At 29.0% G+C, this 45,666-nt stretch carries 40 protein-coding genes, 21 tRNA genes and 1 riboswitch; of the genes, 55 read left to right on the top strand and 6 right to left on the bottom strand.

Features of this window, described 5'->3' with window-relative positions:
- Positions 1-304: 304 nt before the first annotated feature.
- From NSA50_RS17410 to NSA50_RS17375, 8 genes are all read left to right on the top strand, one after another.
- Entirely contained in the window at positions 305-1,195 is an 891-nt protein-coding gene (locus NSA50_RS17410) for an SDR family oxidoreductase (protein ID WP_257447174.1), read from the top strand.
- A gap of 135 nt (positions 1,196-1,330) precedes the next feature.
- Positions 1,331-1,897: a dihydroxyacetone kinase transcriptional activator DhaS gene (gene dhaS / locus NSA50_RS17405; RefSeq protein ID WP_257447171.1), complete on the top strand. Its 567-nt coding sequence runs from the start codon at positions 1,331-1,333 to the stop codon at positions 1,895-1,897.
- 347 nt (positions 1,898-2,244) lie between these two features.
- Positions 2,245-3,033, top strand: coding sequence for an electron transfer flavoprotein subunit beta/FixA family protein (locus NSA50_RS17400; RefSeq protein ID WP_257447168.1), 789 nt, complete (start codon positions 2,245-2,247; stop codon positions 3,031-3,033).
- Between the two features lie 11 nt (positions 3,034-3,044).
- Entirely contained in the window at positions 3,045-4,247 is a 1,203-nt protein-coding gene (locus tag NSA50_RS17395; RefSeq protein ID WP_195430697.1) for an electron transfer flavoprotein subunit alpha/FixB family protein, read from the top strand.
- Positions 4,237-5,637 carry an FAD-binding oxidoreductase gene (locus NSA50_RS17390; RefSeq protein ID WP_195264400.1) on the top strand — a complete coding sequence of 467 codons (1,401 nt, stop codon included), beginning with the start codon at positions 4,237-4,239 and terminating at the stop codon, positions 5,635-5,637. Before NSA50_RS17395 ends, NSA50_RS17390 begins: the two co-directional genes overlap by 11 nt.
- A gap of 327 nt (positions 5,638-5,964) precedes the next feature.
- Positions 5,965-6,438 (top strand): metal-dependent transcriptional regulator, encoded by a 474-nt coding sequence (locus NSA50_RS17385; RefSeq protein WP_195264399.1) that lies wholly within the window; start codon positions 5,965-5,967, stop codon positions 6,436-6,438.
- Between the two features lie 90 nt (positions 6,439-6,528).
- Entirely contained in the window at positions 6,529-7,971 is a 1,443-nt protein-coding gene (locus tag NSA50_RS17380) for an FAD-dependent oxidoreductase (protein WP_195430699.1), read from the top strand.
- Positions 7,961-8,845 (top strand): tocopherol cyclase family protein, encoded by an 885-nt coding sequence (locus NSA50_RS17375; RefSeq protein WP_257447161.1) that lies wholly within the window; start codon positions 7,961-7,963, stop codon positions 8,843-8,845. The genes NSA50_RS17380 and NSA50_RS17375 overlap by 11 nt, the downstream gene beginning before the upstream one ends.
- 33 nt (positions 8,846-8,878) lie before the next feature.
- Here the strand turns inward: NSA50_RS17375 and pflB are convergent, their stop codons facing one another.
- Positions 8,879-11,110, bottom strand: coding sequence for a formate C-acetyltransferase (pflB, locus tag NSA50_RS17370; RefSeq protein ID WP_195264396.1), 2,232 nt, complete (start codon positions 11,108-11,110; stop codon positions 8,879-8,881).
- A 229-nt stretch (positions 11,111-11,339) separates the two neighbouring features.
- Between pflB and NSA50_RS17365 the strand changes: the two genes are divergently transcribed.
- From NSA50_RS17365 to NSA50_RS17315, 11 genes are all read left to right on the top strand, one after another.
- The gene (locus NSA50_RS17365; RefSeq protein WP_195264395.1) at positions 11,340-11,660 is read left to right on the top strand and encodes a (2Fe-2S)-binding protein; all 321 of its coding nucleotides are present in this window, start codon (positions 11,340-11,342) and stop codon (positions 11,658-11,660) included.
- 213 nt (positions 11,661-11,873) lie between these two features.
- Positions 11,874-12,626 carry a DeoR family transcriptional regulator gene (locus NSA50_RS17360; protein WP_195430702.1) on the top strand — a complete coding sequence of 251 codons (753 nt, stop codon included), beginning with the start codon at positions 11,874-11,876 and terminating at the stop codon, positions 12,624-12,626.
- Positions 12,623-13,528 (top strand): 1-phosphofructokinase, encoded by a 906-nt coding sequence (pfkB, locus tag NSA50_RS17355; RefSeq protein ID WP_195430703.1) that lies wholly within the window; start codon positions 12,623-12,625, stop codon positions 13,526-13,528. Before NSA50_RS17360 ends, pfkB begins: the two co-directional genes overlap by 4 nt.
- Positions 13,529-13,542: 14 nt before the next feature.
- Positions 13,543-15,414 carry a PTS fructose transporter subunit IIABC gene (locus NSA50_RS17350; RefSeq protein WP_195430704.1) on the top strand — a complete coding sequence of 624 codons (1,872 nt, stop codon included), beginning with the start codon at positions 13,543-13,545 and terminating at the stop codon, positions 15,412-15,414.
- Positions 15,415-15,708: 294 nt separating this feature from the next.
- Positions 15,709-16,296, top strand: coding sequence for a rubrerythrin (gene rbr / locus NSA50_RS17345; protein ID WP_195430707.1), 588 nt, complete (start codon positions 15,709-15,711; stop codon positions 16,294-16,296).
- 298 nt (positions 16,297-16,594) lie between these two features.
- Positions 16,595-18,424: a sensor histidine kinase gene (locus NSA50_RS17340; RefSeq protein WP_195264390.1), complete on the top strand. Its 1,830-nt coding sequence runs from the start codon at positions 16,595-16,597 to the stop codon at positions 18,422-18,424.
- A gap of 23 nt (positions 18,425-18,447) precedes the next feature.
- The gene (locus NSA50_RS17335) at positions 18,448-19,044 is read left to right on the top strand and encodes a response regulator (RefSeq protein WP_195264389.1); all 597 of its coding nucleotides are present in this window, start codon (positions 18,448-18,450) and stop codon (positions 19,042-19,044) included.
- 138 nt (positions 19,045-19,182) lie between these two features.
- On the top strand, positions 19,183-19,623 hold the full coding sequence (locus NSA50_RS17330; protein ID WP_195264388.1) for a hypothetical protein: 441 nt from the start codon (positions 19,183-19,185) through the stop codon (positions 19,621-19,623).
- A gap of 72 nt (positions 19,624-19,695) precedes the next feature.
- The gene (locus tag NSA50_RS17325) at positions 19,696-19,995 is read left to right on the top strand and encodes a DUF3892 domain-containing protein (RefSeq protein WP_195430710.1); all 300 of its coding nucleotides are present in this window, start codon (positions 19,696-19,698) and stop codon (positions 19,993-19,995) included.
- A gap of 999 nt (positions 19,996-20,994) precedes the next feature.
- Entirely contained in the window at positions 20,995-21,690 is a 696-nt protein-coding gene (gene sfsA / locus NSA50_RS17320) for a DNA/RNA nuclease SfsA (protein ID WP_195430711.1), read from the top strand.
- Positions 21,691-21,826: 136 nt separating this feature from the next.
- Complete coding sequence (locus tag NSA50_RS17315; RefSeq protein ID WP_195264385.1) at positions 21,827-22,330, top strand: NAD(+) diphosphatase; 504 nt, start codon at positions 21,827-21,829, stop codon at positions 22,328-22,330.
- A 126-nt stretch (positions 22,331-22,456) separates the two neighbouring features.
- On the opposite strand, the gene NSA50_RS17310 is transcribed toward NSA50_RS17315, so the two are convergent.
- Positions 22,457-22,633 (bottom strand): hypothetical protein, encoded by a 177-nt coding sequence (locus tag NSA50_RS17310; RefSeq protein WP_195264384.1) that lies wholly within the window; start codon positions 22,631-22,633, stop codon positions 22,457-22,459.
- A gap of 161 nt (positions 22,634-22,794) precedes the next feature.
- Between NSA50_RS17310 and NSA50_RS17305 the strand changes: the two genes are divergently transcribed.
- The 9 genes from NSA50_RS17305 to NSA50_RS17265 all read left to right on the top strand — a co-directional run bounded on the left by NSA50_RS17305 (position 22,795) and on the right by NSA50_RS17265 (position 33,015).
- Positions 22,795-23,472, top strand: coding sequence for a beta/alpha barrel domain-containing protein (locus NSA50_RS17305; protein WP_195264383.1), 678 nt, complete (start codon positions 22,795-22,797; stop codon positions 23,470-23,472).
- 73 nt (positions 23,473-23,545) lie between these two features.
- Positions 23,546-23,714, top strand: a riboswitch (Lysine riboswitch).
- 135 nt (positions 23,715-23,849) lie between these two features.
- Positions 23,850-25,142 (top strand): diaminopimelate decarboxylase, encoded by a 1,293-nt coding sequence (lysA, locus tag NSA50_RS17300; protein WP_195264382.1) that lies wholly within the window; start codon positions 23,850-23,852, stop codon positions 25,140-25,142.
- Between the two features lie 135 nt (positions 25,143-25,277).
- Positions 25,278-25,502, top strand: coding sequence for a DUF3006 domain-containing protein (locus NSA50_RS17295; protein ID WP_195264381.1), 225 nt, complete (start codon positions 25,278-25,280; stop codon positions 25,500-25,502).
- Entirely contained in the window at positions 25,499-26,068 is a 570-nt protein-coding gene (lepB, locus tag NSA50_RS17290) for a signal peptidase I (RefSeq protein WP_195264465.1), read from the top strand. The genes NSA50_RS17295 and lepB overlap by 4 nt, the downstream gene beginning before the upstream one ends.
- A gap of 22 nt (positions 26,069-26,090) precedes the next feature.
- Positions 26,091-28,010 carry an ATP-dependent zinc metalloprotease FtsH gene (ftsH, locus tag NSA50_RS17285; RefSeq protein WP_195264380.1) on the top strand — a complete coding sequence of 640 codons (1,920 nt, stop codon included), beginning with the start codon at positions 26,091-26,093 and terminating at the stop codon, positions 28,008-28,010.
- Between the two features lie 98 nt (positions 28,011-28,108).
- A complete protein-coding gene (locus NSA50_RS17280; RefSeq protein WP_195430713.1) occupies positions 28,109-30,208 on the top strand; it encodes a HelD family protein in 2,100 nt (699 codons plus the stop codon).
- 257 nt (positions 30,209-30,465) lie between these two features.
- On the top strand, positions 30,466-30,942 hold the full coding sequence (locus tag NSA50_RS17275) for a hypothetical protein (RefSeq protein WP_195264378.1): 477 nt from the start codon (positions 30,466-30,468) through the stop codon (positions 30,940-30,942).
- Positions 30,943-30,966: 24 nt separating this feature from the next.
- The gene (locus NSA50_RS17270; protein WP_195264377.1) at positions 30,967-32,076 is read left to right on the top strand and encodes an ABC transporter ATP-binding protein; all 1,110 of its coding nucleotides are present in this window, start codon (positions 30,967-30,969) and stop codon (positions 32,074-32,076) included.
- Between the two features lie 111 nt (positions 32,077-32,187).
- Complete coding sequence (locus tag NSA50_RS17265) at positions 32,188-33,015, top strand: hypothetical protein (RefSeq protein WP_195264376.1); 828 nt, start codon at positions 32,188-32,190, stop codon at positions 33,013-33,015.
- A gap of 266 nt (positions 33,016-33,281) precedes the next feature.
- Here the strand turns inward: NSA50_RS17265 and NSA50_RS17260 are convergent, their stop codons facing one another.
- On the bottom strand, positions 33,282-34,001 hold the full coding sequence (locus NSA50_RS17260) for a superoxide dismutase (protein ID WP_195264375.1): 720 nt from the start codon (positions 33,999-34,001) through the stop codon (positions 33,282-33,284).
- A 114-nt stretch (positions 34,002-34,115) separates the two neighbouring features.
- On the opposite strand from NSA50_RS17260, the gene NSA50_RS17255 reads away from it, so the two are divergent.
- Positions 34,116-34,415 (top strand): thioredoxin family protein, encoded by a 300-nt coding sequence (locus NSA50_RS17255; protein ID WP_257429751.1) that lies wholly within the window; start codon positions 34,116-34,118, stop codon positions 34,413-34,415.
- A 47-nt stretch (positions 34,416-34,462) separates the two neighbouring features.
- On the opposite strand, the gene NSA50_RS17250 is transcribed toward NSA50_RS17255, so the two are convergent.
- On the bottom strand, positions 34,463-34,723 hold the full coding sequence (locus NSA50_RS17250) for a Vpu (protein ID WP_195264373.1): 261 nt from the start codon (positions 34,721-34,723) through the stop codon (positions 34,463-34,465).
- 160 nt (positions 34,724-34,883) lie between these two features.
- On the opposite strand from NSA50_RS17250, the gene NSA50_RS17245 reads away from it, so the two are divergent.
- Positions 34,884-36,386, top strand: a complete 1,503-nt coding sequence (locus NSA50_RS17245; protein WP_257447133.1) for an ABC transporter substrate-binding protein — start codon at positions 34,884-34,886, stop codon at positions 36,384-36,386.
- 41 nt (positions 36,387-36,427) lie between these two features.
- On the opposite strand, the gene NSA50_RS17240 is transcribed toward NSA50_RS17245, so the two are convergent.
- The gene (locus tag NSA50_RS17240) at positions 36,428-37,969 is read right to left on the bottom strand and encodes a hypothetical protein (protein ID WP_257447130.1); all 1,542 of its coding nucleotides are present in this window, start codon (positions 37,967-37,969) and stop codon (positions 36,428-36,430) included.
- Positions 37,970-38,093: 124 nt separating this feature from the next.
- Here NSA50_RS17240 and rph point away from each other — a divergent pair, with 124 nt between their 5' ends.
- The 25 genes from rph (at position 38,094) to pulA (ending at position 44,861) form a co-directional block, all read left to right on the top strand.
- Positions 38,094-38,840 carry a ribonuclease PH gene (rph, locus tag NSA50_RS17235; protein ID WP_257447128.1) on the top strand — a complete coding sequence of 249 codons (747 nt, stop codon included), beginning with the start codon at positions 38,094-38,096 and terminating at the stop codon, positions 38,838-38,840.
- A gap of 4 nt (positions 38,841-38,844) precedes the next feature.
- On the top strand, positions 38,845-39,456 hold the full coding sequence (locus NSA50_RS17230; RefSeq protein ID WP_195430714.1) for an XTP/dITP diphosphatase: 612 nt from the start codon (positions 38,845-38,847) through the stop codon (positions 39,454-39,456).
- Between the two features lie 9 nt (positions 39,457-39,465).
- Entirely contained in the window at positions 39,466-39,945 is a 480-nt protein-coding gene (locus tag NSA50_RS17225; RefSeq protein WP_257447126.1) for a metallophosphoesterase, read from the top strand.
- Positions 39,946-40,100: 155 nt separating this feature from the next.
- Positions 40,101-40,176, top strand: a tRNA-Pro gene (locus NSA50_RS17220).
- A gap of 16 nt (positions 40,177-40,192) precedes the next feature.
- Positions 40,193-40,266, top strand: a tRNA-Gly gene (locus NSA50_RS17215).
- Positions 40,267-40,340: 74 nt separating this feature from the next.
- Positions 40,341-40,417 (top strand) — tRNA-Arg (locus NSA50_RS17210).
- Positions 40,418-40,424: 7 nt separating this feature from the next.
- Positions 40,425-40,500: transfer RNA gene (locus NSA50_RS17205), tRNA-Pro, on the top strand.
- Between the two features lie 15 nt (positions 40,501-40,515).
- Positions 40,516-40,589, top strand: a tRNA-Gly gene (locus NSA50_RS17200).
- A 27-nt stretch (positions 40,590-40,616) separates the two neighbouring features.
- A tRNA-Arg gene (locus NSA50_RS17195) sits at positions 40,617-40,693 on the top strand.
- Positions 40,694-40,698: 5 nt separating this feature from the next.
- Positions 40,699-40,774 (top strand) — tRNA-Lys (locus tag NSA50_RS17190).
- Positions 40,775-40,779: 5 nt separating this feature from the next.
- Positions 40,780-40,855 (top strand) — tRNA-His (locus tag NSA50_RS17185).
- 5 nt (positions 40,856-40,860) lie between these two features.
- Positions 40,861-40,935: transfer RNA gene (locus tag NSA50_RS17180), tRNA-Gln, on the top strand.
- A gap of 4 nt (positions 40,936-40,939) precedes the next feature.
- Positions 40,940-41,015: transfer RNA gene (locus NSA50_RS17175), tRNA-Lys, on the top strand.
- Positions 41,016-41,023: 8 nt separating this feature from the next.
- Positions 41,024-41,107 (top strand) — tRNA-Leu (locus NSA50_RS17170).
- Between the two features lie 27 nt (positions 41,108-41,134).
- A tRNA-Gly gene (locus NSA50_RS17165) sits at positions 41,135-41,209 on the top strand.
- A 6-nt stretch (positions 41,210-41,215) separates the two neighbouring features.
- Positions 41,216-41,289 (top strand) — tRNA-Gly (locus tag NSA50_RS17160).
- Positions 41,290-41,295: 6 nt separating this feature from the next.
- Positions 41,296-41,372 (top strand) — tRNA-Arg (locus tag NSA50_RS17155).
- A gap of 6 nt (positions 41,373-41,378) precedes the next feature.
- A tRNA-His gene (locus tag NSA50_RS17150) sits at positions 41,379-41,454 on the top strand.
- Between the two features lie 5 nt (positions 41,455-41,459).
- A tRNA-Gln gene (locus tag NSA50_RS17145) sits at positions 41,460-41,534 on the top strand.
- A 4-nt stretch (positions 41,535-41,538) separates the two neighbouring features.
- Positions 41,539-41,614 (top strand) — tRNA-Lys (locus tag NSA50_RS17140).
- 8 nt (positions 41,615-41,622) lie between these two features.
- Positions 41,623-41,706, top strand: a tRNA-Leu gene (locus tag NSA50_RS17135).
- Positions 41,707-41,733: 27 nt separating this feature from the next.
- Positions 41,734-41,808 (top strand) — tRNA-Gly (locus NSA50_RS17130).
- A 6-nt stretch (positions 41,809-41,814) separates the two neighbouring features.
- Positions 41,815-41,888 (top strand) — tRNA-Gly (locus NSA50_RS17125).
- Positions 41,889-42,057: 169 nt separating this feature from the next.
- Complete coding sequence (locus tag NSA50_RS17120; RefSeq protein WP_195266928.1) at positions 42,058-42,666, top strand: copper homeostasis protein CutC; 609 nt, start codon at positions 42,058-42,060, stop codon at positions 42,664-42,666.
- Positions 42,667-42,863: 197 nt separating this feature from the next.
- A complete protein-coding gene (pulA, locus tag NSA50_RS17115; protein ID WP_257447123.1) occupies positions 42,864-44,861 on the top strand; it encodes a type I pullulanase in 1,998 nt (665 codons plus the stop codon).
- Positions 44,862-45,018: 157 nt separating this feature from the next.
- Here the strand turns inward: pulA and NSA50_RS17110 are convergent.
- Positions 45,019-45,095, bottom strand: a tRNA-Arg gene (locus tag NSA50_RS17110).
- Positions 45,096-45,666: the final 571 nt, after the last annotated feature.

The raw sequence follows: 45,666 nt of genomic DNA, 5'->3' as shown, positions 1-45,666 counted from the left end.
TAAATATTTAACCAGATATTTCATAGTATGTTTTTATTATAACCCCTAAAATATCAATTTTAAAATGCAAAAAAAGAGGTTGCTACAAAATGATTAAAAATCATTTTGCAACAGCCCCTTTTTTTATTATAAAAGATTACTAGTAAAGCGGAAATAATAAAAGTTTACTATAAATTATTAAATAATTTAATAAACAAATTCAAGATATAAGTAACATATAATAATAATGAAAGCTTTATGAATGTAACAATATTTTAAGGATATCTTAGTATAAATACTGTGATAAATAGATCAGGAGGATTACATGAATTCATTTTATAGAGGCAAAATACGAAGTGATAGTGAGATTAAAAGTTTTCCACCACAACATCAAGATGTTCAACCAGGAATAGAATCAATAATGAATCCAAGACCTATATTTGATGATCCTAATTATATAGGTAGTGGAAAATTAAAGGATAAGGTTGCGATAATAACAGGTGGGGATAGCGGAATTGGAAGGGCTACTGCAGTTGCATTTGCAAAAGAAGGAGCAAAAGTAGCAATAGTATATTTGTATGAAGAGGAAGATGCAGATGAAACTAAAAGATATATAGAAAAATATGGTGGTGAATGCTTAAATTTAGAAGGGGATATTAGTGAAGAAGACTTTTGCAAGGAAGTTGTGGAAAGAACAATTGAAAGATTTAGTAAGATAGATATATTAGTAAATAATGCTGGAGTTCAATTTCCTCAAAAGAGTATAGAGGATATAACAGCTGAGCAGTTAGAGTTAACTTTCAGAGTCAATATTTTTTCTATGTTTTATTTAACTAAAGCAGCATTACCTTATTTAAAAAAGGGAAGCTCTATTATAAATACTACATCAGTTACAGCATATCAAGGACATAAAGAACTTATAGATTATTCATCCACTAAAGGAGCAATAACAACATTTACTCGTTCATTATCTCAATCTCTAGTAGACAAAGGTATAAGAGTTAATGGGGTAGCGCCGGGACCAATTTGGACTCCATTAATAGTATCTAGTTTTTCAGCAGAAGAAGTATCTACTTTTGGATTGGACACCCCTATGAAAAGAGCTGGCCAGCCTTATGAATTAGCACCAGCTTATGTATATTTGGCATCTGATGATTCAAGTTATGTAACCGGACAAGTTATTCATGTAAATGGAGGGACAATGGTAGAACGTTAAATAGTCACTTTTATAATAAAGTTGATGTGGTATATAAGTGATGCTATAATTTATGGTATATCATGTTAAAAGGCTTCGAATTATATCGAAGCTTTTTTAATACAAATAAAGATGCATTTAGGGGGAAATAAAAAAGTGTCGAGTTCTTTACAAACTAAAAAATCACTGGCAAAGTCTTTAAAAAAATTAATGAAAGTAAATCCATTACATAAGATATCAGTAAAGGATATAGTTAAAGATTGCAATGTAAATAGACAAACCTTCTATTATCATTTTCATGATATATATGAACTTGTAGAGTGGATATATAAAACTGAAGCTATTGAAAGTATAGAAGAGTATAAAAGTTATAGTACATGGATCGATGGGTTTTATAAAATATTTTTATATATAGAAGATAATAAGGAATTTTGCTATAACACATTAAATTCATTAAGTAGAACTCACTTAGATATGTATCTTTTTTCAGTAATAAACGATTTACTTATGGGGGTTATTAATGAAGTATCTAGTGATATGAGCGTAAAATCAAAAGATAAGAAATTCATGGCAGATTTTTATACACATGCATTTGAAGGGTTGGTAATACAATGGATGAAAGATGGAATGAAGGAAGATCCTAAGGTGTTAATTGAGAAACTAAAAGAGTTAATAGAAGGAAATTTTGTAAGGGCATTAAAACGATATGAAGAAATGGTTTAAGAACTTATAAGCTATTTTTCAACGATAGTTATATATATATTATTTGTAAGTGATTTATTCATAGTGAGTAGATCACTTTTTTACATTTTAAATACTTTAGTTTATTTAATTTATAAGTACTTACTATATAGAAGAATTAAAATATAGAAAACAAGGAACAAAGAATAAAAAAGGTTTACAATTTGTTTGGGGAATATTATATAAAATATAAGTATTATTTACTAAAAGTAAAATAAATAGTATTTATAATTCAATATACAAAAATGTGTATATTGAATTAAGAAAATAGATGTTTTCTTAATTTATATGAAGAATTTAGAACATAATAAATCAGGGGAGATGAATATATGAACACTATAGTTTGTATCAAACAGGTACCAGGAACATCAAAAGTTGAAGTTGATGAAAAAACAGGAGTCTTAAAAAGGGATGGAATAGATACAAAGATGAATCCATACGATCTTTATGCATTAGAAACTGCCTTTAATATTAAAGAGAAAAAGGGTGGGAGTATAAGTGTAATAAGTATGGGGCCACCTCAAGCTATGGAGGTAATAAAAGAAGCTTTTTCAATGGGAGCTGATAATGGGGTATTAATATCAGATAGAAAATTTGCAGGTGCAGATGTTCTAGCAACATCATATACAATATCGCAAGGGATAAGAAAAACAGGAGATTTCGATTTGATTATTTGTGGTAAGCAAACAACAGATGGAGATACAGCTCAAGTTGGACCAGAGATAGCTGAGTATTTGGGGATCCCTCATGTGGCTAATGTTAGAAAGATATTAGAAGTAGAAAATGATTATATAACAGTAGAGATGGACATGCCTAATACAGTGGAAATTGTTGAGGTTAAATATCCTTGCTTATTAACAGTAGAAAAGGATATATTTGAGCCAAGATTACCGTCATATAGAAAAAAGATAGAATCAAAGAATAGAGAAATTAATGTAATATCATTAAGTGATTTTGAAGATAAAGATGAAAATAAATATGGTTTGAATGGTTCTCCAACTCAAGTTGAAAGAATATTTCCTCCTGAATCTAATTCTAGTCATGAGAAATGGAATGGGAATTCAGATGAAATAAGCAAAAATATATTTAATAAGCTAAAAGAATTAAAGTTTATTTAGGAGGAATATATATGTCTAAGTTAGTTGTAAATCAAGATAAAGTAGTAAATATAGATGAGATTATTAAAATTTGTCCATTTGGAGCTTTAGAAAATATTAATGGTAAATTAGATATTAATTCTAATTGTAAGATGTGTAAGTTGTGTGTGAAGAAGGGACCCAAAGGTGCTGTAGAATATATAGAAGAAGAAAAAGTATTGATAGACAAGAGCAAGTGGAATGGAATAGCAGTATATGTAGATCATGTTGATGGGGATATACATCCTGTTACATTTGAACTTATAGGAAAGGCTAGAGAGTTAGCTAGTAAAGTAAAACAAGAAGTATATTGCATATTTATAGGTCATAACATAATTAAAAAAGCAGAAGAATTATTACATTATGGAATAGATAAAGTATATGTATATGATAATGATAGTTTAAATAATTTTAGAATAGAACCATATACAGCGATGTTCGAAAGTTTCATAGATGAAGTTAAACCATCTGTTATATTAGTTGGAGCAACTACTGTTGGAAGGTCACTAGCACCAAGAGTAGCAGCAAGATATAGAACAGGTTTAACAGCAGATTGTACAGTTTTAGATATAAAGGAAAACACAGATTTAATACAAATAAGACCAGCTTTTGGCGGAAATATAATGGCTCAAATAATCACTCCAAATTCAAGACCACAGTTAGCAACAGTTAGATATAAGGTTATGTCTGCACCAGAGAGAAATAAAGAATCTACAGGAAAGTTAATACTTTGTGAAGTTAATAAAAACAAGTTGTATTCAAATATTAATGTAAAAAGTGTAGAAGTTAAAAAGAAGGAGCATAGCATATCAGATGCTGATGTTTTAATTGTAGCTGGAAGAGGAGTAAAGTCAGAAAAAGACATGAATATGATAAGAGAGTTAGCAGATTTACTTGGTGGAGAAGTTGCTGTTACAAGACCATTAATTGAATCAGGATGGGAAGATGCTAGTAAGCAAGTTGGATTAAGTGGAAGAACTGTTAGAGCTAAATTAATAATAACATGTGGAGTCTCTGGAGCAGTTCAATTTACTGCAGGTATGAATAATTCTGACTATATATTTGCTATAAACAATGATGAAAAAGCGCCAATATTTAAGGTCGCACATTATGGAATAGTAGGAGATATATATGAAATAGTCCCTAAATTAATTCAAATGATTAAGGGAATTGGAGGGGAAGAATATGCAATATAATAAAGTTTTAGAAAAAAATATAGAGGAAATAAAAGCATTAATAAATGATAATGATAGAATCTTTTATGGGGAAAATATAAATGAAGATTATAGCCATGATGAATTAGGTTTTGTTAGAAAGTTTCCAGAAATAGTAGTTAAGGTTTCCACTACTGAAGAAGTATCAAATATAATGAAGTATGCTTATGAAAACAATATACCAGTTACAGCAAGGGGATCTGGAACAGGTCTAGTAGGAGCGTGTGTACCTCTTAATGGCGGAATAATCATAGATTTAAGCGGGATGAATAACATATTAGAATTAGATGAAGAAAATTTAACGCTAACAGTAGAGCCTGGGGTTTTACTAATGGAAATAGGAAAGTTCGTTCAAGAGCATGATTTATTTTATCCACCAGATCCAGGTGAAAAGACAGCTACAATAGGAGGCAATATAAGTACTAATGCAGGTGGAATGAGAGCGGTAAAATATGGAGTAACAAGGGATTATGTTAGAGGTCTAGAGGTTGTTACTCCAAAAGGAGAAATTATAAACTTAGGAGGAAAAGTTGTTAAAAATAGTTCAGGCTATAGTATTAAGGATTTAATAATAGGATCAGAAGGAACATTAGGAATAATAACTAAAGCAACTCTGAAATTATTACCTTTACCTAAAAAATCTATAAGCTTATTAGTTCCATTTAAAGAATTAGAAACTGCAATAGAAACTGTACCTAAAATAATTAAATCAAAAGCAGTACCAACAGCTATTGAGTTTATGCAAGGTGAAGTAATACTTGCAGCAGAAGAATATCTAGGTAAGAAATTTCCAGATCATAGTTCAGATGCTTATTTATTATTAACTTTTGATGGTAATTCAAAAGAGGAAATAGAGAAGAATTATGAAAAAGTTGCAGATATATGTTTAAGTGAAGGAGCTATAGATGTATTTATATCAGATACAGAAGAAAGACAAGAGGCTATTTGGTCTGCAAGAGGAGCTTTTTTAGAAGCTATAAAGTCATCGACAACTGAAATGGATGAAGTAGATGTAGTAGTTCCAAGAAATAAGGTTGCTGGTTTTGTAAAGTTTACTCATAAGCTTCAGGATGAGTATGAAATAAGAATAAAGAGTTTTGGACATGCTGGAGATGGAAACCTACACATTTATATACTAAGAGATGATTTAAGTGAAGATGAATGGCAAATAAAACTTAATAAAGTAATGAAAAGAATGTATGATAAGGCTAAAGAATTATCAGGACAAGTTTCTGGAGAGCATGGTATAGGATATGCAAAAAAAGAATATTTGAGTGATTCTTTAAGTGATGAAAATATCTCAATCATGAGGGGAATAAAATCAGTATTTGATCCTAAGAATATATTGAATCCAGGGAAAGTATGCTATTAAGATATAAATGAAGTAGTATTAAAAATATATTTAATGTAAAAATTAATTTAGTCATTTCAAGTAAGAGTATTATATTGGGCAAGTTAATTTATTATTTTTATAAAGGGGGTCGCGAAACGCGACCCCTTTTATAAACCGGTAATTTTACTAGCTTAAAAGAGTTTTAAAAATTAAATAGAAATTTTTATTTAGTATTTAACTAGAAGGATATATAGTTAAATTCATTAGGTTAGAATAAATACTTATATAAAATATATGCTTTTATAAGAATCTTATAGTAGTTAGTTAAATATAATATAAAGATAGGTACGATATGGAGGGTTAGATATGAAGGGAAGTGAAGAGTTTTATACTTTCAATAACTATTTAAAGAACGATGGGGGATTAATTACAGCTTCAATGGAAGACTACATAGAGATGATATATAGATTATCAGAGAATAAAGGATTCACAAGGGTAGGTGATTTATCAAAAGCTTTAAATGTAAAGCCAGCCTCAATAACAAAGATGGTAAAAAAATTAGATGAATTAAATTTAGCCAGCTATGAGAAGTATGGTTATGTAAAATTAACTGAAAATGGCAGTGGTTATGGTGAATATTTATTAAATAGACATAATACAATAGAAAAGTTTTTAAAAATATTAGGGGTGTCCAAATACTTATTACAAGAAACAGAAAAAATAGAGCATGTTTTAAGTAAAGAGACTTTTGATAGAATGATAAATTTCATAGAAGTAGTAGAAAAATATCCAGATATAAAAGAGAAAATAGATGGTAATTTTATAAAAAGTAAAAATTGATTGTTAACTATCAATTTTATTAATCACCTTATTTTTAATTTGTTTAATTACTAAAATTAATGGAATAATAACATATGAGGTGATATTTTTATGAAATCCGTTTGGAGTAAAAGTTATGATATTAAGAAAAGAAATCATTTAAAGGGAGATATAGAAGTAGAGGCAGTTGTTATTGGAGCTGGTATAACAGGATTATTAACAGCATATATGCTAAAGGAAAGGGGGGTAGATGTTATTGTTATAGATAGGGGGAAAATATTGAATGGAAATACTAAGAACACCACAGCTAAGATAACAATACAACATAATATAATATATGATAAGCTTATTAAGGAATTTGGTGAAGATAATGCTAAAAAATATGCTAAGGCCAATCAATTAGCTATAGAAACATATCAAGAAATAATAGATAGTAATAATATAGATTGTGATTTTGAGAGAGAAGATGCATATGTTTATAGTTTAGATAAACCTGAAAAAATAGAAAATGAATATGAAGCTGCAATAAAAATTGGTATAGATGCAGAATTAGTAGATGAAATTGAATTACCCTTTAAAATAGCAAAGGCTGTAAAATTCAAGAATCAAGCACAATTTAACCCTGTAAAATTTTTAAACTATATAGCTAAAGAATTAGTTATATATGAAGACACTAAAGCTTTAGACATAAAAGAGGACACTGTTATAACTAATCATGGAAATATAAAAGCTAAAAGTATTGTAGTAGCAACTCATTTCCCAATTATTAATACACCAGGATATTATTTTATGAGAATGCATCAAGAAAGAGAACATCTAATCGCACTTAAAGATGCTCAGATTATTCATGGAATGTATGTGGATGAAAATGAGGGAGGATATACATTTAGACGATATGAGGATCTACTAATTTTGGGGGGAATCTCTAAGAGAACTGGAGATAATGAATTAGGTGGATCTTATGATAAGCTTAGAGATTTAGCTAATAAATTGTATCCTAATTCAATAGAAAAATATAACTGGTCAGCTCAAGACTGCATGACTTCTGATGGAATTCCTTATATAGGGATTTACTCTAAGGAAATGCCAAATGTTTATGTAGCTACTGGATTTAATAAATGGGGAATGACATCATCTATGGTTTCAGCAATAATTATTAGTGATATGATAGTTGGTGTGGATCATGACTTTTACGATATATTTTCTCCAAGTAGATTTGATATGAGTGCATCAATAAAAAATCTAGTGAAGGATGGATTTGAAACAACATATAATTTTATAGCGCAGAAAATACATATACCAATGCAAACAATAGAACATGTAAATAATGGTGAAGGTGAGATAGTTATCTATAATGGAGAAAAAGTTGGAGTATATAAAGATGAATCAGGAGAAGTTTATACAGTTTCAACAAAGTGCCCGCACTTAGGCTGCGAGTTAAAATGGAATGCGGATGATTTGTCTTGGGATTGTCCTTGCCATGGATCAAGATTTGATTATAAAGGGAATTTATTAGATTCACCTTCCATAAAGGAATTGAAGTATGAAGAATAAAAATTCATATAGTAATAAGAAAGGATTTTTTGAGGGGTGGTATTTTAAGCAGCAATTTGGTGATAATAGCATAGCTTTTATTCCAGGTATAAATATTGATAAAAGTGGGCTAAAGTATGCATTTATTCAAGTGATAACTAATGACAACTCTTATAATATAAAGTACGATTATAAAGATTTTTCAATAAGCTATGATAAATTAACTATTAAAATAAGAGATAATATATTTTCTAAAAAAGGATTGATATTAAATATAGTTAGTAGTGGGATAAAAATAAAAGGTAAGTTAAGCTATGATAATATTACTACGATTAAAAATGATATAATGGGTCCATTTGCTTTCTTTCCATTAATGGAATGTAGTCATGGAGTAATAAGTTTACATCATATAGTTAATGGAAAATTGAATATAAATAACGAAGAAATAATAATAAAAGACGGAATAGGGTATATTGAGAAGGACTCAGGAAAATCATTTCCTAAATCATATTTATGGATTCAATGTAATAGTTTTAAAAATACAAAGGCAAACATCATGGTTTCTATTGCAGATATTCCATTTTTAGGATTTGAATTTAAAGGATGTATTGCATCAATTTTATATAAGGAAAAAGAATACAGATTAGCAACTTATAATGGAGTTAAAATATTACATTATAATGAAAATGGTTTGATTATAAAAAGGGGAAAATATAAATTGGAAGTAGAAATAAATGAGAATTACCCTCAAAAACTACTAGCTCCTGATGGTGGAGAAATGATAAGAACAATTTATGAAAATATATCTTGTAAAGCAAGGTTTAAATTTTATAAGAAAGATAATTTACTTTTTAACTTAGAGAGTCAAAAAGCTAGTTTTGAGTATGTTAAGTAAAAAGGGACTTAGTAATACTAAGTCCCAAATAAATTACATTGATTTATGGAATGTTCTATTTATAACATCTAATTGTTGTTCTCTTGTTAACTTAATGAAGTTTACAGCGTAGCCTGAAACTCTTATAGTTAATTGAGGATATAATTCTGGATGATCCATAGCATCTAATAGAGTTGCTCTATCAAATACATTTACGTTTAAGTGATGAGCATTTTGACCAAAATATCCATCCATTAATGAGCTTAAGTTTCTAATTCTATCTTCCGGATTCTTTCCTAAAGCATCTGGAATTATTGAGAAAGTATTTGATATACCATCTTGTGAATGCTCGTATGGTAATTTAGCAACTGAGTTTAATGATGATAATGAACCGCTGTTATCTCTTCCGTGCATTGGGTTAGCTCCTGGAGCAAATGGTTCTCCAGCCTTTCTTCCATCAGGAGTAGTACCAGTCTTCTTACCATAAACAACATTTGAAGTTATTGTTAATACTGATTGAGTATGGTAAGCATTTCTGTAAGTCTTGTTTTGTCTTATTTTATTCATCATATTTTCAACAAGATATACAGCTATATCATCAACTCTATCATCATCATTTCCGTATTTAGGGAAATCACCTTCGATTTCGAAATCTACAGCGATACCTTCATCATTTCTTATTGGTTTAACTTTAGCATATTTAATAGCTGAAAGTGAGTCAGCACAAACTGATAATCCAGCAATACCACAAGCCATTGTTCTAAATACGTCTCTATCATGTAAAGCCATTTGTAACTTTTCATAAGAATACTTATCATGCATGTAATGAATAACATTTAAAGTATTAACATAAAGGTTAGCTAACCAATCCGTCATTATTTCAAATTTATCCATTACTTCTTCGTAATTTAAATACTCACTAGTTATTGGAGCTAGTTTTGGACCAACTTGCATTCCATACTTTTCATCTCTTCCGCCGTTTATAGCATAAAGTAAAGTTTTTGCTAAGTTAACTCTAGCACCGAAGAATTGCATTTGCTTACCAACTTTCATAGCAGATACACAGCAAGCAATTGCATAATCATCTCCCCAATAAGGAGCCATTAAATCATCGTTTTCATATTGAACTGAACTTGTATCTATAGAAACCTTTGAACAGAAATCTTTAAATCCTTGAGGTAATCTTGTTGACCAAAGTACTGTTAAATTAGGTTCTGGTGATGGTCCTAAAGTATATAATGTATTAAGAATTCTGAAAGAGTTCTTAGTAACTAATGTTCTTCCATCTAATCCCATACCACCAATTGACTCAGTAACCCAAGTTGGATCTCCTGAGAATAAATCATTATATTCTGGAGTTCTTAAGAATTTAACAAGTCTTAATTTCATAACGAAATGGTCAACTAATTCTTGAGCTTCTTCTTCAGTAATTAATCCTGATTTTAAATCTCTTTCAATATATATATCTAAGAAAGTTGAAGTTCTTCCAAGTGACATAGCAGCACCATTTTGGTCCTTTATTGCACCTAAGAATCCAAAGTATAACCATTGAATAGCTTCTTTAGCATTTTTAGCTGGTCCAGATATATCAAGACCATAAGTTTCAGCTAATCCTTTTAATTCTTTTAAAGCAACTATTTGATCAGAAAGCTCTTCTCTTAATCTAATAATATCTTCATCTATACATCTAACTTCTAAGCTCTTTTTTTGAGCAATTTTATCTTCTATTAATCTGTCTACTCCATATAGAGCAACTCTTCTATAGTCACCAATTATTCTTCCTCTACCATAAGCATCAGGAAGACCTGTGATAACACCAGATTTTCTTGCTAATCTCATTTCGTCAGTATAAGCATCGAAAACACCTTGATTGTGAGTTTTTCTATATTTACTAAATATTTCTGAAATTCTTGGGCTTACTTCGTAGCCATAAGATTTTGCAGCATTTTCAGCCATTCTAATACCACCAAAAGGCATTACAGCTCTTTTTAATGGAGCATCAGTTTGAACACCAACTATTTTTTCAAAAGCTTTATCTATATATCCAGCCTTATATTCGTTAATACCAGAAATAGTTTCAGTATCAACATCTAAAACCCCACCATTTTCTCTTTCTTTTGTAAATAATTCACTAACCTCATCCCATAACTTTTTTGTAGCATCTGTAGCACCAACTAAAAAGCTATCATCCCCATTGTATGGAGTATAGTTTAATTGTATAAAGTTTCTTACATCAACAGATTTAGTCCATTGACCTTCTTTAAAATTGATCCATTCTTGCTTCATATAATGCACCCCTTTTTCTAACATTTATAAACATTAACTTTTATTGGAAGGAATTCTCAATAAATAATATTTATCACGTAAATTCTAACATTAAAATGCTCTTATTGCAATAAATTAATACCTAAACAAGACGATGGGAATAAAAAAAATTAATTAATAAAATATATTGAATAATAGATATTGTCGATATATAATATTAAGGATATAAATTTAATTTTTGGAGGATCTTATGGCTGGAGATAGAAAGATTTGCAGATGTAGAAATGTAAGTTATTTAGATATAAGAAAAGCAATGAAAAGTGGTGCGAGAACTTTAGATGAAATAATGGATCAAACTGGAGCTGCAACTTGTTGTGGCGGTTGTACAAGCCAAATTCAATCAATTTTAGGTTCTGTATGTGGTTGTAATAATGTATCATTAGAAGACGTAGTAAATGCGGTTAATAATGGTGCAGACACAGTTGAAAAAGTTGGGGAAGTAACTAAAGCAGGAACTACTTGTGGAAGATGTAAGGGGTTAATCGAAAATATTATTGAATTAAAAAGATAAAGTATATTTTGCTATTAATTACACGAAAATAAACCTTAGGGAATAAAATCCTTAAGGTTTTTCTTTTTAAATAGCATAAAATATAGATAATTATGAAGTAAGTGGTTATAAATATATTTATATAAATGAAAATGAATGAAAATGAATGAAAATGAACGAAAGTGGTTGAAATTGATTTTGAAAAGTTGTATTATTTAGTTGGGAGTGATGTTGGTGTTAACTGAAGAAAGACATAAGATTATATTAGAAGAGATTAGAAAAAAATCTGTAGTATATGTAAATGAACTTGTAAAGATGCTAGACACTTCGGAATCTACAATAAGGAGAGATTTAAATTTTCTAGATGAAGTCGGAAAATTGAAAAAGGTTCATGGTGGGGCAACTACATTAGAAAGAGAGTTTCATACTAAAGATGATTTAGTATCTATAAGGGAAACGCTAAATATTGATGATAAAGCTATTATTGCAAAATATGCAGCAACTCTTATTAAAAAAGACGATTTTGTATATATAGATTCAGGTACAACAACAAATTTAATGATTGATTTTTTACAAGAGAAAGAAGCAATATATGTTACTAATGGAATAAATCAAGCAAATAAATTAATAAGTAATGGATTTAAAACTTATATACTTGGAGGAGAGATAAAAGCTGCAACTGAAGCAATAGTTGGAGTAGAAGCAGTAAATAGCTTAAAAAAATATAATTTTACAAAGGGCTTCTTCGGAACAAATGGTATATCTGACTATAGAGGATATACTACTCCAGATATAAAAGAAGCATTAGTTAAAGAAGAGGCATTAAAAAGAACCAGAAGCCCATATATTTTGGCGGATAAAACCAAATTTAATGAGATTAGTTGTATAACTTTTGGAGAAATAGATGAAGCAGTAATAATAACAACAATATTAGAGAATGCTAGTTATTGTAATAAAGCAGAAATAGTGGAGGTTTTAAAACTATGATTTATACTATAACTTTTAATCCAGCATTAGATTACATAGTAAAAGTTAATGACTTTAAATTAGGTGAAGTAAATAGAACTTTTTATGAAGAAGTTTACGCTGGAGGTAAGGGGATAAACGTTTCTATAGTGTTAAAGAATTTAGATGTAGAGAATGTAGCTCTTGGATATATAGCAGGTTTTACAGGAGAGGAAATAGAGAATAAAGTTAAAGCTTTTGGGTGCAAAACTGATTTTATAAAGCTTAGTAATGGAATGTCTAGGATAAATGTTAAATTAAAATCTAATGAAGAGTCAGAAATAAATGGTCAAGGTCCTAGTATTTCAGATAAGGATCTAGAGGAACTATATGAAAAACTAGAATTATTAAAAGCGGAGGATATTTTAGTTTTAGCAGGTAGTATTCCAGCAACTCTTCCTAAAAATATATATGAAGTAATAATGGAAAGATTATCTGATAAGGGTATAAAGTTTATTGTTGATGCAACGGGTGAGCTTTTGTTAAATGTATTAAAATACAAACCATTTTTAATTAAGCCTAATCATCATGAATTAGCAGAGCTGTTTAATGCTACCATAGGAAATGAAGAAGATATAGTAACTTATGCCAAAAAGCTTAGAGAAATGGGAGCCAAAAATGTTTTAATTTCTAGAGCAGGTGATGGAGCTATACTTGTAACAGAAAATGATGAAATAATTAAATCAGATGTACCTAAAGGAAAATTAATTAATTCAGTTGGAGCTGGCGATTCGATGGTAGGGGGCTTCATAGCTGGATATCTAAAGAATAATAGACTAGAAGAAGCATTTAAAATGGGTGTTGCTACTGGAAGTGCAAGTGCATTTTCAGAAGGATTAGCAACAAAAGAAAAAGTTTATGAATTGTTGAATCAAATATTATAATTTGGAGGATTGAAATGAAAATTACAGATTTATTAAATAAAAAATCTATAGCAATAAATCCTAAAGTTACTTCTAAAGAAGGAGCTATTGATAAATTAGTTGATTTGATGAGTTTATCAGGAAATTTAAATAATAAAGGTGAATATAAGAAATCTGTTTTAGCTAGAGAGGAACTTAGTACAACTGGTATAGGAGATGGAATTGCTATACCTCATGCTAAAACAAGTGCAGTCAAGGATGCTGGATTAGCAGCAATGGTAGTTAATGATGGAGTTGATTATGATTCTTTAGATGGGCAACCAGCAAAGTTGTTTTTTATGATTGCAGCACCAGATGGAGAAAATAATCTTCATTTAGAAGTTTTAGCGAGATTATCAACTATGTTAATGAATGAAAACTTTAGAAATGGACTATTAAATGCAAAATCTGCAGAGCAGTTTATAAAATTAATAGATGATTTTGAAAACGAAAAGTTAAATAAAGATAAAGTTGAAAGTAAAGATAGATATAAAGTTTTAGCTGTAACAGCATGTCCTACAGGAATAGCTCATACTTATATGGCAGCAGAAAGCTTAGAAGGAAAAGCTAAAGAAATGGGTGTTTCAATTAAGGTAGAAACTGATGGTTCGGGTGGAGCTAAAAATGTATTAACAGCAAAAGAAATAGATGAAGCAGAATGTATTATAATTGCAGCTGATAAAAAAGTAGAAATGGCAAGGTTTGAAGGGAAAAAAGTAATTCAAACTAAAGTTGCAAACGGAATACACAAAGCAGAAGAGTTGATAAATAGAGCTACTGCAGGAGATGCACCAATTTATCACCATAATGGAGCAAAAACTTCAGAAGAAGAATCATCAGGAGAAAAGGATAGTATAGGGCATCAAATTTACAAACACCTTATGAATGGGGTATCTCATATGTTACCATTCGTAATAGGCGGAGGTATTTTAATAGCTTTAGCATTCTTATTTGATGACTATAGCATTGACCCAGCAAATTTTGGTATGAATACTCCATTCGCAGCCTTCTTAAAAACAGTTGGTGGAACAGCGTTTGATTTCATGTTACCTATATTAGCTGGATATATAGCTATGAGTATAGGTGATAGACCAGCTCTAGCAGTAGGATTTGTTGGGGGTATGCTTGCTAATAAAGGTGGTTCGGGTTTCTTAGGGGCCTTAATAGCAGGTTTTATAGCAGGGTATTTAATAGTTGGATTGAAGAAGTTGTTTGAAAAGTTACCAAATAGCTTAGAAGGTTTAAAACCGGTTTTATTGTATCCTTTCTTTGGAATTTTATTGATCGGTGCAATAATAATGTTTATAATCAATCCACCAGTGGCAGCTGTGAACAATGGAATTACTAATGTTTTGAATAATATGGGTGAGAGTAGTAAGATATTACTTGGTGCAGTTTTAGGTGGAATGATGGCATTTGATATGGGTGGCCCTTTAAATAAAGCTGCATATGTATTTGGGACAGCATCATTAGCTAGTGGACAATTTGAAATTATGGCAGCAGTAATGATTGGTGGTATGGTACCTCCTCTTGCCATTGCTTTATGTACTACATTCTTTAAAAAGAAGTTTACAGCTAAAGAAAGGCAATCAGCAGTAACAAACTATATTATGGGATTATCATTTATAACAGAGGGAGCTATACCTTTTGCAGCAGCGGATCCATTAAGAGTGATACCATCTTGTGTGCTTGGTTCTGCAACAGCAGGAGCTTTGTCAATGTTCTTTGGTTGTGCTTTAAGAGCACCTCATGGAGGTATATTTGTTCTTCCAGTTATAACTAATCCATTAGGTTACTTTTGTGCTTTAGTTATTGGATCATTAGTAGGTATGATTGTATTAGCGGTATTAAAGAAAAATAAAAATTAATTATAAAAAATAGTTGTAAGTTTAATCTTATAACTATTTTTTTTTTTTTTTGATAAGTATATAAAATGTATTATTATGGTAATAATAATGAATGATATTAGTGTAAGTAAAAATGAATTAAAGGTAGAAAAATAAATTAAGGAAATGAAAAAATGAAGGAATATTTAGAAAAAAGCAAAAATAAAATATTTATTGAGGTTATTTATTGAGTATCCAATTTGCCAATTAATCTCAGATGTAATATAATAGAAAAGTGGTTAAATAACTAAATCTATAGGTAGGAGAGTGGATAAAATGAAGAGTTTAAAGGGAACTAAAACAGCAGAAAATTTAATGAAATCTTTTGCTGGAGAATCACAAGCAAGAACTAGATATACTTATTATTCAAGTGTAGCAAGAAAGCAAGGATATGTACAAATTGCAAACATATTTATGGAGACTGCAGAGCAAGAAAAAGAACATGCAAAAAGATTTTATAAATTTTTAAAAGATGATTTTGCTGGAGAGGCTATAGAAATCAATGCTGGTTATCCAGTAGATTTATATGATGATACAGCCAAAAATTTAAGAGCAGCAGCTAAAGGAGAACATGAGGAATGGTCTCATGATTATCCAGAATTTGCAAGAGTAGCAAGAGAAGAAGGATTCCCAGCTGTAGCAGTAGCATATGAAAGAATAATAGAAGTAGAAAATATGCATGAAAGAAGATATAATAAGTTATTAAAAAATATAGAAGAAGGAAAAGTATTTAAGAAGGATGAATCAGTTTTATGGAAATGTACTAACTGTGGATATATCTTTGAGGGTGAAGAAGCTCCACAAGTATGTCCAGCATGCTTACATCCACAAGGATACTTTGAATTATTTGCAGAAAACTATTAAAAATATTATATGAAAGGCTTAGGAGCTAATATTCCTAAGCTTTTTATATATTAAAATGTAAAAGTTCAAAGTTTTAAAATGTGATTATAGATTTTATTTAATATTTAAACCTTTAAAAAGTATGTCCATTCTATATATCTCTTAAACTTAAATATATAAGTTCTAATTGAGGCAAGGGAATAATTGAATTATATATGATCAAATTTATAAAAGAAAAAAATAATTGTGGAATATATATTTGTGTATTATGTATAATTAATATAATCAAAGAACAATATTTTAAAATTGGAAGGTTAAAATGATGATTAACTCTTTAAAAAAAAGATTTACAATTATATATAGTATCCTTGTAATAATAATTATATTGGTAGGATTATTTGCAGTTATTAATATGTATAATATTAATAAATCTACAAATGGATTAATTACTAATAATTATAAAAGTATTAATACAAGTAACAAGATGATTGATTGTATTAATAGTCAGGATAAGGCTATATTAATATACTTGCAAGGAAATAAAGATGAAGCATTAAATTTATTTCATGCAACTGATGATGAATTTTATAAATGGTTTTATGTTGAGAAAAGTAATATAACGGAGCCTGGAGAATTAGAATTAGTGGATAGAATAAACTCTCAATATATAGAGTTTAGTAAGTTGTTTTCTGGGCTACAAGATTATAATAATGGCCAAAATCATGATGAATTAGTTCAAATTTACTATCAAAAAATATCACCACAAATAGATTTGCTAAATAAAAGTTTGAAAGAATTATTTGAATTAAATGAAGATATTATGCTTAAAAAAGAAGGTGCTCTTAGAAGTAGTTCAGAATCATCCATATACTTCATTATATTTATATCACTTGGAGGAGCTATAATTGGAGGATCAATAGCTATGTTCTTTACCAATAGATATTTCAATCCAATACATTTATTAATAAATACAATAAAATCTGTAAAGGCAGGAGACTTAAATAAGCAGTCACCTGTAATCTATGATGACGAAATAGGATTATTAGCAAAAGAATTTAATAATATGACAAATAGATTATATGATTTTGAAAAGAGCACAGAGGGAAATTTAGTCGCTGAAAAAAATAGATCTTTAAGCATAATTAAAAGTATATCAGATCCGATAATATTGTTGGACGATAGATTTAGAATTAAATTTATAAATGATGAAGGAAAAAGCTTCTTTAATATTGATGAAGAACACTGCATTGATAAAAGTTTCTTTGAAGTTATAAATTTATCTAAGGTTTACAAATATATAAAGGAATCTATTAATAAAGGTAGTGAAAATAGAGAGGAATTAATTGAAATAAAAAGAAATAATAAAAAATATTTTTTTAATATAACTTCAACTATAATAAAAGGATCAGAAGAGAAGATTGATGGGGTAGTAGTATTATTTAAGAATATAACTGGACTGAAGGAATTAGAAATTATAAAAGCAGATTTTATCGGGACAATATCTCATGAATTAAAAACGCCATTGACATCAATAATGATGGGAGTTGGACTTATAAATGATAGTAATATAGGATCATTAAATAGCAAGCAAAGAGAAATTTTAGAAACTATAAAAGAAGATGTACAGAAATTAAATGATTTAGTATCAAATTTATTAAAGATATCACATATCCAATCAAACAAGACTTCTTTTAATATAAGAAATAATGATATTAAAGAATTAATAAAGAATTGCTTGTATAATTTTATTCCTTTAGCAAAAGAGAAGGGAATAGAATTGAAATTAAATTTAGAAGAAAGATTGCCTGATGTTATGATGGATGAAGAGAAAATAAAGTGGGTATTGAATAACTTGCTATCTAATGCTGTTAGATATACAGAAAAAGGTTCTATAAAAATAGATGGATATATTAAAGAAAATAATATATGTGTATCTGTAACAGATACTGGAAGAGGAATTCCAAGTAATTATTTAGAAAAAGTATTTGAGAGGTTTGTTAGAGTAGAAGGATTTGAAATACCAGAAGAGAGTACAGGGCTTGGATTATCTATAGCAAAAGAGATTGTAGAGATACATGGGGGAAAAATATGGTGCGAAAGTAAGGTTGGATATGGAAGTAAATTTATATTTACTATTCCACTATCCTAAAGAAGTAGTTTAGGAGTGATTATATGAAAAGAGTTTTGGTAATTGATGATACAAAGAATATAAGAATATTATTAAGTACTTGTTTAGAATTAAGGGGTTACGAGGTAATCACAGCAGATAGTGGAGCAGAGGCGTTAAATATAATAAATAATACAAATGAAGTAATAGATTTAATATTTTTAGACATTAGGATGCCAGGAATAAGTGGAACTGAAGTGTTAAAAAATATTAAAGAGATTAGAATAAATTGCCCTGTTGTTATAATGACAGCTTTTGCAACAGTAAAGAACGCAATAGAATGTACTAAGTTAGGTGCAGTAGTATATCTTCAAAAGCCATTTTCACCTGACAGAATAAACATTGTGTTAGATGAAATAGAGGGGAAAAGTATACAAAACAAAAATGAAAGTAATTTAGATTTAATTATAGCAGAAGTAAGAAGCCTTTTAGCTCAAAATGATATGGATAAATACAATAAAATACATGAATTATTGAAGGAAATAATAGGGATGGATCCATATAATAAAGAAGTATATTTAATGATAAGTAAGTTTAATGGACTAATTGGAAATAAAGTAGAAGAGCAAAGATTTAAAGATATATATGAATTGTTTAATTAGGAAATTTAAGTGCGACTAGGGAAGAAGGTATGTACATATTTTAAATAATGGGTTTTAAATATATTAGATATTATATATAATTTAATAAAGGATAATTTTATTAAATAAGGAATTATATTGTAAGGAGGGATTGATAAGATGTTTTTGAAGGAGTTAAATAAAGAAGAATCTATAGCTTTTATAAACTTAGTTTCTATTTTTGCTGATGTAGATAATAAATTTGCTAAAGAAGAAAAAGTTCTGTTAAAAGAGTATAAGGAAGAATTAGGATTAAGTGATTCGGAAGTGCATCATATGGGATATGATGAAGTTTTAGAAATAATAAGAAAATCTAATGATAGGGCAAAAGCAATTGTATATTTTGAATTAGTTGGACTAGCATTGGTTGATGGGGAGTATGAAGATGAAGAGGTAGATTTCTTAGAAAATCTAGCTTCAGTATTAAGTATTTCTAGATCAAAGAAGATTGCGATTGCAAATTACTTTTATAACTTTAAAGAAGTATACAATTTTACTACTGTAGATGCAGATAATAATATAGAATTACTTAAGGAACAAGCAGAAAGCATTTTAAAATAAAAATGCAAGTAGATTTGTATTAAAGAATTTCTAATGGATAAAATAACACTATAACCAAATGGAGGTGTTATTATGAATGAAGAAAATGATGGAATGATTGGAAGACTACCTATAAATATAAATAAAGAAGTACCAACACCAAATAGTGATGCAGAGTCAATAAAGGCTTTAATTAAGAAGTCTGGAGAAGTAGTAGGATATGAACTTTCAAATGGCGAAAGAGTATCAAAAGAAGAAGGCGTTAAAATGGCTAAGAATGGTCAAATATCTGGAGTTGCAGTTGGAGTTTCAAAGAAAGGTGAAGAATATTTAAGAAGTCTTCCAGACCAAAGTGAAAATAATAATTTAAGTTCGCTACCAACTGTAGAGTAATTTAAAGTAAGATATAAAAATTTTTTATATCTTACTTTATTCTTATACAGTTAATAGATAAGAGTTTTTAATATTAAAAATGAATATTAGGTTACTTATTCACAAAGAGTTTACTTTTTTGCCAACATAGTTTTATTGAAAACAATATATTAATTATGTAGAATTAAATTGATTAAGGAAAGTAATTAATTATAGGGGAGAAAATAAATAAAATTATGGTTATTTTTTTTATTAATAGCATCAGTATTTGCATCATATAAATTAGCGGAAGAAAAAGGCCAAAATAAATTAATTTGGGCTATAATAACAGCATTAGTTGGACCATTTGTATTAGCTATTCAGTATTTGATGTCATACTATAAAAATAGTTATTCTACAAAATAGATAATTTAAATTATAAAAGCAATAGGTTAAATAAGAATGACAGTAGGAAGAAGTGTTTTATACAAATCTACCTACTGTCATTTTATTATAAAGCTATTTTCATTAAATAAAATTATAAAAATAGTATAATCTTTTACATTAGTATAAAAGATAGAAATATATAATATACGGTATTAAAAAGATTAAAGGAATATTTATTGTGTAAATAAACATTAACAAGTGGAAAAGTGTTAAAACTGTGGAAAGTTATCCACAAAATGTGGACAACTTGGAAAAACTGTTGAAAACTTTTTAAAAAGGTATTGACACAATATATATGGAAAGAATATACGTTTGTAACAATATGATGATTTTTGATGAAGAACACTAATATATGTAGGAGAATGTAACAGTTAATAATTTTATAATTTGGGTAACAAAATATAGTTATGCACAGTTTGTACAAAATGTGGATAAAAACTGAGGATAATGTTACAATAATACTATAAATATAGGAAAAATAAGAGCTTTAATAATTTTACCTGTGGACAACTTATGATTTTAGAAGTGCTGTGGATAAAATATATGAAAAAAAATGTTGAAATTACATTTGTGATTTTGTTTAAGGAGAAAAATATGAAATATAATAAGAATATATATGAAGCAATATTTAAAAGTAGGCCTAATAGGTTTAATGCAAATGTCATATTAAATGGAGAGGAAATAGTAGTTCATGTTCCAAATACAGGAAGATGCAGAGAAATCTTAAAAGAAGGAACAAAAGTATTTTTAAGAGAAGAATTAAATCCTAGTAGGAAAACAAAATATGATTTAATTGCAGCAATGAAAGGGGATATATTAATTAGTATAGATTCTCAGATACCTAATAAGGTTGTTGATGAGGCTTTAAATAATAAAAAGATTGATACTTTACATAAATATACTAAAATTAATAGAGAAAAAACCTTTGGTAAAAGTAGATTTGACTTTAAGTTATCCACAGAAGATGATAGTGAAGTATATTATTTAGAAGTGAAAGGAGTAACCTTAGAGGATAACGGACATTGTAGATTTCCAGATGCTCCTACAGAGAGAGGTGCAAGGCATATATCAGAGCTAATAGAAGCAAAAAAACAAGGATTTGGAGCAGGAATTTTATTTTTAATTCAATTAGATAATGTTAATACTTTTTCGCCTAACGATATAACTGATTTGGAATTTGGAAATGCATTAAGATTAGCAAAAGAAAATAATGTTGATATAATGGCATATAACTGTAAGGTTGAAAAAGATGGAATTGAAATATATAAAAAAGTTGATATAATATTATAATTACTATATAAGATATAAGATATAAGATATAAGTTTAAAGAAAGATTATATATTTAACTCAAATATATAAATAATAGATTATATATTTGAGTTGTTATTTAGAAAAATAGTTATTTAGTTAAATAAGAGGTGTATTATGAAGTACAAATTTTGTCCTTTATGCGGTAGAGGATTAGAAGAAAAGTATAGTTGGGATGAAGGCGGTGTACCGTATTGTTCTCATGACGATGTGATGTTTTTTGATACTCCAAAGCCATGTATAATGGTGGCAATAATTAAGAATGATGAAATATTATTATTGAAGCAAAGTTATATATACAAAAATTCTAAGGTATTGTTAACGGGATATGTAGATAATAATGAAACAGCAGAAGAAGCAGTTTATAGGGAAGTAAAAGAAGAGGCTGGAATTGATATAAATAATATTACATATATGGGTTCTGATTATGTAAAAGATAAGGAAATTTTAATGATAACATTCATGGCAGATTTTGTTTCAGGTGAAATTAATAAATCCGATGAAGTAGAAGGTATGGGTTGGAGTAAGCTAGCAGATGCATTAGAGGAAATGAAAGAGGATATAATTGGTACAAGGGTTGTAAAAAAGGTCTTGGAGATAAGAGAAGCTAAAAGTATATAAATGATTATATAAATAGTAGAGCCTTTGGAATAGCTGTAGAAGGAAATTAAAGCAAATCGAGGCGTTTAAAAAACAGTAAATAGATTTATGTATAAATCTATTTACTGTTTTTTAATTACATAATGCTTAATAATCAGATTCATATATTTTAACAGATAAAGTTCTATCATTATAATTTATTTCAGCCTTATTTATCATAATTCCAACTAAAGAAAGCTCTCCATATAATTCACATTCTCCATCTAAGCTATAATACAGAAAAGTTTCTTTTTTATATTTTGAATAAATATAAACATTTTTCAAAATTATTATTTATGTTAAAAATTAAAATAAATATATTGATAAAAATGAATTAATCTAATAAAATTATTTAGTTATATGTATCTTAATATATATTTGAGGTAGTATAATATAATTATAGCTTAAAAAAATTAGAGTTAAATATAAAATAGGAGGAGTTTGGTATGGATGGGAAGAAAATTAAACAAGTACCAGAGATAAAAGGATTATTAAGAAGTCATGTTATAGAAGTACCTTCTTGTATAAGAGATTGTAGTGGAATAAAAATATTTGGAAAAAGAATAAAGTCATTATTATTTACTACAGATGTTGCCATAATAAGAAATACCAATGCTGATGCTATAATAGCAGTATATCCCTTTACTCCTCAACCACTTATAACACAAGCCTTAGTTATGGCAGCAGATGTACCTGTATTTTGTGGCGTAGGTGGCGGAATAACTCAAGGGAAAAGAGTAGTTAATTTGGCTTTAGATGCAGAATTTAAAGGTGCAATGGGAGTAGTTGTAAATGCTCCTACAGCAAATGAAATTATAGAAAAAATACGAGAAACTATAGATATTCCTGTAATTGTAACTGTAGTTTCTGAATGTGAAAATGTTGCTGAAAGGATTGGATCTGGGGCAACAATATTAAATGTTTCTGGAGGTAAGAATACACCTAACATTGTGAGGAAAATAAGAGAGCAATTTCCTACATTCCCGATAATTGCAACTGGTGGACCGACAGAAGAAACTATAATGAGAACTATAGAGGCTGGGGCAAATGCAATAACATATACTCCACCACCATCTGGCGATGTGATGGGAAGCCTAATGGATAAATATAGAGATCAAAATTAAAATTAATAATTTATAAATTCATAAAGTTGTAGAATAATATAACAAAAGATGTATAATAATATATATGGCTAATTATCAGGGTAGAGGTGCTGTTATTAATAGTATTTATAATGAGCTTTGCAAAGTGATGATTTATAAAGAAAGGATTAATAGCCGAAGAAATAGATTATTGCAAGAATCTATTTTTGGTTGTACATATAACATGTGTGCAACTGTCACGAAAGTGGAGAGCTACAGGCAATAATTATAAATTATTAATTTTATTATTATATGCTAAATATTTTATAGCTTTAATTTCACTTAAGGAAATCTGCCACTATGGATAACCATAGTGGTTTTATTTTATAATTAATGAAAGTATATTTGGAGGAGATTATATGAGATTATTTGGGGCAAGCAAAATAGAAGAAAATGATTTAGTAATTGGGGGCGTAAAGGCAAGGGATTTAGTAAAAGATTATGGAACACCGTTGTATGTAATGGATGAACAACTTTTAATAGATAATTGTAGGGATTATATAAAATATTTTAAGGTTAATTCTGAGAATAATAGAGTAGCTTTTGCAGGAAAATCATTTTTGACATTAGAAATGTGCAGGCTTATAGATCAAGAAGGGCTTTATTTAGACGTTGTTTCTGGGGGTGAACTATATACAGCATATAGGGCTAACTTTCCTATGGAGAAGATATATTTTCATGGGAACAATAAGACTTTAGAAGAAATAGAGCTTGGAATTAAATTGGGAGTAGGAAGGTTTATAGTAGATAATCTATGGGAAATGGCAAAGATAAATGAAATATCCGAAAGGTATAATAAGATTCAAAAGATTTATTTAAGACTTACACCAGGAATAGAAGCTCATACTCATGACTATATTAAAACTGGACAGATAGATTCAAAGTTTGGATTTGCACCAGTAGGTAATATAATAATGGATGCTGTAAAGAAAGCTTTAGAATTACAAAATATAGAATTAGTAGGGCTTCATTGTCATATAGGATCACAAATTTTTGAGACTGAGCCATTTGGTGATGCATCAGAAGTGATGATAAATTTTATAAATACTATAAGACAAGAAACAGGTTATATGATTGAAGAATTAGATTTAGGTGGAGGATTTGGAATTTATTATTCAGAAGGCGATAAGCCAAAAGAAACAAAAGAATATTGTGATACTATATTAAATAGAGTTAATGAAGTGTGCAGTAAATTATCACTTAAAAAACCTATTTTGACAATAGAACCAGGAAGATCAATTGTAGCTAATGCAGGAACAACTTTATATAATATAGGATCAATTAAGGAAATACCAGGAGTAAGGAAATATTTAGCCGTAGATGGTGGCATGACAGATAATATAAGACCTGCTTTATATGAAGCAAAATATGAGGCTATAGTAGCTAATAAAGCAAGTGAAAGTATGGAGGATAAAGTTACGGTAGCTGGTAAGTGTTGTGAATCTGGAGATATTTTATTACAAGATATAAACCTTCAAGAAGCAGAAAGTGGAGATATACTTGCAGTTCTATCAACTGGAGCATATGGATTTTCTATGGCTAGTGGATATAATAAAAATTTAAGACCAGCAGTTGTATTTGTAAGAAATGGTGAAGCAAAAGTTGTATGTAAAAGACAAAATTATGAAGAATTATTAATTAATGAAGTATAATATTAGTATAAATAATAGGGTAAATGAAAATCATTTACCCTATTTTTAATAATATATATTCTATTTAAATTTTCAACAAATATGATATACTAGAATATAAGCTAAAAAAGAGAGGTGAGTAATAACAGGAGCATTATGGAGAAAAAGGAATATATAGTTGATAGAATTGAGAGCGATTATGTTGTGTTAGAGATAGAATATGATAATTTAATTAATGTCAAAAAAAGTGATATAATAGGAAGTGTAAAAGAAGGGGATATTTTAATTAAAAAAGATAACTTCTATTTTATAGATGAAAAAGCTACTAAATTAAGACGTGAAAGTATTAATACTATGATGAAAGGATTATGGGAAGAATGAGTGAGAGTAATAATATAAATGAAGGAATTGATATAGAAGAAGGTAAGAAAGATAGTGATTCTAAAAAAAATTTTATTAGTGAATGGGGAATTCCAATAGTTTCAGCTATAATATTAGCCTTTCTTATAAATAAATTTCTATTATTTAAAGTTTTAATTCCATCAGAATCAATGGTACCTACATTGAATGTTGGAGATAGACTTTTTGTTACACGAGTATATAATTTAGAAAAGCTTAAACGAGGGGATATTATAGTATTCAACTCAGAAGAGCTTCAAGAGTCATTAATAAAAAGGTTAATAGGATTACCAGGAGATAAAATAAAAATAGAAAATGGTAAGGTATTTGTAAATGGAGAAGAGTTACAAGAAGATTATATAGGTGCTGAAGACAATTTTAATGGAGAGTATGAAGTACCCGAAGGAAAATACTTCTTCTTAGGAGATAACAGACTTTGGTCAAAAGACTCTAGGTACTGGATTAATCCATATATTGATGGAGAAGATATAAGTGGCAAAGCTCAAATAAAAGTGTATCCTTTTGATCAAATTGGTAAAATAAAATAGATATACAAGGAAAGGAAGAGCAATGGAAAATAAGAATACAGAAGAAAATAATAACAATAATAAAAAGCAGCATACATTATTCTATGCAGTAATGGCATTTCTGTTTTTATACGCATTCACTTCGACTAAAAATCTTATGACAACTCGAGAAATAAGTTATAATGAATTTTTAAATATGGTAGAAAATAAGCAAGTAGAAAGTGTTGTAATTTCATCTACAGAAATAAAAATACTGCCTAAAAGTGATGAAAATACTAAAGAAACAGGAAAATTATTATATACTGGCAATGTTGATGATCCTAATTTAATAAATATTTTAAATGAATCTGGAGTAGAGTTTAAAGGTGAGCCTGTACAAAATAATTTTATAGTAGACTTTATTCTAAATTGGATAGTAATGCCGATAATACTTTTCTTTATATTTAGATTTATAGCTGGAAGAATTGGTAGAAAAATGGGATCATCTCCTATGATGGGGATGGGAATGGGAAAAAGTAATGCAAAAATCTATAAAGAAAATGATATAAAAATAACTTTTGATGATGTGGCAGGGCAAGATGAAGCTAAAGAATCATTAAAAGAGATAATAGATTATTTAAATAATGCTAGTAAGTACACAGAAATAGGTGCTAAACTTCCTAAAGGAGCTCTTTTAGTTGGTCCTCCAGGAACGGGAAAGACATTATTAGCAAAAGCAGTAGCGGGCGAAGCAAATGTTCCATTCTTATCAATATCAGGATCAAACTTTGTAGAGATGTTTGCGGGAATGGGAGCAGCGAAAGTAAGGGATCTTTTCCAAGAAGCAGAAAAGAATGCTCCGTGTATCATATTTATAGATGAGGTAGATTCTATAGGTAAAAGTAGAGATTCTCAAATTCAAACAAATGATGAAAGAGAACAAACACTAAATCAATTATTAACGCAAATGGATGGATTTGATTCAACTAAAGCAATAGTTGTTTTAGCAGCTACAAATAGACCAGAAATATTAGATAAGGCGTTATTAAGACCAGGAAGATTTGATAGAAGAGTAATAGTAGATAGACCGGATTTAAAAGGAAGAATAGATATACTAAAAGTTCACTCTAAAGGAGTAAAACTTGGAGATGATGTAGACTTACAAGAAATTGCAAAAAGCACTCCTGGAGCAGTAGGAGCAGATCTTGCTAATATAGTAAATGAAGCAGCTTTAAGAGCTGTAAAGCATGGTAGAGAATTTGTAATGCAAGAAGATTTAAGAGAAGCTGTAGAAGTTATAATAGCAGGTAAAGAAAAGAAAGATAGAATTCTATCTCCTATGGAAAAGAGAGTAGTGGCATTCCATGAAGTAGGTCATGCGCTTGTTGCTGCATTATTAGAAAAAACAGATCCAGTTCATAAGATAACTATTGTTCCTAGAACGATGGGAGCATTAGGATACACAATGCAATTACCAGAAGAAGAAAAATACTTAGTGTCAAGAGATGAATTAACAAGTCAAATAATGGTTATGCTAGGTGGTAGATCTGCTGAAGAAGAAGTATTTAATTTAGTTTCAACAGGAGCTTCAAATGATATAGAGAGAGCTACACAAACTGCTAGAAGTATGGTTACTATTTATGGAATGACAGATAAATTTGATATGATGGCCTTAGAATCTGTTCAAAATAGATATCTAGATGGAAGAGCAGTAAGAGAATGTAGTGATGAAACTTCAACTTTAGTAGATGAAGAAATACTAAGAATAATAAAAACTTGTCATGAAAATACTAGAAAGTTATTAAAGGAAAATAGAGATTTACTTGATAAAATTTCAGAGTATCTATTAGAAAAAGAAACTATATTTGGTGACGAATTTATGGAATTTGTTTATGATAAGTATCCAGAATTAAGAGATAAGAAAAAGAAAAAAGTTGAAGATTCAAATGAAGTTATAGACGTAGAAGAGATTACAGAAGTTTAAAATAACGTAAAATGGATAAATTAATGAAAGGGTGTACAGGATTTGTTGTTACACTCTTTCTTAATAATATAAATTTAAAATCAAAGGGGGATCAGCTCTTGGATAAAATAGAATTATTAAAAGAAGAGGATAACTTAAAAAATACATTAAATATTCTTAGTGAAGAAACTTTAAAATATATAGAGAAGAGAAAAAGTATTTCAGAATATATACTTGATTATAGAAAAAAATATATCGAAGAATATAGAGATGATGAAGATAAGTTAATGGAGTATTTTGATCACGAAAGATATATTAAAGAAGAATCATACAAAATGATAGATAAAAAACTAGGAGAATTTGTTAAACTTAAAGAGTCACCATACTTTGGAAAAGTTGGGTTTATAGATGATGGATATTCTGAAGAGTTATATATAGGTAGATATGGATTAACTCCAGAAGGAAGTTATGATCCTGTAATAGTGGATTGGAGAGCACCAGTTGCATCTTTATTTTATAAAGGAATGATTGGAGAAACTAGCTATAAAAGCCCACAAGGAGAAATTCCAGTAGATATATTATCAAGAAGACAATTAATTGTAAAAAAGGCTAAATTAGAGGGGTATTTTGATTCTGATATAAATATACAAGATGAGATATTACAAATGGTTCTGTCATCAAATTCAGGAGAAAAACTTAAAGATATTGTAAATACGATACAAAAAGAACAAGATGAAATAATAAGAGCTGATAGAAACAAAGCTGTGGTTGTAAATGGAGTTGCAGGTTCAGGAAAAACTACTATAGCTCTTCATAGAATTGCATATCTTTTATATAATTTTAGGGAGCAATTAACAGATAAAGTTCTTATTTTGGGACCAAATGACATATTCATGGATTATATTTCAGAGGTATTACCTAATTTAGGCGAAACAGCAGTTATTAACGAAACATTTTTATCTTTCGCATATAAAGAAATAGGATTAAATGAACCTGTAAGAGATATAACATCTTATTTAGAACAAGTATTAAAAGGTAATGAAGAAATAATTGAAGATATAAGATATAAGTCATCAAATAGATTCATAGAAGCTCTTAATAAAAAAATAGAAGATATTGAAGAAAATTATTTTGAAATAGATACAGTAAGATTTTTAGATGAAGAAATAGTTTCTATAGATGAAATAGAAGAACTTTTTGAGAAGCATTATAAATATATGCCTATATTTAGACGAAGTCAAAAAATAAAGAGAATATTATTTTCAAAGATAAAAGATAAGAGAGACGAAAAAGTAAGAGAAATCAATTTAAAGGCACAAGAAGAAAAATCAAAGCTATCTGCTGAAGAGTTAGTAATTGAAGAAAATAATATTGAATTCAGAAGAAGAATTGCGATAAGAGATATAGTAAGAGAAGTTATGAAATCTAAGGCTGAAATAGAAAATTGGATAGAAAATGAAAGCATTATAGATATATATAAAGGATTTTTAAATATCGAAACTCTTTCATATTTAGATTTAGCTGGTATCTTATATTTAATGATAAAATTAGATGGGAAAAAATCTTATACTGAAATAAAACATATAGTTATTGATGAAGCTCAGGATTATAATATGCTACAGTTCCTAGTTTTAAAAGAGTTAACAGGATGTAGGAGTTATACTATCGTTGGAGATTCAAATCAAAGACTTATGAAAGCGGAAGAAGTACCTGCTATGCTTAAATTAAAAGAAGTCTTTGGTGGATTTTTTAGTTTGTTTGAATTAAAGAAGAGCTATAGATCAACTTATCAAATAATGGAATATGCAAGTAAGCTTTTAGATGAAAATGCAGTTGTTCCATTTGTAAGAAAAGGTGAGTTTGATGTATTAGAAACAACAGTTTCAAAAGATGATGAAGAAGATTTAATAGATGTAGTATTAAATTTATTAGAGGATTATCAAGAAGAAAAATATGAAAATATAGCAATAATAACAAAAGGAAAAGAAGAATTAAACCTTATATCTCCAGAACTTAAAAAGTATACAAGTATATTGGCATTCAATGGTGGAGATGTAGTGTATAAGGGTGGAAAGGTATTAATACCATCTTATTATGCTAAGGGGTTAGAATTTGATGCTGTAATAATTGTTGATTTTGATGAAAATACCGATAATTTAATTAAATATATAATGTGTACTAGGGCATTGCATAGATTATCAGTTGTTAAGGTAAGATAAGTCTTATAAAAGTGTTAGATAATTTAAATTAGAAAAGTATATATAAAGATAGTTCGAAAAATATAGTAAGTTTCTGCTTACTATATTTTTTTATTCAAAATTATTTTATTTGTGAAATATCACAATATATTTAATTTTTTATTAGTCATAATTTAAGAAAAATATGTATTAAGGATAATAATATTGAAATAAATAAAAAAGATATTATAATAAAACCATAAACCTTTGTAAACGATATTCAATAAGGGGGTTGAGGTATGGAGTGCTTTTATGAACAGTTTCAAACTAAAGATTATGGAAGTTTAGAAAAGATATTAAATATTTTATCTAAGGTTTCGTTAATTTTTGCGATATTGTTTGCAGCAATGTTGAATTTGGTGTTTGCAGTAGTTTTTGGGCTAATATACTTAGGAGTCTTCATTTTGTCTAGGAAGCTTATAGTTGAATATGAATATGAGCTTACAGGAGATGAATTAGTAATATTCAAGATAATGAATAAGAGTAAAAGAACAGAAATAGGAAGTTTTAATATTAGAGAAATATCAAGTGTTAAAAGTTCAGAAAGAATGGACAAGAGTAACAGTAAAATTGTTAAAGCTTATTTAGAAGAGTCTGGATTAAAAAACATGGTTTATATGGCAAAAACATCTAAAGGTGTTGTAGGATTTCAATTGGCTATGGATGAAAACTTAACAAATTTAATTAAAAGAGTTAATCCATTAGCGTTTTATTAATATATAAATTTGGAGGAGAAGATTATGGCAGGTTTAAGTTTGAAAAATATTCAAAAAGTATATGAAAATGGATTTAAGGCAGTGCAAGATTTCAATTTAGATATTGAGGACAGAGAATTTATAGTTTTCGTTGGACCATCAGGATGTGGTAAGTCAACTACACTAAGAATGATTGCTGGATTAGAAGAAATATCTGGAGGAGAATTATACATAGATGATAAGTTAGTTAATGATGTAGCTCCAAAAGACAGAGATATAGCGATGGTTTTCCAAAACTATGCATTATATCCTCATATGACAGTATATGAAAATATGGCGTTTGGATTAAAGCTTAGAAAGTTACCAAAGCAAGAAATAGATACTAAAGTTAGAGAAGCAGCAAAGATACTAGATATAGAACATCTTTTAGATAGAAAGCCAAAGGCTTTATCAGGTGGACAAAGACAAAGAGTTGCTATGGGAAGAGCTATAGTTAGAAGTCCTAAAGTATTCTTAATGGACGAGCCTTTATCAAACCTTGATGCTAAATTAAGAGTTCAAATGAGAATAGAAATTTCAAAGTTATATAATAAATTAAATACTACATTTATATATGTAACACATGACCAAACAGAAGCAATGACTTTAGGAACAAGAATAGTTGTTATGAAGGATGGAGTTATCCAACAAGTTGCTTCACCAACTGAAATATATAACCATCCAGCAAATCTTTTCGTTGCAGGATTTATAGGAAGTCCTCAAATGAATATGACATACGGACAAAACCTTGTTAAGGATGGCAAAAACTATGTTAAAGTATTTGATAAATTAATCGAGATTCCAACTGAAAAGGCTAAGATAGTAAAAGAAAAGAATGCTGAAAACTTAGAAGTTATAGTTGGTGTAAGACCAGAGAATATATATCATTCAAAGGAAGAGCTAGCAGCTGAAGGAGTTGTTACTTTCAAAGGAGAAGTTGATTTAAAAGAAAACTTAGGTGCAGAAACATATATTCACGTTAAAAAGGATGGAGCAAACTTTATAATTAAATCTAGAACAGGTGTTGATTATAAGATTGGAGATTCAATAGAATTTGGATTTGATTCCAATAAAATTCATTTATTTGATAAAGAAGAGCAAAATACAATATTCTAGTATAAATTAGTAAATTTAAAATATAATATAGTAATTAAAGATAACAGGCTTAAGGATAATAAAATCCTTAAGCCTGTTAAATAATTTATAAAGATAAATGGGAGGAGTCTAGTGAAGATAATAAAATTAATAGTCTCAATAATTATCATTATAATTATATTAACTACTATATATAGTTTATCTATTATGAACATAAAAAATACTAGTATTTTTTCTTGGAGTACTAAAGTAATAAAAAATAATGATTTAGGCAATATGTATAAGGTTATTAATGATCTAAATATATCTACAGTTTATCAAAACTTATCAGGATTAACAGTTGATGAAATTAGTGGATTTATAGAAAATATTAAATCTAATACTCAAGCAGAGGTATACTTTTTAACTGGAGATGCAAATTGGTATAAAGATGTAAATAAGTTTATTAAAAGAATAGAATTTATAAATGATTATAATGAAAAAGTTGATAATGATTTAAAGATTAAAGCAATAGTGCTAGATGTAGAACCTTGGACATTAGATGAAGGATGGGATGAAGATGAATATATAAAGATGCTTCATAAGTCATATTCATATTGTAAGAAGTCTGATTTAGAATTAATCAATGTTATACCATACTGGTTAGAAAAAGATATTATAGAACAAATAATAATTAATTCGGATGAAATAGCTGTAATGAATTATAATATAGAAAAGCCGGTGAAAAATATAAAAGATGAAGTTAACTTAAGTAAAATGTATAATAAGAAGATTAATATAATAGCAGAAACACAAGCACCGAATGATAAATATGGTGTTACAGATAATACTACTTATTATTACAAAGGATATGATGCATTAAAGAGTGATTGGAGAAAAATAAAAAAAGAGTATAAATATAAAGGAATATCATTTTCATACCATGATTATAGTAATGTTTTAAAGTTTATATATAAATAATAAAGTAAAAGAGATTGATATACGATTAAGAGTGAAAAATTTAAAAGGGGCTAGCGAAACGCGAGCCCCTTTTAAATTGTTGATTTTACTGACTTAGACGAGTTTTTCGTTGATTTTTTTATTAACTTTTTTATCCTTTCGCTAATTCACTTTTGCATAAATAAGCTTACATGAATTATAATATTAATTATCTATTATCAACTATTAATTAAAAAGAAGTTGTTGCACTAAATAATTAGTGAATAGTCTCTTTTTAATCTATGAATTTATTTATTATTAGTATAATTTTTTTCAGCTTGCTCCCAGTTAACTACATTCCACCAATTATCTATGTATTCAGCACGTCTATTTTGATATTTAAGATAATATGCATGTTCCCAAACATCTATTCCTATAATAGGAGTTAAACATGAAGATATAGGACTATCTTGGTTTGCAGTAGATAGAATTGACAACTTACCATCTTTATCAGATACTAACCATGCCCAGCCAGATCCAAATCTACCTAACGCAGCTTCTTTAAATTTAGTTTTAAAATTATCATAAGATTCAAAGTCTCTATTAATTGCATTTAATAAGTCTCCTTTAGGATTTTGATTTTTAGTAGGAGACATTATAGACCAAAAGAATTCATGATTATATACTCCACCTGCGTTATTTTTAACAGCTTCTCTAATATCATCTGGTACTGATTCTAAATCCTCTAGCAATCCTTCTAATCCTTTAGAGTACAATTCAGGATATTTAGAAATGGCTTTATTAAGATTATCAACATAAGCTTTTTCATGTTTATCATGATGAAGCATCATAGTTTCTTTATCAATATAAGGCTCTAATGCGTCATAAGCATATGGTAATGGTTTAAGTTCAAATTGAGCATCACCTAAATTATTACTTTTTACTAAAGATGCAGGAATTAATGTTATAAAGGAAATAATGGATAGAGTTACTAAAAGTAATAAACTATATTTATTTTTTGTTTTCATAATTATTCACCTCATGTTCTAGTATTGCCTAAAGTGATAATTTTATAAATGAAATGAGTAAGTGATATAATAAATATATTAAAGGTTAGCATTTAAATTGAAGTAGGAGGAATTATGGAAGAGTTAATAATGAACAATCCAATAAGTATTGTATATTTTAGTGGATCAACTTGTGGGGCTTGTGATGCAATAAAGGAAAAAATTTTATATATTATTAAGGATTATAATGAAATTAAATTTCTTGAGATTAATGCAATAGAAAATAAGGTGTTAGCATCTCGAAATGATATATTTTCTTTGCCTATTTTATTGCTATTTATTAATGGGAAAGAAACACTAAGGTTTGGAAGATACTTTGATATATTAGAATTTAAGAATTCAATAAATAGATATTATAATTTAATTTATAAATAAAGATAGAGAAGGCTAAATACCTTCCCTATCTTTATTTTGCTAAATTTCTAATTTTCATCTTCATCAATTAAATCATCAAGGCTAAGCAATTCCTCTTCTGAATTTTCATTAAGTGAGCTATTATTCTTATAAGTAATTTGATTAATAGCTTGATATATTTTTTCTAAAAGATAATTTTGTATTCTTCTAGCCTTATATGTTTTATTAAAAATAATAAAACTCCATATTCCTATGATAGAAAAAGTTATCATAAATAAAGCACCAATGCTATAAAAAACTATTTGAAAAATTTGAACAGCTAAATCCATATAAATATTACCTCCAAATTTTATATAAAAATATTATAGCATACAAATTAATATAGTTTAGAACAAATTCGAATAAATGTATAAAATTTCATATTAATGTTTACTATTAACCTTAGATGTCTATAATTTAGAAAGATACTAATCATAAGGAGAAGCATATATGAAGAAAGTAATATTATTAGTGGCAACAACTGCATTATTAATAGGGTTTTTGTTAGGATTTATAGAAGTGGTGAATCAAGAGACAGCTCAAAACAAAGAAATATTTACATATTCAGTATCTACTGTGCCAACAGATTTTAAATCTGTAGGAAGTTTAGATAAGAGAATACAAGATATAGTATGTGCAACTAGTAGGGGATTAGTTGAATTAGATGATTCTAAAAATATAGTTCCTTCCTTATCAGAAAGTGTTGAGGTAAGGGATAATGGATTAGAATATGATTTTAAGATAAGGTCAGATATTTATTGGAGTGATGGAACTAAGATAACACCTAAAGATATAGTGACTTTTTTTAGGGAGATATTAACAGAAGAAGAAGAGGAGAATATAGGTGCTTTATTAAATGTATATGGAGCAAAAGCGTTTAGGGATGGAACAGGATCTTTTACAGAAAATGTAGGGATAACTTCAGGAGAGGGTAATGTTATTTTTAGATTAAACTCAAAAGATGATAAATTTATTGAAGAATTAACAACACCTCAATATAGGCTTAGAAAGAACGTTTTATTATGGGAAAATATAAGACAAAATTATGGTGAGTTAATTTATTCAGGATACTATAGTATTTCAGATATGACTATTGATGAATTGACCCTTAATAGAAATAGCGGTACAAATACAGATATGGTTGCAACAATTAAGATAGTTGCGGATGAAGGTGAAGAATTAGCTATGGCAGCTTTTGAGATCGGGGGAAGAGATATAGTTATAAATCCACCTAAGAGCCAATTAAGTAGATTAAGTAGTGAGGATAGATTAATAACATTAGAATCAAATAAAGCTATGTATTTAACATTTAATCCTAATAGTGACTCTATACCAATAGAGGGGAAAAAAGATATATATGGATTATTAAATAAATCTATAGGACAATATCAATTGGAAAATAGTATGTTCATAGAATTAGCTGAAGGAAGTTATTTCAGAGAAGATAAAGGGGACTTAGCTAAGCTTCAAGCTAGAAAAGTTATGAGTAATAATACTGTTGAATGGAATAAACCAGATGAAATTTCATTAGTTGCCGAAGAAGGCACTCAAAATAAGGAAATTTGTGAATATATATCAAACTGGTTTTCAAACAATACAGATATGTATTTAAGTTATAAATTAATTACGAAAGATGAAATGAATTCTATTAAAGATGTTAACTATTATGATATAGCATTAATTCATGGTGATTCAAATTTTTCAGGAGATAGTTCTATATACAACGCATTAGTAAATTTTCTTCCAGATAAGTATAAAAATCAATTGTTATTAGTAAAAACAGAAGGCGAGAGAGTAGAATTATTTTCAAAATTAGAAGATGATTTATTTAATACATATCAAGTTTTACCATTAGCTTTTTATAATGATAATATAGCTATAAATAGTAAAATAAAAAATATGCTATTAGATGGTAATGGAAATATAGATTACAGTAAAATAGAAAAATCATAAAGACTGGGCTTTGCCCAGTCTTTATGATTTAGTTTGATTATTTAATTCTCGCTTTGATCATTAGAAGTATCTAATAACTCTTTATTTTCAACTTCTACAAACTCTTCATCTTCAACTTCTGATATATCTTTTTTTGATAGATTGTCTTCATCATTTTCATCTTCTATAATAGGATTATTGGAATCATTTCTATAAGAAGATTCATGGTCGAGTATGTTTACTTCACGCATAAAGTCATCTTTAAATAGGAAAATTATTAATTGATATATATACATGTTTTTAAAGCTGTCAAAAGATGATCCTGATGGTGAAAATGAATCTCTTTTTTTAGAGTAAGAAATACTTTTGTTAAAAATTGGAGCTATGCCTAAGCTTGTAGGTGTTGAAGTTGTAGGCATTCTAAAAAAGTTTTCTTCTAACATATCAGCTGAATTTAAGGTTAATCCTTTATATCTCTCTGCATCATCTAGAGTAGGAGCTTCAGGCCAAGCGGTAATTAAACCAGAATTTATAAAATATTTTCTGTATAATGATGAAATCATATTTCTATACTCATTATATTTATTGAATTCCTTTGAATACATAACAATAGCTAAGAAATAGAAGACAATATCAAAACATGAATATTTCAAATCCTTTTTACCAGAAAGCTTAAGAAAAACTTCCTTTTCATCATCATATAAAGACACTAATTTATTAATAATTTCTTTGGCTTTTTCATTAAATGTAATCATTTGAGTATGTTTAAATGACAACATTAAGTTTATTGAGAATAGGCATGTAAAATCTAGAGAGTCAATATAATAGTCCTTTTCATCAAATTTATTAATAAGAAAATCTGTTAAATCTATTATTAAAACTTGAGCATCAGAATTTTTTGAATGACTATAAAAAATATTTATTGCAGTAAGGATTTTACATATTTCTTCAAATGAACATTCATATATTTTCTCTTTAAACTCATTAAGCATTTCTAGTATTTCGAGTGAAAACTTATTATAGTCTTCTGAAATTTCATCTTCTGGATATAATATTGAATATAAGTTATAAGCAACCATCATAAAGGCTTGATCAGAAAATTTAAATTTATTATTTTTATCTGTAAGGTTAAATCCTTTATGGTTATTCTCAGAAAGATTTTTTTTCTCGGTGAAAATTCCTTCATTGTTTCTTAAGTTCACTGAATAAAAATCAAGTTGTTCCCTAGATAACTTTTTATATATTTTAGAGTAAGAGTATAATTTTTCATCGGCATCTTTAAATCTTGAGTAATAAGTAGTTAAATCAAGTATGCTTGTAGTCATTAATGCATTAGTTATTGGAGAAATATCCTTTTTAAAGGAAGATTCATCAAATCCATTGTAATTTTTACTATGAATATAGTTTGGAGAAGATTTCCTATATATACATAGTAGTGGAGAAAAGTTACCAGATGTGGTAATATCAATGGAGGATGATGTTTTTTTATAATTTTTAACTGAATCAACTAATCCACATTTTGACTCAAGAACTAACGTCCTTATGGCCTCCTTAGACAAGTGAAAAAGTTGGCCGTTAATTTCTTTTTGAGATAGTTTATTCATTCTAAAAAATGGTCCTATATATCGCAATTTCTTCACCTCTTCATTAATCCTTATATTAATAATATGAGGATAATGCTAAAATAGTGCATAAATTTTAATAATATTAAGAATTGGAGGTAAAATCATGAGAATAGATGGAAGAAAAAATGAACAAGTAAGAACGACTAAGATAACTAGAGGATATACAAAGTATGCAGAGGGATCTGTATTAATAGAAGTTGGTGATACAAAAGTTATTTGTACAGCATCTATAGAAGATAAGGTTCCACCATTTTTAAAAGGTCAAGGTGAAGGATGGATAACAGCTGAATATAATATGCTTCCAAGATCAACTGGTACAAGAAAAGTTAGAGATATAGCTAGATTAAAGGTTGATGGAAGAACTATGGAGATACAAAGGTTAATAGGAAGAGCTTTAAGATCAGTAATGGATTTAAAAGCACTTGGTGAAAAAACAATATGGATAGATTGCGATGTTATACAAGCAGATGGCGGAACAAGAACTACATCTATTACAGGGGCGTTTGTAGCTTTAGTAGATGCTGTAAATAAACTACATAAGGAAAAGCCTTTTGAAGTTTATCCAATAAGAAAGTTTGTAAGTGCAACTAGTGTTGGTATATTAAACGACGAAAAGATTTTAGATTTATGTTATGAAGAGGATTCTAACGCTAAGGTAGATATGAATGTTATTGCTACGGATGAAGGTGAATTTATAGAAATTCAAGGAACTGGAGAAGAATCACCATTTAGTAGAGCTGAATTAAATGACTTATTAGACTTAGCTCAAAAAGGTATAAAACAAATGGTACAAATACAAAAGGATGCTTTAAAGATGGATGCGCTTTGGATAGGTACTGGAGGAAAATAATGATATGAAAAAGCTAATAATAGCAAGTAATAATCAAGGGAAGATAATTGAGATAAAGAAGGTTCTAGAAGGTATGCCTATTAATGTTTTTTCATTAAAAGATATCGGATTAGATATAGATGTTGAAGAAGATGGAATAACATTTGAAGAAAATGCAAAAAAGAAAAGTGAAGAGATATATAAAGAGTTGATAAAAAGAGGGGAAAGTAATTTTATAGTAATGTCAGATGATTCCGGTTTAGAAGTTGAATATTTAAATGGTGAACCAGGAGTATATTCAGCAAGATATGCTGGAGAGCACGGAAATGATAAGAAAAATAATGAAAAATTACTTAGTAATTTAAAGGGCGTTAGTTATGATAATAGAAATGCTAGATTTGTTTGTCAATTAGCATTAATAAATGATAAAAATATATATAAATCAGTAACAGGAACTGTAAATGGCTATATATTAGAAGAAGAAAGAGGCTGTGATGGATTTGGATATGATCCACTATTCTTATATGAACCTTTTAATAAGACTTTTGCAGAGCTTACAATGGAAGAAAAAAATAATATATCTCATAGAGGAATTGCGCTTAAGAAAATAAGTGCAGTTATAAAGGAGTTTCTATAGGAGGAAATTATGAAGATTGCTGTATTAAGTGATTCTCATTATGAAGCTTCATCTATAAATGCTATAAAAAAATATTTATTAGACGTAGATATCATATTACATTGTGGAGATGGAGCTCCAGATACAAAAATGTTATTAAATGATTTTAATGGTGAAGTATATGCAGTTAAAGGGAATTGTGATATTTCCACTGAGTATCCTATTGAAAGAATAGTAGACATAATGGGATTAAAGATATATATGACTCATGGGCATATGTATAATGTAAAGAATGAATACAATACTATATTCTATAAGGGTAAAGAAGTCGGAGCGGATATAGTGCTTTTTGGGCATTCTCATAAAGCTTTAATAAATGAACATGATGGATTAACTATGATGAACCCTGGGAGCATAACATTACCTTATGGAAGAGCGAAGAAGACATTAGGATTTATAGAAATATTAGAAAATAAAAAGACTAATATATATTTAAAAGAAATAGAATAATATTTTTTTGCAATCCGTTATTAATTTACAATATTATTAAATATCTAGTTAAATCTCCAAAATTCTCTTATATAGATTATTTTTTAAAAAATGTATTGACGGATTGCTAATCCTATTGTAGAATAAACATTGTCGCTGAGAGATATTAAAGATATCGGGGTGTGGCGCAGATGGGAGCGCGCGTGGTTTGGGACCATGAGGTCGCAGGTTCAATCCCTGTCACCCCGACCACTTTTAAAATAAATATGCGGGTGTAGCTCAATGGTAGAGCCCTTGCCTTCCAAGCAAGTTACGTGAGTTCGATTCTCATCACCCGCTCCATAAAAGTGGTTAAAAAATATGTTGACAAGTGACAAAGAATGATATAAAATAATTTATGTTCTTTACAAGAATAAGCGTGTTTAGCTCAGCTGGATAGAGCAACGCCCTTCTAAGGCGTGGGCCAGGAGTTCGAATCTCTTAACACGCACCATCAACACCGGGGTGTGGCGCAGATGGGAGCGCGCGTGGTTTGGGACCATGAGGTCGCAGGTTCAATCCCTGTCACCCCGACCACTTAAAATTTAATATGCGGGTGTAGCTCAATGGTAGAGCCCTTGCCTTCCAAGCAAGTTACGTGAGTTCGATTCTCATCACCCGCTCCATTAAACATAATATAATAATGGTAATATGCGTGTTTAGCTCAGCTGGATAGAGCAACGCCCTTCTAAGGCGTGGGCCAGGAGTTCGAATCTCTTAACACGCACCAGATATGCGTTATTAGCTCAGTTGGTAGAGCACCTGACTCTTAATCAGGGTGTCCCGGGTTCGATCCCCTGATAACGCACCATTATGGTGAACGTAGTTCAGTTGGTAGAGCGCCAGTTTGTGGCACTGGTTGTCGTGGGTTCGAGTCCCATCGTTCACCCCATACGCTGGGATATCGCCAAGCGGTAAGGCACCGCACTTTGACTGCGGTATTCGTAGGTTCAAATCCTGCTATCCCAGCCAACTTGGTTTACTAGCTCAATCGGTAGAGCACTTGACTTTTAATCAAGGTGTACCGGGTTCGATTCCCGGGTAAGCCACCAATATATATGCAGATGTGGCGGAATTGGCAGACGCACTAGACTTAGGATCTAGCGCCATTGGCGTGGGGGTTCGACTCCCTTCATCTGCACCATATATATTGAATCAATAATAAAAATAAGCGGAAGTGGCTCAATGGTAGAGCGTCACCTTGCCAAGGTGAATGTTGCGGGTTCGAGTCCCGTCTTTCGCTCCATAATATGCGGGTGTAGCTCAATGGTAGAGCCCTTGCCTTCCAAGCAAGTTACGTGAGTTCGATTCTCATCACCCGCTCCATAATATGCGTGTTTAGCTCAGCTGGATAGAGCAACGCCCTTCTAAGGCGTGGGCCAGGAGTTCGAATCTCTTAACACGCACCATAAATGGTGAACGTAGTTCAGTTGGTAGAGCGCCAGTTTGTGGCACTGGTTGTCGTGGGTTCGAGTCCCATCGTTCACCCCATACGCTGGGATATCGCCAAGCGGTAAGGCACCGCACTTTGACTGCGGTATTCGTAGGTTCGAATCCTGCTATCCCAGCCAACTTGGTTTACTAGCTCAATCGGTAGAGCACTTGACTTTTAATCAAGGTGTACCGGGTTCGATTCCCGGGTAAGCCACCAATATATATGCAGATGTGGCGGAATTGGCAGACGCACTAGACTTAGGATCTAGCGCCATTGGCGTGGGGGTTCGACTCCCTTCATCTGCACCATATATATTGAATCAATAATAAAAATAAGCGGAAGTGGCTCAATGGTAGAGCGTCACCTTGCCAAGGTGAATGTTGCGGGTTCGAGTCCCGTCTTTCGCTCCATAATATGCGGGTGTAGCTCAATGGTAGAGCCCTTGCCTTCCAAGCAAGTTACGTGAGTTCGATTCTCATCACCCGCTCCAAAAGAAAAGACAACTTAAGTTAGTTGTCTTTATTTTTTTTCTTGATTAATATATATTAATATGTAAAATCCACAAGTGTAGCATGAAATATGACTAAATATGTGGATAAATTTTAATGTATTGTGGATGGATTTATTATTAATTATTTCAATGGGATTAGGAGGAGTTTATGATATTTGAAGCATGTACGGGTTGCTATGAAGATGCAGTTAGAGCAGAAGCAAATGGGGCAAATAGAATAGAACTATGTGATAATTTACTTGAAGGTGGGACAACACCTAGCTATGGGACTATAAAAAAGACGATAGAAAATATAAATTTACCTATAAATGTGATAATTAGACCAAGGGGTGGTAATTTTATTTATAACAGTATAGAAAAGGAAATAATGTATACTGATATAGAAGTTTGTAGGAGTTTAGGAGCAAATGCTATTGTAATAGGTGCATTAACAGAGGATGGGAAAGTTGATGCAAGTTTTATGAAAAGGGTAAAAGAAGTTAGCGGAGATTTAAATATAACTTTTCACATGGCATTTGATGAAATAGTGGATAAAAAATTAGCTATTGATGAATTAGTTGAATTAGGTGTAGATAGAATATTAACTAAGGGTGGAAATATATCTGCATTAAATAATTTAGATACCTTAAAAGAGTTAATTGAGTATGCTAATAATAGAATAATTATAGTCCCAGGAGCTGGAATTAATAAGGAAAATAGGGATTTAGTAATAGAAAAAACGAAAGCTAAAGAAATACATGGAACAAAAATCGTATAATATATAAAAATAAGCCTTATATCATATTTACAAGATATAAGGCTTATTTTTATATAAGGGTTTAATATTTAAATCATATAATATAAGACAAAGTCATAAGAAATTAATATTAAGTTTGTATTTAAATACAAACATACTTCTAAAAATAAAAAAGAATATTACTTTGTAATATAATTAGCTAATAAGGAGGCGATATAATGTATTTTAACTATAAAAATTATGACTCTATAGAATTTGAAGACTTATATAGATATGATGGTGAACTTGGAGCTATATATTCATCTACAAAAACAAAGTTTAGATTATGGGCACCTTTAGCAGCGAATGTAAAGATAAATTTGTATGGAAAAGATGGCTATGATTATGAATCAAAAGCAAATAAAACTGTTAATATGGATCTCAGAGAAAAAGGAATTTGGGAAATTGAAATAAGTGGAAATCTAGACGGCGAATTCTATAACTATTTAGTAAATATAGATGGAAAAGAGTATGAGGCTGTAGATCCATATGCAAAAGCAGTTGGTGTAAATGGGAAAAGGGGAATGATTATAGACTTAAATAAAACAAATCCTGATGGATGGGAAAGTCATAAAAAGCCAGTTTTAGAGAATTCACTAGATGCAGTAATTTACGAAATGAACGTTAGGGATTTTACTATAGACAGTAATTCAGGAATAGATAATGAAATAAGGGGAAAGTTTAAAGGGATTTGTCAGGATAACTCTGCTATAAAAGGAACTGAAATTAAAACAGGGCTAAGCCACTTAAAAGAACTAGGAGTGAATGTTATACAATTACTACCTAGCTTTGATTATAAAACAGTAGATGAGAGACGATTTAATGAAAATGAATATAATTGGGGCTATGATCCATTAAATTATAATGTTCCTGAAGGATCATATTCAACTAATCCTTATTTAGGTGAAGTCAGAATAAAGGAATTTAAAGAATTAATAATGAAGTTACATGAGTCTGGATTTAAAGTAGTTATGGATGTAGTTTATAATCATACAGCAGATACAGAAAATTCTAATTTTAATTCTATAGTACCTAAATACTATTATCGTCAAAATAATGATGGTGGTTTCTCAAATGGATCAGGATGTGGTAATGAAATTGCGTCAGAAAGAATTATGGTAAGGAAATTCATTGTTGATTCATTAAAATACTGGGTAAATGAATATAAAATAGATGGATTTAGATTTGATTTAATGGGACTTCATGATATTGAGACAATGAAGGTAATTAGGGAAGAGCTTAATAAAATAGATAGAGGTATATTAATATATGGTGAGGGATGGAAGGCTAGTGATTCACCATTATCTAATGAAAGGCTATCTCTTAAGAATAATATAAGAAAATTTGGAGATCTACAAATAGGAGCTTTTAGTGATGACATAAGAGATGCGATAAAAGGTGATGTTTTCGAAAAAGAAAAAGGTGGCTTTATAAATGGTGGAATAGATTTTGAAGAGAGCTTAAAGTTTGGTATAGTTGCTTCAGTAAAACATAAAGACATAGATTATGATAGAGTAATTTATTCAAATGACTATTGGGCTAATGAACCATATCAAGTTATAACATATACATCAGCTCATGACAATTATACGTTATGGGATAAATTATCCTTAGCTAAGCCATTATCAACAAAGAAAGAAAGAATTGCTATGAATAAAATGGCAGCAGCGATAGTATTAACATCTCAAGGGATTCCTTTTATACATTCAGGAGATGAAATATTAAGGACAAAAGTAGATGCTAATGGACACTTAATAGAAAATAGTTATAAATCACCAGATAGTGTTAATAAATTCGATTGGAGTAGAAAAGAAATTTATATAGATATATTCGAATACTATAAAAGCTTAATTCAATTAAGGAAAGATCACAAAGTATTTAAAATGAACTCATCAAAAGAGATAGAGGAAAGTATTCAATTTTTAAAAATGGGAGAAAATTTTACAGAAAAAAATATAGTTGGTTATATAGCTGATGGAAATAAAGTAGGAGACTCTATTGGGAAAATAGTAATTATATTTAATTCTAATAAGTACCCAGTAGAAGTAAAATTAAATCATAATAAATTAAGGGTAATAGTAGATAAGAATAATATAAATGAGGATGGACTTTATAATATAGAAGGTAATAAAGTTAAGGTTGAGCCTATTTCTACAATGATAATGAAATATATATAAATTGAAAAGTGGTTTTTTAGTGAAGAGTGAAAAGTGAAAAGTTAAAGGTGTTTTGTTTTGCAAAACTAAATTTAAGTTATACGAAGGATTTCTTCCTTAATTTTTTCACTCTTTCATTTTTTATTCTTTCACTATTTTATTTAACAAAATGTAACAATGGTGCACCTAGAGGGGCTCGAACCCCCGACGCTTGGATTCGAAGTCCAACGCTCTATCCAACTGAGCTATAGATGCATAGATAAATTCATTTTGCTAGTATATTATAATACTAATATTTTAAAATTTCTATAGTTTAGTTATTTTGAAATTCAAATATTACAAATATTATATAGTAAAATAAAAAGATATTTAGAAATACATAATATATAATAAGCAATAATATAATTAATGGAAGAATATAATTAATGGAAGTAAAATACTAATATACAATATAATGTGATGTAAGTATTCTTAAACTTATCCTGGAGTATCAATATATATAAAATAAAGAAAAAGTTTAAAATTATAAGGAAATAATGAATAATTTAAGATATATAGCATATATTTATATTTGTGTACTGAAAGCTATGATAGAATAGTCAATGTTCTTGAGGAAAACAAGTTATTAACAACAATAAAAAAAATGTTGACAATAACTCCTAAGGATGTTAAGATATAGAAGTCGCTTGTTCGACAAGATCTTTGAAAATTGAACAGAAAATAAGTTAAGTAAAATAAACCAGCAATTCTTTTAGACGTCTTAAAATTAAGACTCAAAGTAATTTGAGCGAAGAGATTAAACTTTTTATTGAGAGTTTGATCCTGG

The sequence above is a fragment of the Clostridium mucosae genome, assembly GCF_024622765.1.
Taxonomy (GTDB): Bacteria; Bacillota; Clostridia; order Clostridiales; family Clostridiaceae; genus Clostridium.
This window is presented reverse-complemented; position numbering and strand designations above follow the sequence as displayed.

Coding starts and splice junctions, on each gene's coding strand:
- rph (WP_257447128.1), top strand. CDS start 38,094: ATGAGAATAGATGGAAGAAAAAATGAACAAGTAAGAACGACTAAGATA.
- NSA50_RS17230 (WP_195430714.1), top strand. CDS start 38,845: ATGAAAAAGCTAATAATAGCAAGTAATAATCAAGGGAAGATAATTGAG.
- NSA50_RS17380 (WP_195430699.1), top strand. CDS start 6,529: ATGAAATCCGTTTGGAGTAAAAGTTATGATATTAAGAAAAGAAATCAT.
- NSA50_RS17335 (WP_195264389.1), top strand. CDS start 18,448: ATGAAAAGAGTTTTGGTAATTGATGATACAAAGAATATAAGAATATTA.
- NSA50_RS17295 (WP_195264381.1), top strand. CDS start 25,278: ATGGAGAAAAAGGAATATATAGTTGATAGAATTGAGAGCGATTATGTT.
- NSA50_RS17410 (WP_257447174.1), top strand. CDS start 305: ATGAATTCATTTTATAGAGGCAAAATACGAAGTGATAGTGAGATTAAA.
- NSA50_RS17350 (WP_195430704.1), top strand. CDS start 13,543: ATGAAAATTACAGATTTATTAAATAAAAAATCTATAGCAATAAATCCT.
- NSA50_RS17245 (WP_257447133.1), top strand. CDS start 34,884: ATGAAGAAAGTAATATTATTAGTGGCAACAACTGCATTATTAATAGGG.
- NSA50_RS17120 (WP_195266928.1), top strand. CDS start 42,058: ATGATATTTGAAGCATGTACGGGTTGCTATGAAGATGCAGTTAGAGCA.
- NSA50_RS17325 (WP_195430710.1), top strand. CDS start 19,696: ATGAATGAAGAAAATGATGGAATGATTGGAAGACTACCTATAAATATA.
- NSA50_RS17250 (WP_195264373.1), bottom strand. CDS start 34,723: ATGGATTTAGCTGTTCAAATTTTTCAAATAGTTTTTTATAGCATTGGT.
- lepB (WP_195264465.1), top strand. CDS start 25,499: ATGAGTGAGAGTAATAATATAAATGAAGGAATTGATATAGAAGAAGGT.
- rbr (WP_195430707.1), top strand. CDS start 15,709: ATGAAGAGTTTAAAGGGAACTAAAACAGCAGAAAATTTAATGAAATCT.
- NSA50_RS17270 (WP_195264377.1), top strand. CDS start 30,967: ATGGCAGGTTTAAGTTTGAAAAATATTCAAAAAGTATATGAAAATGGA.
- NSA50_RS17395 (WP_195430697.1), top strand. CDS start 3,045: ATGTCTAAGTTAGTTGTAAATCAAGATAAAGTAGTAAATATAGATGAG.
- NSA50_RS17275 (WP_195264378.1), top strand. CDS start 30,466: ATGGAGTGCTTTTATGAACAGTTTCAAACTAAAGATTATGGAAGTTTA.
- NSA50_RS17340 (WP_195264390.1), top strand. CDS start 16,595: ATGATGATTAACTCTTTAAAAAAAAGATTTACAATTATATATAGTATC.
- NSA50_RS17330 (WP_195264388.1), top strand. CDS start 19,183: ATGTTTTTGAAGGAGTTAAATAAAGAAGAATCTATAGCTTTTATAAAC.
- NSA50_RS17305 (WP_195264383.1), top strand. CDS start 22,795: ATGGATGGGAAGAAAATTAAACAAGTACCAGAGATAAAAGGATTATTA.
- NSA50_RS17375 (WP_257447161.1), top strand. CDS start 7,961: ATGAAGAATAAAAATTCATATAGTAATAAGAAAGGATTTTTTGAGGGG.
- NSA50_RS17400 (WP_257447168.1), top strand. CDS start 2,245: ATGAACACTATAGTTTGTATCAAACAGGTACCAGGAACATCAAAAGTT.
- ftsH (WP_195264380.1), top strand. CDS start 26,091: ATGGAAAATAAGAATACAGAAGAAAATAATAACAATAATAAAAAGCAG.
- pulA (WP_257447123.1), top strand. CDS start 42,864: ATGTATTTTAACTATAAAAATTATGACTCTATAGAATTTGAAGACTTA.
- NSA50_RS17260 (WP_195264375.1), bottom strand. CDS start 34,001: ATGAAAACAAAAAATAAATATAGTTTATTACTTTTAGTAACTCTATCC.
- sfsA (WP_195430711.1), top strand. CDS start 20,995: ATGAAATATAATAAGAATATATATGAAGCAATATTTAAAAGTAGGCCT.
- NSA50_RS17390 (WP_195264400.1), top strand. CDS start 4,237: ATGCAATATAATAAAGTTTTAGAAAAAAATATAGAGGAAATAAAAGCA.
- lysA (WP_195264382.1), top strand. CDS start 23,850: ATGAGATTATTTGGGGCAAGCAAAATAGAAGAAAATGATTTAGTAATT.
- NSA50_RS17365 (WP_195264395.1), top strand. CDS start 11,340: ATGGCTGGAGATAGAAAGATTTGCAGATGTAGAAATGTAAGTTATTTA.
- NSA50_RS17255 (WP_257429751.1), top strand. CDS start 34,116: ATGGAAGAGTTAATAATGAACAATCCAATAAGTATTGTATATTTTAGT.
- NSA50_RS17225 (WP_257447126.1), top strand. CDS start 39,466: ATGAAGATTGCTGTATTAAGTGATTCTCATTATGAAGCTTCATCTATA.
- pflB (WP_195264396.1), bottom strand. CDS start 11,110: ATGAAGCAAGAATGGATCAATTTTAAAGAAGGTCAATGGACTAAATCT.
- NSA50_RS17315 (WP_195264385.1), top strand. CDS start 21,827: ATGAAGTACAAATTTTGTCCTTTATGCGGTAGAGGATTAGAAGAAAAG.
- NSA50_RS17240 (WP_257447130.1), bottom strand. CDS start 37,969: ATGAATAAACTATCTCAAAAAGAAATTAACGGCCAACTTTTTCACTTG.
- pfkB (WP_195430703.1), top strand. CDS start 12,623: ATGATTTATACTATAACTTTTAATCCAGCATTAGATTACATAGTAAAA.
- NSA50_RS17385 (WP_195264399.1), top strand. CDS start 5,965: ATGAAGGGAAGTGAAGAGTTTTATACTTTCAATAACTATTTAAAGAAC.